The following is a 57,671-nucleotide window of genomic DNA, read 5'->3' as shown; positions in this document are numbered from 1 at the left end:
GCATCACCAATTGTATGAACAAATTCTCCCACTTCAAGTCCGCATTCATGTGCAATTAAATGTGTTAGTAGTGAGTAACTTGCAATGTTAAATGGAATTCCAAGGAATATGTCACCACTTCTTTGATATAACTGACAAGAAAGCTTTCCATCTGCTACATAAAACTGGAATAGCGTATGACAAGGCGGTAAGGCCATACTTGGTACATCTTCTGGATTCCAAGCAGAAACGATTAAACGACGTGAGTCTGGTGTTTTTTTAATCATTTCAATTACATCTTTTAATTGATCAAGTGTCTCACCAGCTGTCGTTTTCCAAGCACGCCACTGTTTACCGTAAACGTCTCCTAAATAACCATATTTATTTGAGAACTCATCATCTTCTAAAACGTTCTTTTTAAACAATTCCATTTGCTCGTCGTACTGTACTTTAAATTCTTCATCTTGTTGTGAGCGAAGACCAAAATCAGTCATGTCAGGACCAGTATACTCATCACTTTCTACCCAGCTCTTAAAAGCCCATTCATTCCAAATGTTATTATTATGCTGCAATAAATAGCGAATATTTGTATCACCTTTCATAAACCAAAGCAGTTCACTTGCTACAAGGCGAAACGGTACTCTCTTTGTTGTTAATAAAGGAAAACCTTTACTTAGATCAAAACGCATTTGATATCCAAATACAGATACAGTGCCTGTCCCTGTACGGTCTTCTTTCTTCGTACCATGTTCCATTACATGGCGGCATAAATTTAAGTATTCATTTTCAGCATGTTTCATATGTAGGAAAACCTTCTTTCAATCGTATATGCAATTTATCATAACATGAAAAATGATAAATTTAATAATCCTAATTAATAAAATTTCTTGCGCTAATTCTTACAAAATTATTAACTTTCCAAATATAAAAAGGTTTTCATTTTCTATTACCGAAAGTATAGTGCGGTAGAACAAAATTTATATTTGGAGGTTAGAAGTATGTCTAAAATTGAAACGCCTGTTATGACTTCTTTACAAACAACGGCTGAAAAAATGATGAAGGATTTAAATGTTCCTGGTGCTGCTGTCGCTGTTATAAAAGACGGTGAAGTTATTATTTCAGAAGGTTTCGGCTATCGTAATATAGAAACAAAAGAGGCTGTTACACCGAATACTCGATTCGCAATCGGTTCCTCAACGAAAGCATTTGGCACACTTTCATTAAGCTTGTTAGCACAGCAAAAAAAGTTTAATTGGGATACCCCTATCCAGTCTTATATACCTAACTTTACTTTATCTGAACTACTTGCTAGCTCACAAGTTACAGGACGGGATTTAGCTTCTCATCGAACTGGAGTGAGTCGTCATGAGGCTCTTTGGTACAGTTCTTCCTTATTTCGAAAAGATCTCGTTGAAAAAATAAAACATTTACCACTTGATGCACCGTTCCGAACTGCATTTCTATATAACAATTTAATGTATGCAACAATTAGCTACATTGTTGAAAACATTACAAATCAAACGTGGGAGCAATACACTACAGAACATATTTTAGAACCTTTAAATATGAGACATACAAACTTCTCTGTTAACGATTCACAAACTACAGATGATTACGCTTTACCTTACATTGAAAATGACGGTGAAATAAAAGCAGTTCCATTCCGTAACATCGATACAGTTGGCGCTGCTGGGTGTATTAATTCCACAATTGAAGATATGGCAAATTGGGTACTTCTCCACTTAAATGAAGGAAAATTTGGAGATCATGAATTAATCTCCTCTGAATTATTACAACAAATGTATACACCACACAATTCAATTCCAGACCAACCGGTTTTATCACTCCCTGAATCTCCATTAAATAGTTACGGTCTTGGTTGGTTTATTAGCGCTTATCGTGGTAAAAAAGTGATTCATCATGGCGGTAATATCGATGGATTTTCAGCGCTTGTTTCATTCATACCAACAGAAAACATAGGCCTTGTCATTTTAACGAATGCTGGAGGAACATTACTTCCTACTTATCTCGCTAATCAAATTTATGACGAACTACTTGAATTAGAATCCATTGATTGGCATAAACGTGCTGTAGAAGATACTAAAAAAATGAAGGAAATGATGAAAGAAGCAACTGAATCCCTCCCTGAACAAATTAAAGGGACTACACCTTCGCACAAGTTAGAGGATTATACTGGTACTTTTGAACATCCTGCATACGGAACATTACAAGTATACAAACGAGATGATTCGTTATATGTACAATTTATGGAAATGGATATTCAATTAGGGCATCATCATTACGACATCTTCTCTGCAAAAGTTGACTTATTCCAAATGAAAATGAGCTTATTATTCGCTTATGAAATGAATGTAAGTGGTGAATTCCCATCCCTTCAGTTACATGTACCAGCTACATTAAGTACTCAGCCGCTTACATTTAAGAAAATTAAATAAGTATTTTGATGGTAAAAAATAAAGGTAGGTGCGAATCACACCTACCTTTTCTATTTCATATCAATCTTATCTGATTGAAACCAAATTGGCTTCGATAACTCAAAGTTATTATGATCCTCTAAAACTATAGTAAGGCGCTCTAACATATCATCTAACATATGCGGCGCTGCTCGTAATGTCCAGACAACTGAGGAGAAAACTGTCATACCAACGTACACCGTGTATAATTTCCAGAATTCCTCTGGTATTTTTCTATTAAAGTATCCTTCTATTTGTCCGATTGAATACGGAATACTAATGTCCCTTGCAAACAGTGCAATTTTCACAAAATCATGAAGTGGATCGCCCCAATCGTAGCCATTAAAATCAACAACACCTACATATTTTCCATCCCGTACAATTATATTTTCTAAGTGAAAATCATCGTGTTGAAATCGATTTGGGCGGTTCTTTAAATATATTTCATTTTCTTCAATAAACTTTATGATTTTATCATCATTTTTTATGTTTATTCCACATGTTTTATATGCCTCTAAATATTTACTATGTTTTTTCATTGCTCTTTCATACCATGGAAGTATATTATTAGGAGCTTCATATGTATGCATTTTTGCTAAATCTTTCCCTGCCTCTATACCAATATCATATTGTTCTTTTGGTGAATACGTAGGCAATAACTTCTTCGCATCTTCCCCTTCTAAATACGAAAAGATGCCATAGCATAAACCTTCTTCTGCCAACAAACCTATTTCAATTGGTTTTTGTGCTTGCACACTACGATTTTGCATTTCATTTAAAATTTGAAACTCTATTTTCTTTCTTTCATACTCTTTTATATCGCCTGTCCGCAATAAATATTTATCATTATTCGCACTCGTAATTATATATTTCTTATCAGGTGAAAAACCTTTAGAAATTTCTTTAATATCCACTGCATTTTTTACTATTTGTATATTGTTTTGCCATGCTGTAATTATCTTCATATCTATTCCCCTTACATTTCTGCATTTGGTGTATAGGCAACTTCTACAATAAATCCATTCGGATCGTAAAAATCAATCGTATAGTAACCTTCCGAATAATGATTCATTTCAATTGGACCACGTATTACCTTCACTTTCGTACTAGAAAGAAAATCTGCTACTTCCTCAACTACTTCTCTATGAATAGCTTGATAACAAATATGTCTAGGCCCTAACGTCCTTACAATTTCCTCATCTACTTCTTTAAAGTATATTTCACTTTCTCCTGTGCTATATGCTATTTCATTTAACTTTCTCCACCCAATTATGGAAAACAACTTATTATAAAAAGAAATGGATTCCTCTAAATTTGCTACCCAAAATTCAATATGATGAATGCCTGCTCGCAGTGTATTCATATTAAGAATACGCTCCTTGTACTACTTGCACAATTTCCATCGGCTTATGAACCATGTAATCTGGTGCATCTTTTTTCACTGTTTCAATAACATCATATCCCCAAGATACCCAAATTACGTTCACTCCAGCCTTTTTACACGCTGCTACGTCTCGCTGTTCATCACCGACATATAACATATCTTTCTCTGTTATTTTTTTTGATTTCAAAAATCTTTTTATCATTTTATCTTTACCAAACAAATTTTTAGAACAATACACTTCTTGAATATTTTCGATACCATTCTTGTGTAAAAACGCCCGAATATGCTCTTCTGAGTTCGATGATATGACTGCAATTCCGTAGCCTTTTTTATGTAGTTCATCTAATACTTCTTTCATCCCATGGAACAAAACGAGATTTTTTATAGCAGGCTGATATAATTTATAAAATTCCAACGCTAATATCGGTAGTTTATACAGTGGTACATTAAGTTGTTTACATCTCTCTGGCATCGTTAATTTACGTAAATGTTCAATTTCGTCTTCCTTTACTGCTTTATACCCATGTTTTTCAGCAAGTTGATTATAAATCGGTACAAATATATTTTGTGAATCTACTAATGTGCCATCAAAGTCAAAAACAATATATTTTCGCATTCCCATACTCCCTTTGCTTCTTTTTTCTAAACCTATGTTATTCAACAACATAGTTGTCTGTCCCTTCTATAAAAATAAAAAAGAACAAGATTTTCTCTTGTTCTTTTTAAGACAACCATTTCGGTGGTACATTCGTATTCCAATAAATATTTCCTAACTCATGATGTCCAGAGTATCCATCATCAAAACGGTGGTAATGGAAATTAAAATAATAACCATCTTGCGGTGGATGATCTCTTCTTACATGGAAACGCAATAAATCATTTCCAGATTTCGTATCGTAGACGTGAAAAATCTTCTCATTATTTCCACCAGCTGGTTTTTGAGAAATCGCTAATGATTGTAGTGAATCTTCTGGTACATCACTAGCAAGCTCAGCAATTGCCTCTTCAATTTTCGGTAATATTACATCTTTAAACTCATCTTCAATTACTGGACCAATTTTAGTACCAAACTTTTGCATCGACTGCTTCTCTGCTTCTTGCATTGCATAAGTAATAAAAGTATCGGTGGTTAACCTGTCATTCGTTTCTTCATATGTATAGGACGTGCTCTCCAAACTTTGTTGCCCAGCTGTGCTCGTAGGCTTGTCCGCAGCTTTGGCATTATCAAGTAATATGGAAGGAGGCGTCACTAAACCAAATGTAAACACGGTAATTAATGCGACTAAGGTTTTTCTAAACCAATTTGGCATTTATGTTCCCTCCCCTTTTACTCATTATTTTTTATATAACGGTGGTTTCTTCTATTATACAAAATGATTGTAATTTTTGCACTTTACAATTTTGTTAACGTTCACATATTTTTCACTTGAATATGAAATTGTAAGATTTCATACAATAAAAATACAACAACAATAAGGAGGCGATCAGATGACTTTAGATGTCATTTATTCCGCCGCAAGTATACTCGTTTTAGTATATTTTATTTATCAATGTGTTACAGACTAGAAAAAGAGCCGTCAATGGCTCTTTTTTAATGGTACAAATACAATCCATACAATTAATAAAATAAAAACAACGCTGCCTACCACAGCTGGCAATAAATAAAACTGTGAGAGTATAACTATTCCATATAAAAGTATTGCTGGTAGTAGTAAATAACGATCTGCCTTCCATCTTAACAATAGTAATTTCCCTTCATCACAATATAAACGAAGAAACATCTTATTCGTAAATTCATTCCAATAATCACGTGCATAGCGAGAAATCGCAACTACAGCAAATACGAGAACAATAGCTGCAATCCACCTTGGAGTCATAATTATACTTGCAGTACTGATACATATAATTTGAATATAAAATATTCGTGCAGTACTTGTACGGAAAAATTCTTTCAAAAAAGATTCGACAATACGAGAATCAGCTTTTTTCCCTAAAAGTCTTTTAGAGCGCGGAAACATCCACGGTTTTTTATTTGAACTACTCGGTTTAGCCGCATGACCACCAACTTGCATAATTCCGCTCGTCCAGCGCATGCTTTCCTCCTTTTCTTTCTCGATTTCTTTAAAAAAGAACTTTTTATAATTCATTTTCTCTTTTACTAATACACTACTTAAGAAAATTACTAGACCGATAAATAGAATTGAATACAACGGATTTTTATAAATAAAAAATAAACTAATTCCAAAAAAGGACACGCTCATAGAAAATACTACATTTTTTACAATCCATAAAACCCATCGTTTCCCCACATGTACATGAACAAATCTCGTTAACAACGACAACATAAATCGAAATATAGTAAAGAATACCCAAAATAATAGGACTTGTATCTCTGTTACTTCGATACTTTTCATCAACACTGGTAACATAATAACGACTACTATTATATTCGTTATCGCTATTCGAACAAATGTGTACATCATGCCATACTGGACTAATTTTCGCATATGTGTTGCATACGAAATTAAAAATAAACTATCCGCTTGCTCAAAAAATGAACGAACTCCTCTTGGATATGTTACTAGATAAAATGCGAGTAATCCTAATCCGAAATAAATCGTCTCTTCCGTTGATAATTCATTTATCCATAGCGATCGATAATAGATTCCCATAAATATAAGTGCTGGAATAATAATATATAATGCGACTGTCCAATCTGTTACCGAACGTATAGACTTCCATTTCCGCTCAAGTTCATGGCGTAATCTCTTATAAAATTGTTGTTTAATCATGTTGTTCACGCCTTACAATTACATCAAAGCAGTCTAATAATGAACTACCCGGCATTTCCGCTAATATTTGAATAGATTCTAAATGTCCATCTGCGACTAATGTACCTTGTGAAATGAGTAAAAATCTTTCACAAATTTTTTCAGCAGTATCTAATACGTGCGTACAAAGTAAAATTCCTGCCCCGCGCTCTTTTTCTTTATATAAATAATTTAAAAACTCTTTCGTAGCTACTGGATCTAAACCGATAAAAGGTTCGTCAATGATATAAAAATCTGGCTCAGTTAAAAACGCCAATATTAGCATAGACTTTTGTTTCATGCCTTTTGAAAACTTTGATAAATACTCATGTTTATGCTTATTCATTCGAAAAGTATGTAATAATTGTTCCGCTCGTTCTTCCCAACTTCCCATTTCACTTCCACGAGCTGCCATTAATAATTCAATATGTTCCCAGAGCGTCAAGTAATCATAGTATGTTGGATGTTCTGGTACGTATGCATACGGATTTTTCTTTTCACCGAATGATATTTCACCGTCCATATTTACAAGTAATCCGAGTATCGTTTTAATCGTCGTACTTTTCCCAGCACCATTTGCTCCAATAAGAGCAACTAGTTCACCTTTTTCGATAGAAAAAACTATATCATGAATTGTTTTTTCGCCTATTTCATATCCAGCTGAGCGGATATTTACTTTTAACATGCATTCCCCTTCTTTCCATTTCCAATACAATCAAGGAAAAGAATAACATATAACTATCTATATATCATTATAAAATATTTATTTTCATAGCAGGAAAAAACATTTTTTAACAGAATATTAAATGTTTGATTACATTTTATTGGAGTTGATAATATGTCTTTTCAAATTCGTGAAGCAACGATAGATGATATAGACGCACTTTGTTCTTTAACGAAAGAATTAAAAGGTTCCTCTATTTCCTATGAAGATATGAACAACCGCCTACAATTCGTACAAATGAGTCCGTTTGATTTTTTATATGTTTACGAGGAAGAAGAAGCTATATTTGGATTACTTGGATTTCGTATACGTGAAAATTTAGAAGATGTAACACGTTATGGAGAGATTTCAATTATTAGCGTTGATTCTAACATACGACGGAAAGGCATTGGACAAGTTTTGATGGATTATGCCGAGCAATTAGCAAAGAAACATAATTGCATTGGCACATGGCTAGTTAGTGGAACAAAAAGAGTAGAAGCTCATCCTTTTTACAAAAAATTAGGTTATGAAGTAAATGGCTACCGATTTGTAAAATATTTTTAAACTACTTTATAAAGTGAAGGGACTATAACTATGACAAACATTAAAGCAATTTTCATTGATCGTGACGGTACAATTGGTGGTGACACTACAATACATTATCCAGGATCTTTTACATTATTTCCATTCACAAAAACATCCTTGCAAAAACTAAAAGCTAAAAATATAAAAATTTTCTCTTTCACAAATCAACCCGGTATCGCAGATGGAATAGCAACTGTAGCCGATTTTGTACAAGAATTAGAAGGCTTCGGTTTTGATGATATTTATGTATGTCCTCATAAACACGGTGATGGTTGTGAATGCCGTAAACCAAGTACAGGCATGCTGCTTAAAGCAGCAAAAAAACATGGACTTAATTTAACACAATGTGCTGTAGTTGGTGATCGTTGGACTGATATTGTTGCAGGAGCAAAAGTAAATGCGACTACGATTCTAGTCCGAACAGGCGCTGGGTATGATGCTTTGCATACGTACCGAGACAAATGGGCACATATTGAACCAAACTACATTGCAGATAACTTTGAAGATGCAACAAACTGGGTTTTAAATCAACTATAATACAAATGAAAATTTTGATTCACCCGAAATAATTTAAAACATAGTTAAAATAGCCTTTTGGCAAATAATTGTATTCCACAAAACGGATCACCTCAAAAGGTAGCAAGTTCCCTTTTGATACGCAAACATTGCAATTCAAATTATATTTTTTATTAGTAACAGCAATTAACGTAAAGAAGGAATAGCTTAGTGGCTATCCCTTCTTTATTGACTTCTATTATTTACATTTGTTATCTGTTTTTATTGAGTATTCTCATCGTTTTTATACTCCAAAATATCCCCTGGCTGACACTCCAAAGCTTTACATATCGCTTCTAATGTTGAAAAACGAACCGCTTTTGCTTTCGCATTTTTCAAAATAGAAAGATTCGCCATCGTAATTCCAACCTTCTCTGAAAGCTCCGTTACACTCATTTTTCGTTTTGCTAACATGACGTCAATATTAATAATGATTGTCATATCCGCCACCTCAAACCGTCAAATCATTTTCTGATTTTATGTGAATTGCCTCTTGTAGAAGTCGTTGGAGGATAGCAGCAAAAACGGCGATAACGAGCGAAGCAAAAACGATAATGAGTCCCACTAACCCAATAGGAGGATCCATTTTTTTCGCTATAAAATGAAAAAGTGGCAAACTTAATACATACAAACCACTGATTGTAATTGCACAGCGCTTTATATTCTTTAACGCCTTTACTGATAATTCCGAGAACGCTGTGTTCTCATCAATGTACTGTAAAAGATTGAAAGCCTGATAAAGAGCAACGTAAAAAGGCACAGCTGCTCCATACATTACAATGAAAACAAGATATTTTATCGGAGCAATGTTAGGATACAAATTCGCTGTGAAATCCGCCATTTCCGGCACTAAAAATATGCATAAAGCAAGCACTGAAATTCCAGCAAGAAAAATAATTACTTTTAAGAACATTGTTGAACTTCGTTTAAGATTCATTTACAATACCTCACTTATTTAATGGCAACATAATTTTATCACAACATTTATTGTTTAACAATAAATAAATATCGTTTTATTTTTGTCATGTTTTTTAATTTAGGCAAAAATAAAAAAGAATTTCTCATTACAAAGAAATTCTTTTTCTTGAAAATGCCTCTTTCAACTTAATTTTTTAAAACGTTAATTCGTAATGGAAATAACGATTATCTCTCAAATAGCCATTTTCAGCGTATAATCGTTGTGCTGATAAATTATCAATCTCTGTTTGCAATTTTACACCTTTTGCTCCATTTTCTAATGCGTATTCTTTAGCAGCTTCTAATAATTTTTTACCTGTTCCGGCTCCACGCTTCGCCGCTTGTACAAATAAATCATTTAAAATCCATAATTCTTTCATTGAAATGGAAGAAAATGATGGATATAGTTGCGTGAATCCAATATATTCGTCGTCTTCAACTGCTACGAAAATAACAGACTCTTTTCTCTCAATTCGATTTCGTAAAAATACTTTTGCCCCTTCTAAATCAGAATCTTGTCTATAAAACATGCGATAGTTATTAAAAACTGATGCCAGTCCATCTAAATCTGCAATTGTTGCTTCATATATTCTCATTTTACTACATTCCCCTTCCAATACTGTCTCATTATATCCGTTGCCCATTTAGGCTGGTGTATTTCTTCTGTCGGCATAAACTCTTTCATTATTGGTTTTATATCCAATATAGGAGTGCCATCAATAGCATCTAATCCCTCAACAATAATTGATTTACCTTCTCTTTTGATCACCTTTACAATTGTTACACCTATGCGATTCGGACGATTTTTCCCGCGCTGTGCAAAAATACCTACTTCAGGATAATCCTTATTATTTCTAGGATGTCTAGCAAAATACTGAATTTGCTCGTCAGTTACTTTATGAAAATAAAAAACAACTTCAATATGAGAAAAATCTTCAATCCCTTGTATACTTTTTTCTGCATACATTTCAGTTAAAGTTATACGGGATCTTACTTCTCCCCACTCATCATCTTTTATTTCCTTTCTTTCATTATGTACAAATGCGATTGGTTGAACTGAAAACATACGCATTCCCCCTCAAATGTAACCACTTACATTATAGAGTATTTTCTGAATGTTTTCCAGATATACGAATTAAGTTTACATAATATAATTATAATCTATTTATCTAAAGCTACCTTGACTGCTTCAATTGCATGTATATGGGTCGTATCAAATATCGGGACTGATACGTTTTCTTGCTTTATTAATAAACCTATTTCCGTACAACCTAATATAATTCCTTGTGCTCCTTCTTGTACTAATTCTTCTATAACCCTTTTATAATACTCTCTAGATTGAACTACTATTTTTCCTAAACATAATTCTGTATATATTACTTCGTTTACTTTTTCTCTATTTGTTCCTGATGGTACTATTACTTTTATATCATGCTCTTCAATACGTGACTTATAGAAATCTTGCTCCATTGTATATTTAGTTCCAAGCAGACCAACCTTTTGAATGTCTTTTCTTTTAATTTCTTTTGCAGTTGCATCAGCAATATGTAAGACTGGAATATCAATTTTTTCCTTTATTTTTTCAACTACCTTATGCATTGTATTTGTACAAATGATTATAAAGTCTGCTCCTCCCTTTTGTAATGAATATGCCGCATTCCCTAGAATTTCTCCAGCACCATCCCAATCTCCGCTAGACTGACATCGTTCAATCTCTTCAAAATCCACACTATTAATCAAACATTTTGCTGAATGTAGCCCTCCTAATCTCTCTTTTATTTCTTCATTAATAATTCGATAATATTCAGAAGTTGATTCCCAACTCATGCCACCTATAAGACCTATCGTTTTCATATAAACACCTACCTAAACTATTTTTATAAAACTAATAACAACGTTTTATTGTGTATATTATACATAATAAAACAAGACTTTAAGTTTGGAATATAAAGTCTTGTTTTAACGGAAATATGGAAATAATAAAGAATAATTCTACTTTCATTTCCAAGGAAATTTTTATAGAATATTCTGAAATTAACAATCTGATGTTTTTATAAATTCTTTATACTTATAATTAAAACACTCTCGATACAGCTCTTTGATTTCATCATATGATGGAACACGTGGGTTATTAGCTGGGCTACCACTTTCAATTGCATCTGATGCCATTTTAGAAATAGCATTTTCAAATTCAATTTCATCGATTCCGTATTCTTTTAAATTTGGAATACGAAGATCAAAGCAAAGTTTTTTTATTTCACCAAGTGTGTAGTCTGCTACTTCCTCATCAGAATTCGAATACAAATCCTTATTTAAACTACGTCCAATTTTTGCTAACCTTTTCATTGCACTTGTTTTTGTAAACTCTAACACTGTAGGTAATAGTATGGCATTTGATATTCCATGCGGTACATGAAATAATGCTCCCACTGGCCTTGACATTCCATGAACTAATGTAACTGATGCATTAGAAAATGCAATTCCAGCTTGTAAAGAAGCAATCATCATCGCTTCTCTTGCCTCCATATTACGTCCATCTTCATATGCTATACGTAAATATTTCATAATACTTTCAATAGCTGAAAGAGCAAGTACATCTGTAAGTGGTTGTGAAAATTTAGAAATATAAGCTTCAATCGCATGACATAACGCATCTATTCCTGTTGCTGCCGTAATTTGTGGGGGTAACGAACTTGTCAAAACTGGATCTATAATTGCTACTTTCGGTATAAAACTAGGATGCTTCATCATCATTTTTACATCTGTTTTTTTATTCGTAATTACTGCTACACTTGTAACTTCCGATCCAGTACCAGAAGTTGTTGGAATTGCAATAAGTGGTAGTGGATTGTTTTCTATTTTAATATCCTTTTGGACATAATCCTCAACTTCTCCACCATTTGTATATAAAACCGCTACCGCTTTCGCAGCATCAATACAACTTCCACCACCAATACCGATAATAAAATCGCACTTTTCCTCTTTACAAAGAGATAACGCTTCTAATACGTGTATATTTGTAGGCTCAGCATCCACTTTATTATATGTACTAACAGTAATACCTTTCTTATTTAGTTGTTGCATACACTTTTCAACATATCCTAATTTCTCCATAATTGTATCAGTAACTATAAAAGCTCTTTTCCCTAACTTTTTTGATTGTTCTCCCAGTTTTTCAAGCGAATTCCTTCCATATAATACCGACTTTGGCATACGAAACTCAGAAACCTCTTGCAAGTCCCCCACCCCTTCTTATCCTAATTAATATTTTATAACATAAATTATCGATTTGATGAATCTTTACGATTCAAATTTTTTAATAGAGTCCTGTTAAAGTATAGAATGCGATAACTAAAAATACAGCAACCGTTTTCAAAATTGTAATAGCAAATATATCTTTATATGACTGTTTATGTGTTAATCCTGTTACTGTAAGAATAGTAATAATAGCCCCGTTATGTGGTAGTGTATCCATTCCTCCTGATGCCATTGATACGATACGGTGCATAACTTCTAATGGAATATCAAATTGATTGGCCGCTGCAATAAATTTATCTCCCATTGCACTTAATACTATTCCCATTCCTCCTGATGCCGAGCCTGTAATTCCAGCTAAAATATTCGTCGTTACTGCACCATTCACTAACGGATTTGTGAAAGTAGCAGAGATGCCATCTCTCATAATTGCGAAACCTGGAAGTGCTGCAATGACACCACCGAATCCAAACTCAGCTCCTGTATTCATCGTTGCAAGTAGCGCTCCACCAATACTTGTATTCAATCCAGCTTGGAAACCTGTTACTACTCGCTTCCAATATAATAATAACGTTGTTAAGATCCCTATAATAAGTGCCAATTCTACAGACCAAATTCCTACTACTGCACTTAATTCTACTTTTCCAAATGCTTTCATACCAATTGCAGAAAAATCAAAACCGCTTGGATACCACTTCGGTATCATAATAGTAAACACTTTATTCATTACACCTACTAAAATAAGTGGTATAAATGCAATAAGTTGTTGTGCTCTTGTGATTTCAATGTTATTAGTTAATGGCATATTTTTTTGTTCTACTTGCAAAGATGCTGCCATTTCAGTATTTCCATCATTAAAACCAAAGTATCCTTCACCTTCCGCTTTTGCCTTCTTACGTCTACTCTCTAAATATAGTAAACCTACTGTAAGAACAAAAATTGCTCCTACAATCCCAAGTATCGGTGCAGCATAAATATCCGTTTTAAAAAATGTTGTAGGTATTACATTTTGAATTTGTGGTGATCCAGGTAACGCATCCATTGTAAACGTTACTGCTCCAAGAACAATCGTTCCAGGGATTAAACGCTTTGGAATATTAGCTTGTCGAAACAACTTAGCTGCGAACGGATAAACAGCAAACACTACTACATACACACTAACACCACTATACGTTAAAATAGCCCCCATTAATACAATCGCTAATATAGTACGTTTTTCACCAACTAACTCAATAATTGTTTTTGCGATAGAATCTGCAATTCCTGACATTTCCACTACTTTTCCAAATATTGCTCCTAATAAAAACACAGGAAAATATAATTTTATAAATCCAACCATTTTCTCCATAAAGATATTAGAAAAGAAAGGTAATACATAACTAGGTTCTGTCAAAAATACTGCAAATAATGCAAATATCGGTGCGAATAAAATAACAGAAAAACCTCTGTATGCTACGAACATAAGTAAACTTAGTGCTAATAATATAATAACTAACTCCAATTTTACCCCTCCATTAAACAGAATATTCTAAATTTTATCGATAAATTTCTACTAACCTTTTAATTCTGACATCCCTCCTCTTATTCATACAAATTTTTATGCTAAAAATGTCTAATTATAATTATTCGATTACATATGAAAAATCCCTTTAAACAGAAACGAATTCATCGTCATACGTTATAAAGGGATTGCTAGAATCTATATTTACTGCTGTATTAAATTTTTCTCTACACAAAAATGATACAGTTCTTCAACATCTTTCACTATGTAGGTCGCACTAACTTCAGTCAGTTCTTTTTCACAGCCATAGCCATATAAAACACCAATTGAAGCAATTCCATTCTGATTTGCACCTATTATATCGTGCTTTCTATCACCAATCATTATCATTTCTTCTTTATTTAGCTCTTCATTTTTTTGTAAAATATGAGCAATTATTTCTTCTTTTTTTATTCTCGTACCATCTAAATTACTTCCAATGATGTCTTCGAAATAATTCGTTAATTGAAAATGCTCTATAACTTGTTTCGCAAATACAGTGGGCTTTGAAGTTGCTACAAATATGCGATTCCCTGAACTTTTTAATTGTTGCAAGAGCTTCAGAATCCCCTCGTATACATTATTTTCAAACAATCCACGCTGCTTTAAATACTCACGGAAGTAAAAAACTGCACGTTCAACCTCTCCTTCACTCATATTATATCTCTCTACGAATGATTGCTGAATAGGAGGACCTATAAATGAATCTAACTCACTTATATGTACTTCTTCAATTCCTACTTTTTTTAACGCATACAAAACCGAATTTACAATTCCTTCTTTCGGATCCGTTAAAGTTCCATCTAAATCAAATAGAAATGTTTTATACATGTTTCATTCCTCCACTTAATTTGCTGTATAAATAACTGCTAACATCTCTTCCACTTCTCCCTATTATACTATCATTATCTATTTTTTCGAAAAATCAATTTCCATATGTCACATACTTTCAGTTACAAAATACGATAGATATGATAAAGTAAAAAAGTTACAATTATTTTAATAGAAACTGGTGAAACAAATGTCAATTACGTTAATTTTTATAATGGCTTTCACAATTGTAATCCACGCAGTTGAAACAAGCTCTTATAGTATTCGATTAGCGGGGGTTCGTTTAAAGAAGATTGCTGTCGCATTATCCGTCGTAGGAATCGTATTACTCATTTCAAGAACGTCAAACTTACTACAAGCCTTTTTACTTGGCGGGATTGTGGACGAAGCAAAACTAGATCCTTCTATTGATTTAGAGCATATTATACGTCTTGTACTATTATCTGCTTCTATCGGTACATTGCTTGCGATTATACTGTATCCAACTTTGACAAAACTATTTGGATATGTCATTCAAAACTTTGAAACAGACGGTTCTTTCATTCGAATGATGAAAACGAATAACATTCAAAAATTAAAGTACACAAAAAAATATGTCCGCTTTCCAAAGTTAGAAATGATTCATAGACTGCGTATCGGCGGTATTCCAAAGCGTATAATGCTTATTAACATGTTCGCTACTGCAATTTATACAGCGGGAGTTCTTTCCGCACTATATGCTTCTTTTTTAATTCCAGCTTTCGCAACAAAAGCCACTACAGCTTCTGGTCTTATTAATGGTTTTGCTACTATTTTATTAACAGTGCTACTAGATCCACGTATTGCTCTTTTAACAGAGCGAGCTCTTCAATCAGAAGAAGGTGCTGAAGCAATGAGTAAAATGTATGCTTGGCTAATGATTTCTAGACTTTTTGGTACATTACTTGCTCAACTGTTATTCATACCAGGTGCTTACTGGATTACATGGATTATAAAGCTTATGAATTAAATTTACTCTCTAAAAAAAAGCAGGTGAGATAACAAATGACTATACAAACAGAACAAGATATCATTCGCTTAATAGAAAACGACGAATGGATGATGAATGTATTACAAATGGCAAAATCACTAGAGCTACCTGATTGGTGGATTTGTGCCGGATTTGTTCGTTCTAAAATTTGGGATACTTTACATGACTATGAAGCTAAAACGGCTATGCCTGATGTTGATGTGATTTATTATGATAGTCTACATCAAGATGAGATATACGAACAATCATTAGAAACGAAATTAATGAATATTGATGCTACTATCCCTTGGTCTGTAAAAAATCAAGCTCGTATGCATGTAGTGAATAATATGCCACCATATTCTTCTTCTGTTAATGCTATATCTAAATTCCCTGAAACAGCAACGGCTTTAGGAGTTACACTTGATGAACTAAACAACGTTATCTTAACAGCCCCATGTGGTATTGAAGATGTCCTTTCCTTACAAGTGAAACCAACAGCTCATTTTCTTAAATCGAAAGAACGATTACATATGTACAAAAACAGAGTTATAAAAAAGAATTGGCAAAGTAAGTGGCCTAGCATCACAATCACATATCCAGAAATTTAGAAAGGGTGCCTCTCATTTATAGAAGCACCCTTTTCTTCATTTCAAAAAATGTATGACTGTTTCTGCAAATCTATCTGCTTCCTCATAATGAGGTGAATGACCGCTCTCTTCAAATACGATATACTTGCCGTTTCGGGCATCTTTATTAAATGTTTTAATTTGTTCTTCACACGTTACTACATCATGTTTTCCTACTATTAATAACATTAGATTTTGTACATCTTTTATTTTTGATAATAATGATGTATGACATGCTCCCTCTAATTTTAATCTATCAAAGTGAATTTTGGAGCGATTTGAAAATATTTCCCACTCTTCATCACTGTATAAACTCTCATCTGTCCTATCTTCCTTATTATTGTAAATCTCCATTCTTTTTTCTTCTAATTCAGCGCTTAATCTTATATAAGCTTCTAACAACTCTTCTGAACTAGCATCGCTAGATGAATAAGCAAAGCATTCTTTTGCTATTTCTTCTTTTCCATACTTTTTTAATAAATGCCCTGTTTTTTGTAACAAAGCCCTACTTGTTAATGCAAAATTAAAAGTTGGTCCTTCAAATATTATTTTCTCTATTGAACTTGGATATATCGACGCATAAAGCAATGCTACATATCCACCGAAAGAGTGTCCAATTATAGACCACTTCTCAATTTGTAATACTTTTTTTAATTCCTCACAGTCTTCAATCAAATCATTTAATCCAAAAGCTTCGTCTTCAGTAATTTCTTCTGAGCGACAAACACCTCTTTGATCTATCATAATTACATATAGAGAATCTTTTAAACGTTCCGCTTGATGAAATGAAAAATCATAACAACTTTCTCCTGGTCCACCATGCAAGTATAAGACTGGCTTATTTTTAGGATTTCCATGTGTTTCAACGTATAGCTTTTTCCCTCTAATATTCATGTATTTCCCTGCTTCTATCAAATTTTCCTTTATTATCACCACCCCTTTTTTACTGAATATTATAACATTTAATATTAAATAATTCCTATTACATTTAAGAAGACGATAATTATTGCAAGTGGTGCTACAAATCGAAGTAAAAATGCCCAACAAGTAAATACTTTCTTTCCATAATTTCCACCTACAAAAAACTCTGCTTCTAGTACCTTCTTCTCCATTTTGAATGAAACGAAAATACTAATAAATAGTGCTCCAAGTGGCATTAATATATTACTAGATAAGAAGTCTACTGCATCAAAAATATTCTTTCCGAAAATCGTAATATCACTCCATACTCCAAATGATAACGCTGATGGTATACCTACTAAGAAAATGCCGAAACCGATCAGCCATGATAATTTCGTTCTCTTTTCTTGTTCACCATTTGCTAATGCTGAAACAACAGTTTCTAGTAGAGAAAATGCTGATGTTAATGTCGCAAATGTAAATAGTGCAAGAAATACTGTTAAGAAAAATCCACCGAATGGGATTTGACTAAATACAGATGGTAATACGATAAATAGTAATCCAGGTCCTTCTGTTGGCTCCATTCCTAATGAAAATACGGCTGGAAAAATAGCAAGACCTGCAAATAATGAAACAAATAAATTTAATCCAACAATTGTTATTGCTGATTTTGGTAAACTTTCTTTTTTATTTAAATAGGAACTATACGTAACCATAATTGAAATCCCGATACTAATTGCAAAGAATGATTGCCCCATTGCGAACAAAATACTTTCCGAAGTAATCTTTGAGAAATCTGGTTGTAAGAAAAACTTCACACCTTTCATTGCATCATCAAGTGTTAACGAACGAATAATAAGAGCGACAAATAAAACGAACAATGCTGGCAACATATATTTACTTGCTTTTTCAATTCCGTTTTGTACACCCTTTGATACAACCCATATCGTAATGAACATAAAAGCGAAATGTCCCATAATAGCCCAAGCAGGATTCCCAATTGTTTCAGTAAATAATGTGCCGTAATTTTGTCCTGGCGTAATCAGTTGTCCAGTTATTCCTCTGAATAAATAAATTAATACCCATCCACCTACAACACTATAAAATGAAAGTAGTATAAAACACGTTCCAACACCAAGGCGTCCAATCCAATGCCATCCTGTATTTGGTGCGATGCTTTTAAATGCTCCAACTGCTTGTTTCTGCGTACTGCGTCCAATCATAAATTCAGCTATAAGTAGCGGTAGTCCAATTAAAACAGTAAATAATATAAATATTAAAAAGAACGCTCCTCCCCCACTCTTCCCAGCGATATAAGGGAACTTCCATATCGCACCAAGTCCAATTGCTGATCCGGCTGCCGCCATTATAAAACCTAATTTCGAAGTCCATTGCTCCGTCTGTTTCATCTCATTTTCCTCCTAATTAAATCTTTTTATATAAATAAATAAATTTTATAAACCTATTCAAATAAACCCTCCATTTCTTCTTCCATATAATAAAAAAATGGCCTAGCATCTCTATATAAAGAGACGCTAAGCCATTTACTTAACGCGGTACCACCCTTATTGATTCCATTATGAATCCACCTTAGTAGTAATCGTTTGATTACAAACCTAATATCGAAGGTTAACCGTTAAGATTTACTAAGAATGTAATTCCGTTCCACCTTACTGCTCCTAGGCGAGTTCAGGATGTCATTTGACTATGTCACACCAACCCATAGCTCTCTGTACAAATACATGACCTTACTACTCCTATTCAACACATTGTAATATTTAGAATATATTTTCTTTTGAAATTAATATGAAGTATATCGGTTATATTTGTAACTGTCAAGGGGTATATTGATTTTTTGTCGAAATGGTTCATATTGATAACTCACTTTTACTAAGCTTATTAGCAAAAGAAAGGGTCTATATTTTCATCTTTTCAAACGAACTAAAAAAAAATCTTCGCGATAATCGCAAAGATTCTTTTTATGGTATAAGACGAGTACAATCTCTCGGAAAAGCACTAGCCTCTCGTACATTTGTTAATTCTAATAGTTTATATACAATCCTTTCTAACCCAATTCCGAAACCTCCATGTGGTGGACAACCATATCGGAATGTATTTAAATAAGATTGAAATTTCTCTGGATGTAATCCTTTTTCTTTAAACGAAGCGAGTAACAATTCATAATTATGAATTCGCTGTGCCCCTGACGTTATTTCTAGCCCTTTATATAATAAGTCGAATGAATCAGTAATAGCTGGATTCTCTTTATTTTGCATCGTATACATCGGTCTCGCTTCTTTCGGATAATGTGTAATGAAAACAAATTCACTATTATATGTTTCCTTTACATATTTCCCTAGTAACTTTTCACCTTCTGTATCTAAATCCCCTACAGGAGATTCTTTACGATACTTACTTTTCAAAATTTCTTGTGCTTCTAACAATGTAATTTTAGGTATTTCAGTAATAACAGGTACTTCTATTTGTAATAGTTGTAGTTCTATTTCACATTTTTTCGCTACTTGTTGAAACATATATCGTAAAACATCCGTTTCTAGTTGCATCACTTCATAAAAATCATGAATAAAACCAAGTTCTACGTCTAACGATATATATTCATTCAAATGACGGGAAGAATTATGATGTTCCGCTCTATATACAGGTGCAATTTCAAAAACTCGTTCTAACCCACCTGCCACCATCATTTGCTTATAAAACTGTGGTGATTGTGCTAAATAAGCTTCTTTTTGGAAGTATGGAAGCTTAAAAACATTTGCTCCTCCTTCTGCCCCTTGCGAAACAATTTTCGGCGTAAAGATCCGTGTGAAATCGTTCTCTATAAGAAATTCACTAAAGCTCTGAACGAGTGTAGATTTCACTTTAAAAATCGCTGCGGTTCGCTCATGCCTTAATGATATTACTCGCTCATTAAGTAGTTGATCTAAGCCAACTTGTAACTTCTTTTTATTTATTTCAAATGGAAGTGGCTCTGCACCGTTTATTACTTTCACTTCATGAGCAAGTACTTCAACACCCAATTCTGTTTTCGATGTCTCGACTATCTCACCGATTACATGGACAACACTTTCTACATCAACTTTATATCCGGCCAATTCATTTTCTAATACACATTGAATTACTCCTGTTCTGTCCCGTAATAATAAAAAACTAACATTTCCAAGGTGCCGAATTTTTTTTACCCATCCTTGAAGTAATACAACCTTTCCACTTTGCTTTGTACATTCTTTTGTGAGTGAACGCTTCATTATTGAATCCATTATTTTTCCCTCCAGTAATTTTATATTTATTTACGTTATTGTTGTCATCGTCATCATCCACGGTCACTCACCCCCTTTCAAAGAATACAAAAATCCGCCCCTATAAATAGGGACGGATTTTTTTCCGCGGTACCACCCAAATTGTCATACTGACCATCTTAGCCCTGATAACGGTAGGTACCGTTTGCTTTTACTAATAATCACGTTCAAAGCAACACTCACAGGTGTCTTTCCATCATGCGGTATCGCAACCTTCCCAGCAACCGGCTGCTCTCTGTAGATCTTTGCACCATGTACTTTTCCTGATCATCACTTTTTATATTTACAGAGTATTCTAACTCCTTACTTTATAAAATGCAAGCCTTTTTTAAAACATTCTGATTTTCTAACTCCTAGATTCTTCTAAAGTGTGAAAAGTTAATTTTGTAATACATATTCTTATGTATTAAATCCAAAATTACACCTTTAATATTTTCCAATTTTTACATAAAAACTAATTCATTTACGCATATTAATAAAAATTTTAAAGCGAGGTGTGTTTATGCAAAAAGCAATTAGTTTCTTTCTCCTTTTGTTTTGCTTAATTGTAGTAAACGAAACGTATGCCTATTCACCAAAATCTTTACCAATCTCTCAAAACTCTGATCAATGGCAAGTGAATATTGATAAACCGAAAAAAACAAACAAGAATATGCTTCAAGCTAAAAAAGATGAATTTCAAACATATCATTTTTCAGTAAAGAATGTCGGGAATAATGAAGTATATAATGTAAACGTCGAAGTATTCCGCAACGAACCAAATAAGAAAACGAAATATGAACTCTTTTCCCTAAAGGAAAGTCGTTTGGCAAGTGGAAAAACTGGATTTGAACACGCTAATTTACCTGTTGCTACAAAAGCGGATGAGGTTGATGTAATTATTACATGGCAAGAACACCCTTTCCGCTCCATGAGAAATGGTCAAAAAGTTGAGTCTAGAAAATTTAAAGAGCATTTTGTTTTTAAAGAAGCTAAAAAATAAATGGGATACGGATATATTCACACTATCATTGATATAGCTTTATTTACTAGTACCAGTTCGTAAGCAAATTAAAAAGTCGTGGCTTATAAACGCCACGACTTTTTATATTAATTCGTACTAATGCCTCTCGCTGCCCAAATGCGATCAATATCAGCAGCATGTTGTCCGCCATATAAAAGAGCATCCGCTTGCTTAATCGCTTTCGCTCCATCACTGAATTTAGAGTTTGGTGTTAATGACCAGTGTGATTGTAAAATGATTTTTGTTGCTACATCACGGCCAAAAGCTTGTGCCATTTCGTATTGGCCTTGAGCCCAAATTTCACCATCATCATGCACTTCATTCGTTATATCTTTCGGATATACTTTATTATTATCTAATCGGCGTAAGCATGTTGGATCTGAACTAGAATAAGCTGTCGCATCCCATTCTCCAACACATGCTTTACCATATCCAGTAGTCGATACTGCATCTTCATATGTAGCACCTAAGAAGTCCCCAAATCCTTCTCCCATCGCTCCACCTTCTGCTGAACTACCAAAGCCAGGAACTTGGTTATCTTGAATCGAATGCCCATATTCATGTGCGATAATACCAGCATCTTCTGCATCATCAACACCGCCAGTACCGAAAGTCAAAGCTTTTGTTGATGGAGAATAGAATGAGTTATCATCAGTTGTACCATTAACATTCACTTTTATCGAACGGTTATTAATATTTTTAAAACCTAGACTTTGAATGTAACGTTGCAATGTGTCGATATGATAGTACGACATAACATCTTCAAAGCTATCATTTGCGCGTGTATAGTTAAATTGTAAATTCGTAGATTTTGTTTTCGCTTTTGAAGAAATCGTTACATATTCTCCAATTAAAAATCCTGTTCCATCTAAACCTTTTAACGTAACAGTTTTCAGTTGGTTCGTTAGAGCTGTTGAATCTGCATCGTTATTATCTTTTAAGCCTACTTTACTACCGCTAGATACGACTGGGTTAGGTAAAAATACTTTTCCTGACCCTTCAGCTTTTCGGTTTATATCAACCTTTTTAATTAACTTTCCATTTTCTGCATCAATAAATGTTTCCCATGCACCAAATGGATTATTAGAATGGACTACAACTTTATATACTGGACGAGCAATTCCTTCTTCAACAATATATCCGAACTCTTTATCTGTAGGAGCCCATAAATTTTGCTCACTTGCTTCTCCAACATACGCCATTGATTTTTGTATTGCATCTTTTTCACTAATTTTTGTCGTTACTTCCTTCACACCTGTAACAGGCTGATAATCAGAAACAGCGAGTACTCCCTTTCCCTCTCCGTTAAGAGTAACTGTTATTTGTTTTGAAAATACAGGTGCACCATTAACAACTTGTTGGAACCTAACATATGAAGCTACTGATGTTTCTGTTGTAGAAATATATTGCAAGTCTGAAAGATCTGTTTTCAATCCATACTGCGCAGCATTTTCTTTTAAATATTCAGTTGCTTTTTTCTGTGGCGAATAAGCTTCTAACTTTACTTGCTGTTGTTTTTCCAATGCCGAAACCGTAGAAATCGTCCCCATTACTAACGGCACGGTCATTGCCATTGCCACCATTTTTTTATTAAACATAGAACCACTCCCCCTAATAAAGTAGCTCAACCTTATCCCATTACCACTAGGCAATCATTCCCCGCAAAACGGATGGATAAAAATTGAATCTACGAGTAATTCTCTATGAACACTTCTATTACCTTTCCATTTAGGGTAAGTGAAATTTTCTCAATATTTATGTGTAAAGTGAACACAATACTTTAGAAATATATTTCTAAAGTATTTCCATAACTCTTAACCTTTTTAAATTACTTTGTAAAAAACAGGATATTTTTTACCTAACGGTAGGTTGAAAAAAATATTTATGAATGATACGATTTATATAACCTTTTTGTAGGAGGCTTTATTATGAGCAAAAGTGAAGAAACACTCTCTTCAATTATGGAAGCAAGCTATCGACTGTTTGCCGGACATGGCATTACTAAAACGACCTATTCTATGATTGCTGAAGAAGTCGGAATTGCTAAACCGTCCATTTATTATTACTTTAAATCTAAAGATGCATTAATCGAATGTATTTTCACAGAATTATGTGCTGCGATGCAGTTTTCTTCCTTCTTCCATACAGAAGAGTTTACGAAAGAAAATTTTATTGAGAAATGCATTGAAATTGGATTCAAAATAATTGATGAACAGCAGAACGATCCTTATTTTAATCGTGTGTTGCAAGAATATGTATTACTATCTTCAAGAAATGATATGTACAAAGATCGATTACTAACTGTGCAAACAGAATATTTACAAGGGTTTGAATCACTCCTTACAAAAGCAAATGAGCTGCAATTAATTGAAAATAAAAATCTAGTTTCAAAAGCTCATATGTTAGCATTAGTGCTTGATAATGTCGGGAATTTTATGATGTTACATGTGGATATAGATTATAGACAAATATGGATGGAAGCTGTAAACAGTATTTTTGAAAGAAGGGATTGAATTGAATACTAAAAAACGAATTATCGGCTTAGACTTTGCTAGGGCCTTGGCGATGTTTGGTATGCTGCTTGTTAATTTTATGGTGATAACAGGTGCAGAAGGAAATGGTCCCCCATTTTTAATAACTTTAATGTCACTTTTTGAAGGTAGAGCTTCTGCCTTGTTTGTTATACTTGCTGGAATTGGAATATCTTTAATGACTAGATCCTCTGTTGCTAGAAATGAAAAAATAAAAATTTCTAATAGCCGAAAGATCATATGGAAACGGGCACTATTCTTATTTATTTTAGGATTACTTTTATACGTAATGGAGTGGACTGGGGATATATTACACTACTATGGTGTTTACCTTTTCGTTGCTGCCTTACTCATTACAGTCCGAAAAAAAGCATTACTCTTCTTATCTATTATTATCCTACTCTTGGCACAATCTCTTCAGCTTACTTTCAATGCTTTCGAAGGTTGGGGAGGCCCTACTCCATTTATAAACTATGTAGACTTCTGGACAGTTAACGGTTTTCTTCGCAATTTATTCTTTAATGGTTATCACCCTTTTTTCCCATGGTTTTCATTCTTCTTAATCGGTATGATAATTGGCAGATTAGATCTTCATAATAAAAAGATTAGAGATAGGTTGCTCTTGCTCGGTATTACATTCACCATACTGATAGAACTTTTATCAAAAGGGCTCACGTACTACTTCATTCCACACATTGGCAAAGCAGCTGCTACATTTTTGTTTAATACAGGACCCGTTTTACCAAATGTATTGTACATTTTATCTGCAACAGGATCTGCTATTGCTATATTAATACTTTGCCTCTATATTACTGAAAAATATGAAAATAATTGGTTTGTTACTTCCATTATACAAACAGGTCAATTAACATTAACTCATTATGTAAGTCATGTATTTATCGGGATTGGGACATTAATTCTATTCAATAGAATGGAACATCAAACACTACTTTTCGTTTTATTATTTGCTACTGTATTTTTCATTTTCAGTATTTTGTTTAGCGTATTATGGAGAAAGAAATTTTCTAGAGGACCTATCGAATGGATTATGAGGAAATTAGCTAGTTAATTTACCTCCATACAAAAAAGGAAGTTGGAATCATTCCAACTTCCTTTTTTCTTTAATTAGCTGCACTTAATTTAATTCTAAGTTTTGTTTCACCTAAAGAAAGTTCATCATCTTCGTTCGTTAAGTGACCAAATGTAAATTGTTTAACGAGTAAGTTTTCTTCCAATAAATCTTTATGGTTCGTTAACGTTCGCTGTAGTTCTTCTTCTGTATCAAGAATAATATCGACTCGTAAATTAACTGGTAAATTCAACTGTTTACGGTATTCTTGAACCGCACGAATGAATTCACGCGCTACTCCTTCTTGTAACAATTCTTCCGTTACATTCGTATCTAACATAACTGTATATTGTCCGTTAGTCGTATTAGAGAATCCTGATTTTGCAACTTTCTCAACTAACACATCTTCACCAGTTACAACTACTTCTCCTTCTGGTGTTGCTTCGTAAACTGCTCTTCCTGTTGATACAAAGTTTTGTACTTCTTCTTGTGATAATTGTTTTAGCCAACCATTCACTGCATTCACATTTTTACCGAATTTTGGCCCCGCTGTTTTAAAATTAAGCTTCAATTGATATGATGTGTATTTTGTTTCATCGAGTTCAACATGGAACGCTTTTACATTTAACTCATCCATAACGATATCACGATAAGATTCCCAATCCATATCATTCTCGTTATGCTCAAGTAATACAAGTTCTGCTAGCGGCTGTTTTACTTTTAAAGAATGCTGATTACGGTTACTTCTTCCAAGTTCAACAACTTGTAAAACAGCATCCATTTCCGCTTCTAATTTTGGTTGAAGTAGTGATTCATTTACAACTGGATAATCGGCTAAATGAACGCTGCTTCCTTCTAAATTTAGATGAATGTCTTCCGCGACAAACGGTGTAAATGGTGCAATTAATTTACTAATTGTTACAAGCACTTCATGAAGTGTCTCATACGCAGCTGCTTTCTCAGCGTTCATACCAGATTCCCAGAAACGATTACGTGAGCGTCTTACATACCAGTTACTCACTTCATCTACAAGTGCTGCAATTTCACGAGCTGCATTCGTAAATTGATAATCATCAAGTGCAGTTCTCACTTTTTTCGTTGTACTATGCAATCTTGATAATACCCATTCGTCTAATTTCGTAAGCTTTACATCATACGTTTCTTTCGGATTATACTCATCTAAATTTGCATATAAAACGTAGAAGCTATACACATTGACTAATGTATCTACAAATTTAGATTTCGCTTCCAGTACTGTTCTTTCAGAAAAACGCTTCGCATTCCACGGGGCACTATCAACAAGTAAAGCCCATCTTAGCGCATCTGCACCAAATTTATCTACTAAATCAACTGGATCTAGTGCATTTCCTTTGCTTTTAGACATTTTCTGCCCTTCTTCATCTAAAACATGCCCTAGTGATAACACTCGTTTATACGGTACTTTTCCTGTATATAGTGCTGATACTGCTAATAAACTATAAAACCAGCCGCGTGTTTGATCAATTCCTTCTGCAATAACATCCGCTGGAAACTGCTCTTCAAATAACTCTTTATTTTCAAATGGGTAATGATATTGTGCAAATGGCATAGAACCACTATCAAACCAAACATCAATCACTTCTGGTGTACGATTCATTGTGCCTCCGCATTTCCCGCAGCAGACTTGCACTTCATCTACATAAGGCTTATGCAATTCCAAATCTTCTGATGTTTCTTTCGTACTATGCTTTCTTAATTCGGCAATGCTTTTCGGTGCGAACTGATGATCACAACTTTCACATTCCCATACATTCAATGGCGTTCCCCAATATCTATTTCGGCTAATATTCCAGTCCACCATATTTTCTAAAAACTTACCAAAGCGCCCATGTTTCATATGATCCGGATACCAAGTAACAGAATCATTATTTTGTAAAAATGTATCTTTAATTGCAGTTGTTCGGATTAACCAACTTTCTCCTGCATAATAAAGTAGTGGTGAATCACAACGCCAGCAATGCGGATAGCTATGTTCATATTTTTCTTTATGATACAGTAAACCTTCCTTCGCTAAATAACGAACGATATCCACGTCACAATCTTTTACAAATTTCCCTTTCAAAAATGGTACTGCCTCTGTATACTCACCTTTTTCATCTACAACGTGCAAGAATGACAATCCTTCACTTTGAACAACTCTATAATCGTCCTCTCCATATGCTGGAGCAATATGAACAAGTCCTGTACCACTATCTCCCGTTACAAAATCTGCTGCAATAACGCGGTAACCATTTGTAACTTCTTTCATCGGAAATGGCGCTGTATAAGATGTGTTTAATAATTCTTCGCCTTTATGAACAGATAATACTTCATAGTTCTCTTTTAATACTTCTTGTACACGTTCTTTCGCAACAATGTATACATGACTTTCTTGTTTTGCTTTAACGTATTCCATATTTGGATGGACAGCAAGCGCAACGTTTGCTGGAAGTGTCCAAGGTGTCGTTGTCCAACCTAAGAAATACTCATTTTCACTATCTTTCACTTTAAACTTCACAGTTGCACTTAAATCTTTTACTGTTTTATACCCTTGCGCAACCTCATGTGAGCTCAATGAGGTTTGGCAGCTTGGGCAGTATGGTGAAACTCTATGTCCTTTATATAACAATCCTTTTTCATGAATTGTCCCCAAAATATGCCATACACTTTCGATATATGGATTCTTTAAAGTTACATATGGATCATCCATATCTACCCAATAACCAATACTTTCAGTGAATTCGCGCCACTGCTTCTCATATGTGAAAACACTCTCTTTACACTTTTGAATAAATGGTTCAATGCCATATTCTTCGATCTCATGTTTACCAGAAATACCAAGTTGCTTCTCAACGCCTAATTCTACAGGTAAACCATGTGTATCCCATCCTGCTTTTCTTAACACTTTATAACCAGCCATCGTTTTATATCTTGCTACTAAGTCTTTAATTGTTCGTCCAAGTGCATGACCTACATGCGGTAGTCCGTTCGCCGTTGGTGGTCCTTCATAAAATACGAAAGACTGTGCGCCTTCTCGATTCTGAATTGATTGTTCGAAAATATTTTGTTCGTTCCACTGTTTGCGAATTCGCATTTCTCTTCCTACAGCTGATTCTTTTACATCTACTTTTTCCATATACAATCACTCCTTTGAATATTTTAAAGCACACAAAAAACCCGTCCCTATAAAGTAGGGACGGGTTTACCCGCGATACCACCCTAATTCTATTAGCTTTTTCACTAATAGCACTTAGCAACGTACTATCATACGTGTTCTTTGTAACGGTAGACATCCGTCCGGGCTTACTTACTTTCAGCCTCGGCTCCTCGGAGATGATTTTCAAATAACGTCTGCACACCGGCTTTCAGCAATATACCGGCTCTCTGGAGAACAGCTCACTATTTTACTCTTTCTCGTCTTCAGATTTGTATACTTTGTTAAAAGTTATTTTATGCCATTTAGCAACTAATTGTCAACTAATTCAAAATATATCCTTATCTTTTTCCCCTATTCTTATACAATTACTTTTCAAATTCTCGCAATGCTGCTAAATTTTCATCATCCTCAATAAGTTCAGCAAAGAATCCCGATTCATCCTCACGAAGGACAAATTCAAGCTCTTCCTTCGCCTCTTCATTTCTATTTAACTGTGCTAAATAACAAGCTCGATCATATCTTGCTAACAAATCACTCGCGTCAATTATTAATACTTCATTTGTTATTTTTTCTGCCTTTATCGTTTGGCCGGCACCATGATATGAAGATGCTAAAGAAAGAAGAATTGCTGTTTCATTTGGATGATGTATAGAAGCATTTTCTAATACATGAATTGCCTCTTCAAACCTTTCTTGACTTTGATATATTTCTCCTAAAGCAAGAAATGCTCTACTTACAAACGGTGTTTGCTCTGTTAATTGTAAGATAATCTTTTCTGCTTTTCTTTCTTCCCCTGTTTTAAAGAATACTTGTGCTTGCAGAAGAAGAGTATCATAATCATCTGGTAGTTCTCGAACCATTTGTTTCGTTAATTCCAAAGCATCTCTTAACATATCTTCTTCCTCGCACTCAACGAAAAGATTTACAAGTTGCTTCGCTACGTCATAATCCCATTTATTTTCTAGTGACGTGTGCAGAATCTCTATTGCTTCTTTATTCATCTCTACATTCTCATAAAATAGCGCAAATCGCTGTGCTGCCATACTATTTTTCGGATTTAACTTTAAAGAGATTTCATATAAATCAATTATCATAGTAACCATTGAAATTTCTTTCGCACGATTTTTCATACGATAAAAAGCTCTCGTAATGATAGATCGTTTTGGCTGTTCATGCAGCTGGCGTTCAATCCATATTTCCGTAACCGCAGCTGCAGCATACATGAATGCTGTACTCCTTTCTGCTTTTTTCACCTTTAACGTATGAAGAAAATCTCGTATGTTAGACAATTTTTTATGTTGCTCTACTGCTTTTACATAAACATCAAATATACGTTCATTATCAAAATCTTTTTGTATTACTTTCATTGCAACTTCAATTGCTTTTACATTTCTTTTTTTCACTAATACTTTTGCATAATGATATAGAACTTCTATATGCTCACCATCTAATTGTAGTGCGTATTCAACCTGTGCTTGTTCTTTATCTATTTCATTCATCGCTCCGTACACATATGCAATCGCATCTAAACGCCATATTTCAGGTACTTCGTCCACTAATTGTTCTAGTTCAGTCAGCAATTCTTCCTGAAGATTCATATCTACTGAAAGCTGTGCTAAATATTCCATATTAATATGCAACGGCTCTTCTTTCATCGCCTGAACCATATGACTTTGTTCTTTAGAACGGTTTTCTTCTTTTTCGTATATTTCCGCAAGCTGTAAATGTACACCTACGAAATTCCCATCAAGCTCTAAACATGTTTCATACGCTTGTTTTGCTTCCGTCAATTGCCCTAATGCCATAAGTGTTTCACCAATTCGGTAATACGGTAATACCGTTTCCATTTGTTCTATCGCCTTATTATATCTTTTCATCGCTTGGCCGTACTGTCCAATAGATTCATATAAAATACCTGCATAACAACCGTACTCACTTACTTCATTTCTTTCTTTGTGTAACGTTCTTAAAAATGCTATACCTCGTTGTACAAATTCCGTTCCTTTAATTCGATTCACATATTCATCTAACGCACTTGCTACATTATAATCACTTTTCTTTATACCATTTTCTAACTTAGATAGTGCTACTTTAAACCCTTCTTCATTTCCACCAAGTTCAATTTCAGCATCCCATAAAACCATTCCTGCATTCATGAGGAAATCTTGGCTCTTTTCAATTTGCTTCTCAAGACCAAGTATATATTCTTTTGCTTCCTTATATTGTTCTCTTGCCATATAAACTTGTGTAAGTCCGAAGTGAGAATAAACATCCTCATCATTTTCTTCTAAAGCACGCTTATACAATACTTCTGCTTCTTCCAAGCTATCATTTTGAAAATGATAATCACCTAATTTTACGTAAAGAGGTGCTTTATCATCACAATTCTCAATACCGTTTAATAAAATTTCTTTCGCACTTTCCTCATCCTTCAAATCAGATTCGTATATTTCCGAAAGTTTCGTATAAATGTAAGGTGCATTACTATCCAAACGAATCGCTACTTTAAGCCCTTTTATTGCTAAATATAATTTCCCTAGTTGATGTGCACATCTCGCTCGTTCATACCATACATGCGCTTCATATTTATACTCTTTTAACAAGTCATTAAAGATTTCATATGCTTCTTCATATCTTTCTAAATCTATTAATATTAAACCGTGATTTGTTAAAGTGAACCTTTCAGGACTACGCTCTAACGCAACTTGAGAGTATTGCAATGCTTTTTCAGATTGATCAATATACATATAGGATAAAGCGAGAAAACTCCAAGCAATAGGCTGATCTGCGTCTAATTGTAACGATGAACGAAAGCTTGAAATCGCTTCTATATAACTTTCCTGCTCAAAAGCATATCTTCCGTTTATTAAATGATATAAAGCACGATTATTTTTCTTCTCAACGCTTGTCAGCATTTGCTCCGCTTTCTCTACTTCTTGAAGACGAATAAAACACTGTGCACCATGCAATTTAACAAAGTCCGAGTTCGGAAACTTTTCCATTAACTTATCGATACAATATAAAATAAATTCTTTATCTACTTCAACATCTAAGTGCTTTATCGTATATAACCACGTATTTGGATTATCACTCGTTTCTTTTAAAAATTGTACTAAGTTACTAATCCCCTCTTTGTCATGTTCATCTAAATGATCCGTAAGAGAAAAAATAGATTTAAAGTAACGATTTTCTTCCTCACTTAGAAACGCTAGTTGCTCCTTCTTTTCTTTCGGAACAAACGTGATTGCTAAACAGCCTGTATAACGATATTTTTCTTGTAATTTACTATATTCCACAAGAACTGGTTCTATAAAGTTTGGATCTTGAACATAGAAAGCTTGCAATGTATCATCATATCCAGATAGAACTTGTACGTGTGAAGCATGCTCAATATCTATACTTAATAAAACAGGAATTCCTTCGTCAATCAGTCTCTTATAATTCTCTTCATTCCCTTTAAAATAACGATATTCATAACCTAATTCTTCTAAATAAGAAACAGTATCTGAAAACTTCGAACCTGTCATATCAAAAATAAACTCTGCTATTTCATCTTGTGTACGTTTCTCTCCCCATATACGCAACATCATCTCTAAACTTGTCGGAACACAATAATTATCCTTTTGTACAATAGGAACTATCGGCAAGTGAACCTTTTTTCCATCCGGATTTTTTTCTAAATTATGATATAAAGATTCTTTTAAACTCTTTTCTTCTTTTAATAGTTTTTGTAAATCTGCAAATTTATTCATTTTGTACAGTGCTTCTGCACGTAAATGTACAAAGTAAGTATTATAGGCATGATACGGCAGCTGAGTATTTATGTTATCTATTACCGCTAACATCTCTTCATATCGCTCTAAATCTAATAAATACTTTATCTTCTCAAAATGAAAATATGGTACTTGTGGGAATTTTACAATTGCATCATCGATTAACTGTATCGCGCGTTTTTGTTCTCCTTTATTCGCATACAATTGTGATAATAAATAGGTAGATAACTCTTCACAATCTTCATGCTGCATGCCAGCAATAAATTGTTCTTCCGCTTTCTCCCATTCACCTGTATGCATATAAACGTAGCCCCATTTATCAAACACTGCGCGTGCACTGTACTCCTCTGCTTTTTGCATATACATTAACGCTTCTTCGTTTCGTTTCATTTCTAAAAGACATCGTACTAACGTAAAATATGTTTTCGCTAAAAAATCTGCATCTATTTCTTCTTTATTACTCTCTTCTAAAGTTTCTTTTAACAGCTGCTCTGCTTCAAGAATTTTCCGCTCATCAATTAACTCATCACAATATAAAGAGAGCGTTCTCATATTTGGGAATTTTTTATAAGCGTAACGAATGAGGAATGAACTGTATTGGTGCATAAGCCCTTCATCAGTAAGACGAATTAATATATCGAACTCCTTATGCGAAGGAATATTGGCAAGCCAATTCTTCACATAGGATAAAGTATTCGTTTCTTTTATATATGCAATTTCATTATTTATTTCCTGTAATCCATCTACAAATCTCTTGTCTTTTAAACAAGTTTCTAACTGCTTAAAATCTAGCATGCATTCACCTCGAATTTATATTTATACTGCTACTTGCTTAGATTTTACACACCATATAGTATGTATTCAACTAAAATCTCTTATAATGGATGGTATTAATTAATATTATTCAAATTTATAACAAAATATAGTAAAAATGATTGTCTTTCTCTGTATTTTGTTTGATTATATAGAATAACGTAACATGTGTATCCTATCTTTTGTTAGTTAAAAACAGTACATGAAATTATATCGACGATTATACGGTGAATATCGACTTACCAACAAAAAATGACATTTTTCTCATTCATTAAATCAGGGTACTCCTTAAATATACAAAACGGATACTCTATTTGACCCGCTATATACTGTGCAACATTTTTCTTTGAATTCAAATTAACACAACTTCTAACCTCCTGTAGAGCAAGAATATGTGGAGAAATAATTCAAATTTCCTCACAAATAGCTTCTAATCTCTCCAACCAAAGACTATTATGGTTCCATATATTGAAGGTAGCAATCCTTAATAAATCACTATCTTTCAACATTCTATTTCACCAAATGTAATTTTCATATTCGGAGCATATACTAAAGAAGAATGAAGATGAAATGCCTTGAAAAATCGTAGTTCAGCTTCATATTGAGCTAGCGCATTATCATATGTTAATCCTCTGGCTATTAAACGTTCTACAAATTGTTGCTTATCACCCGGATCACCTGCAATCCCCTCTTCTTTTAATGATTGATACAAATCGTTTTTATCATTGTGATGCATATTTGAATCTAAAAAGTTCACTTTATCGCTTACTCTACATTCAATATTTTTCACACCTAATTCACTTAAATATATCGGTATTTTAATGCCTATATTGCCATCTTTACCATTTCTTTGCGTATCACTTTCAAATAATTTCTGCAAAACACCTAGCTGAATAAATTCCGATTGTTTCTCCCCATCTAGTAAATAAGAAGCCATATTAGAAATCCAATGTGGTTCAAAACAGATTATTTTTCCACCCTTTTTAACTGAATGTATCATTTTTTGTAGCATTGTTTCTGGAGTAGTCATATGTAATAAGAAAGCATGACAGATTGCTATATCGTATTTATCGTTCAGTTCAATTTCTGTAGCATCTCCTTCAAGAAATTCTGAATCATACGGAAGTAAACGAAACAACTCTCTAGCTTCAGCTAATAATGTTTCTCCACTATCAATACCTGTATACTTTGAACCTTCTGGGAGTAATGGCATTAATACTAACCCTAAATAACCATATCCACAACCGTAATCAACGATATGTACAGCCTTAGTAATCTTCCAAACTGTATTTACTAAAAAGCTTACATAATCGTCGTTGTAATATAAATCTCTCGTGTTTTTTAAATATGTTAGTTTATTGTTCCAATCATATGTTTCCAACATCTAACGCCTCCTTTTATATACAAAACTAAAGTTCTCTATATAATAGCCGTATTCCTACACTTTTCTTAAAATTTCAAAGCAAAAAAGCTAGTGTATTTTTAATAATACACTAGCTTTTTATTTGGAAGAAAAATTTAACAAGTACAATCACAATCAAAACAATCCGTACAGTCTAAATCGTCACAATCTGCTTTTCTCTTTCTTTTGTTTCTTTTAAGATAATAATACAGTAGCCCAAACAATAGTATACAAATAACAAAAGCTATTATTGCTTCTGTATAGTTATTTTGAGTCATAAAACCAATTCCACTTCCGCCTGAAATAAAAATTAGAATTAAGTAAATCCAGAACATCTATGTAAATACCTCCATTACTATATATCTTAAGATAATATCCATATAACACTAGAGGAAATGAATAATCCCATACCATTACCGCTTAATACACCAGTAGTTATTCTTAGCAAATTTGAGCTATTTCTCCATTTCCACTTTTGGGTGAACCCATCGATAAGTAACGGAATTTGAGCGAAAAATGATAGTATGATTGCCAAAAGAAATGAAGGTGTCATATAAAAATAAATTGGAAACATTAAAATACCAATAAGCATGCCTGTACAACGTGCACATAAAGGTATGTACTTTTGTAGTTTAAAAAAACTCCTATCTAATCTTCTATGACAAGGAATTTGTAAAATAAAAGTTCGAATCAATATGAATCACCCTCTCTAAAAAGATTTTAATTGATTTTGCAAAAAAAATATATATCCAATAAAAAAACAAACCAGGTTTATACTAGACCCAGTTTGTCAGTTTACTACTATGTTACATCTCCTCAGGTGCCTCCACCCCAAGTAAACGTAATCCTTCTTTTAATACAACCGTCACAGCATAAACCAATGCGAGTCTGCTGTCTTTTTCTTTGCTCTCTTCTAATATACGAACATTACCGTAATATTTATTGAATGATTGTGCTACATCTAATATATATTTCGAAATAATCGATGGCTCATTTTTATTGAAAGCTGCTCCAATTATTTGCGGGAATTTATTTAGTAATTTTACGACACTCCAGCTATGATCGTCTTTTAAAGCAAATGTACATGTTTCAAATTCTACACTTTCTTTTCTTAAAATAGAACAAGCACGTGCATGTGTGTACTGTACGTACGGGCCTGTTTCTCCTTCAAATTTCAGCATGTTTTCTAATGAGAATTCAATATTGTGCATACGCTCATTTTTTAAATCGTGGAAGATGACTGCACCAACACCGACTTGCTTTGCTACTACTTCTTTTTGTTTTAAGTTTGGATTTTTCTCTTCAATATTTTGTTTTGCAAGTTCGATTGCTTCTTCGAGTACTTCTTCAAGTAAAATAACTCTTCCTTTACGTGTCGACATTTTCTTACCATCTTTTAAAATGAAGCCAAACGGTACGTGTTCCATACCATCAACCCAAGTATAGCCAAATTTTTTTAATACGGTGAAAAATTGATTGAAATGTAAGCTTTGTTCTGGACCAACAACATATAGCGCTTTATCAAACCCATAAGTGTTTTGACGATATAAAGCTGCCGTTAAGTCACGCGTTGCATAAATCGTCGCACCATCTGATTTTCTAATTAAGCAAGGCGGCATTCCTTCTTCTTCTAAATTAATGATTAATGCACCTTCTGATTCTTCAAGCAACTCATGTTCTTCTAAAATCCCAATAAAATCTTCCATTAAATTATTATAAAATGCTTCTCCCTGAAAATTAGTAAATTCTACGCCGAGAAGTTCATAAATGCGAGAAAATTCTTTAAGGGACTCATGACGGAACCAATTCCAAAGTTCTACCGCTTCTTCATCACCTTCTTCTAGTTTCTTAAACCAAGCACGTCCTTCTTCTTCTAGTTCTTCGTCGTCTTTTACCTCTTCATGGAATTGGACATATAACTTAAATAGCTCACGTATTGGATCTTCTTTAACAACTGCTTCATTTCCCCATTTTTTATAAGCCGTAATTAACTTTCCAAACTGTGTTCCCCAATCTCCTATATAATTAATCCCTACAACTTCATAGCCACATTTTTCAGCTATATGTTTCAGCGAATTTCCTATCATTGTAGAACGTAAATGCCCCATCGAAAAAGGTTTCGCGATATTAGGAGAGGAATAATCAATTACTACTGTTTTTTCACAGCCAAAGTGGTTTTGACCGAACTCTTCTTTCTCCGCTAAAACTGTTTTTAATACTGCATCACTTACAGTTTCACGATTGAAAAATACATTTACATAAGGACCAACGGCTTCTACTTCCGTAAAAAACGGATCATTGAATTTCTCAGCAACTTCCTTTGCGATAAGAGCTGGTGCTTTTTTATATTGCTTCGCTAATGAAAAGCATGGGAACGCTGCATCTCCAAATTCATCTTGTTTCGGTGTTTCAATTAAATCTAAAATTTGTTTTTGCGTTAATTCATTCGTGAAAATATTAGATAAACTTTCCGCAAACTGCATTTTATAATCCATGATACAACCTCCTTATTTTTTAAAATACAAAAAACTCGTCTCTAAAAAAGAGACGAGTTTTAACCCGTGGTACCACCCTTGTTGTTCGTTACGAACCACTTTCCCGTTTATAACGAGGACAGGGGGCCTCGGCTTTCTCTACTATTCGTTCAAGAAGCATCTCCGAAGTGCGCTTCATCTTTTTCTTCCGTACTAGGCTCACACCATCCCTAGCTCGCTTTCCTTCTAAAAAAGACTACTCTCTTCATCACAGACAGTATATTTAATTAATTATTGCTTATTATACATCTTTTCAAACAATTAGCAAGGGTCAATTACACCAAAGTGAAACTTAGCACTTTTTCTTTTGTATACATAAAAATTGTGTTTTTCAAATCTAGAACTACGAAAATGATCTTTTAAAACGACACGTTTTCTCGCCACTCGTTTTGCCTCCGCAATTGTTTCGTCAGTAATATCATGATACAAAGCGAAGTGTTTTAATCCTTTAATTCCATCGGATTCTATGACAGTTTCTTCAAACATCGGATCAAGGTAAACGACATCGTAACTATTGTCTTCACATTGCGCTAAAAATGAAAAATGCTCCGTTTGCTTTACTTGGATTCTTTGCATTGCTTCATCAATTTCAGAAACAGATGAAGACCATGTTTTCAAACCATTTTCCATAATATAAGCCATATACTCATTGCCTTCAAGTCCTGTTACTTTTCCGCTTTCCCCAACAACATAACTAGCTACAATACTATCTGATGCCATCCCGAGCGTACAATCTAACACTGTCATTCCGCTCTCTAATTTAGCAGCTTGTACAAACGGATCGTGTTCTCCACGCATTAACCTTTTCACACGAAACATCGCTGAGTTCGGATGAAAGAAAAACGATTCTTCCGTACCTTTTGGATAAATAGCTAATCGGTTCTTCCCTACGACAAGCACATCTTGTTCATACTGCTCATGTAGCTTATGTACCGGTATGTCATTACGTTTAACGAAAGAAGCATTTAATTCTGCTGCTACCTCGTTTGCATAATCTGTCATTTCTTTATTCGTTCTTCCTGCTGTTGTTACGATCATTGTTTCACCTCTATATAAAGAAAAGAGGGAGATTTACTCTCCCCCTTCTTTAGCAATTCTTTTCGAAAGCTTGTTCTAAGTTCGTAATAATTTCGTCCATAGTTGCACCTTCAATTTCATGACGGTGAATGAAGTGAACAACTTCTTTTCCTTTTAATAATGCCATAGATGGTGAAGATGGAGGAATTTCTCCGAAGTATTCACGCATTTTTGCAGTAGCATCTTTATCTTGACCTGCGAATACAGTTACAAGATGATCAGGTTGTTTTTCAGCACGAACAACCGCTTGACCTGCTGATGGACGTGCTAAACCAGCTGCACAACCACAAACAGAGTTTACAACTACTAAAGTTGTACCTGATGTATTTTCCATAAATTCTGTTACAGCTTCTTCTGTAGTTAACTCTTCAAACCCAGAACGCACTAACTCTTGGCGCATTGGGATTACCATTTGGCGCATGTATTCTTCATAAGCATTTGACATCTTGTAATCTCTCCTTCAACTTTCATTCCAAATTCATCATATCACGCTCTATTAATAGGTGCAAAAGAAAGATAACGATGATTTCATTTTTTTGTAGGGATTTCACAAACCCCACCGCGGCAATGTCCCACTGGAACAAGTTTTCTATTATTAGCGATATAATCGTATACTTTACTTCCAAAACCAAGTACGATAGATAGCTTTATAAAAGGAACTGCAAACCAATAAGATGGAACGGCCTTTGCTAATACATCTATGCTCTGAATACCGTCATACCACTTATTATTTTTAAAAATATACAGTCTTTGTTCCATCTTACTTTGTAGTTCTTGAGAAAGCTCATACTTCTCAACTACATCTTCATTTCGAAATGAAACAAATTTCATCTTACCCTTTTTATCTAATTTTTTCGTACGTTCTGCAACGGCCGTACACATCGGACACCAACTATCATAGAAAACAATCATACATTATTCCCCTTTACGTGACTCCGTCATTTGTTTCCATACAGAACCTTTTGCTTCTTCTCCGCCTTCAATACGCTCTAATGCTAGACGTGCTTGCATCGCTACTTCAAACTCTGGATCATCTTGCGCTGCTTTTAATGCTGGAATCGCACTTTCATCTCCAAGTTCAAATAAGAACATCGCTGCACGCCAGCGTACTAATTTACTTGGATCTTTCAGAGATTTAATCATAACGAACATCGCTGCCGGATCACCTACATCTGATAAACAATCTCCTGCAGTACGGCGAACACTTACAGAGCGATCTAACAACGCTTTATATAATAACGGTAATACTTCATCACCTTTTACCATACCTAAATACGCTGTTGCTAAGCGGCGTATTGAAACTTTTTCATCATCTAACGCCATCTTCAACACTGGAATATCTTCTTCAGTAGGATCCATTTGTTCTAATGCTGCAAAACGGTTTTTCCAGTCAGAATCTTTCATCATCTCTTCTGTTACTTTATATGGCTCACGCTTTTGAATCGTTACTTCAACAGCACCCGCTTGATTTAATAATTCTTTAACCGTTTCATTTACACGTTCTTCTGAATAAGCAGCAACAATCTCTTCCACTACTTCTTTCCCAATTTCTTCAAAATTACCGTAACGTGTACTTTGTTCTACCCATTTACGCTCTTTTACAACGTTTGGTGCAGACATTTGCACTTTCATAATTGATTCTTTAAAACGATCTGGTAAACCAACACGTTCTTCCGTCGTTCCATCTGTTAACTTTACTTGCATTGGAATTGTAAAGAACATTTGAACAAACACTTTCACTTCTCCAAAATGAGCAAGTTGTTGTTCTTCACTTTCTTCCAATACTTCTTCGCCGAAAACAGCACGAACTTGTTGTAATAAAACTTTCCAGTCATACTTCGCATTTCGCTCCACTGCTAAAAAGTCGGCTACATGATATACACCTTTAATGCCTTCAATTTTCAAAATTTCTTGCACTTGCATTGGTGCTTGTTCTTTATTTTCATTTGTATAATTATTACGTGCTCCTGATGGTAATACTTCATTCAAAATAACTTTCATTGTATTTGGACTTGGCGTCGGTTCAATTGCTTTAATCTTCACGTAAAAAACTCTCCTTTATTGCATGTTCTTAGCTGTATTGTAACATGTTATCACTCTATACTCCTACTCGGATGCTTAATTTTACTACTTTCTTCCCGCTACCATACTATTTCATTCTTTTTATATTTTAAATTAGGAACGGGATTTTAAAAGCTTTCGTTTCCGATGATTTTTATTTTTTATCCATTAAGTTTATTAAAATACTTTCCACAATTTTTTCCGAAGCTATTACTTAAAATCACCTTTTATTACAATGCCCCCTCCCGCCTTCTCTCCAAAAAGGTAATACTCTCAATCACAACTTCAGTTCTATATATTCTCTTGCCTTGTTCATCATCGTAATTACTAGTCTGAATACGCCCTGTAATCCCAACGAGCGACCCCTTCTTACAATATTCAGTTACATTCTCAGCCGATTTGCGCCAAACGACACAATTAATAAAATCGACTTGTTGTTCACCTAAACTATTTCGAAATCCTCTATTCACCGCAACACATATTCGTGCATAAGCGACGCCTTGTTTTGTGTAGTATAATTCTGGCTCCTTTGTCAATCTACCGATTAATACAACTCGATTCATCATAAGTTATACCACCTCACATGTTTTTCTTCATTGTAAGGAGAAATGTTTGAATGGTAAAAAGCACAAAATGATATATCCGTAAGTAAAAAGTATTATTTTAGACCTTACAAAACAAAAAAAGAAACCATACATAGTTCAAACATGTATGGTTTCAAAATTTATTACACTTCAGTACAAGATATGTAATATCCTCCGCGAGCCATCTTTATTTCAGCACGGTACATTGCATTTTCTAAGTAGAAAGTAATCGGTTTAACTTTACTCTCAAATTTTAGTCTTTCATTGCATTCAGTTGCATATCCTTCAATCGCTGAAGTAATAACTTTTGATGATGGATACGTTAAAGCTTCATCTAGTTCTATGAAAAAACTTTTAGAAAATAGTTTTTTCATAATCCCTTTCTTCTCTTTCATCATATTCCATCTCCTTCACTTCAAGTTGCTATCATCCATATTATACCATACATTCAATATATCTTTGAAAATAAAAAAATCCTGCATTTTTCATGCAGGATTTTTTTATTAGTCATTTTTCGTAAAGTACGAAACGAAACGAAGAATTTCTAAGTATAACCATACTAATGTAAGCATTAATCCCATCGCAGTATACCACTCCATATATTTCGGAGCTTGACTACGTACACCATTTTCGATTAAATCGAAATCTAGTAATAAGTTTAATGCAGCAACTACAATAACAACTGCACTAATAATAATACCGATTGTACCACCTTGGTGAATGTATGGAACAGTTACACCAAACATATTTAGTAGAAATACGACTAAATACATAACCATAATTCCAAGTGTTGCTGCCATCACGCCTGTACGGAATTTATCCGTTACTTTTACTACGCGTGTTGCATATAACACTAACATTGCAAATAGAATTGAGATTGTTAGTAATACAGCATTTAAAACGATAGAATCGCCAAATTTCATTGTATAAACTGCTGAAATACTTCCTAACACAACCCCTTCTACCGCTGCATAGATTGGTGCACCAAAAGGTGAAATACGCGGGAAGAACATAGACGCAAATGCGATGATTGCCGCAACGATTAAAGCACCAATTAATACTGGCATCTTCATCGTCCCCTGCATCATCTGTATGTATGAATAGACAGACGTTGCAAGTAGCAAGATAAGCATAATGAACGTTTTGCCTACTGTTCCGCCAATCGTCATCGCAGAAGCACTTGCTCCCTCTTTACGGAATGCCTCTTTTTTCAACATTGGATTAGATGTTCTCATTTTTTCCCTCCTAAAATAGGTTCTACCAATAGTGTAAAGTTTTTCTCTTTACTTTTCAATATATGCAGCTTGTTTTTATTTTAATCCTTCAACGATGTCTGATAGTTCACTCCATCTTTCCATCTTTTTTTCAAGCTCTTCTTCTGTTTTCTGCTGTGCTTCAGATAATTCTTGTGCCTTTGTGAAGTCAGATCCAACTTTCGCAAGTTCTTCTCCAATTGACTCAATTTTCTCTTCAAGTTCGGCAATTGTATCTTCAATCGTTTCCCATTCACGCTGTTCATTGTATGAAAGTTTACGTTTACGTTGTTGTTTTGGAGCTTCTTCTACAACTTTTTTCTCTTTTTGAACTTCCGCTTTCTCCATAAGTTCTCTCGTTTTTTCCATTTCTAAATAATCTGTATAACTACCTAGAAACTCACGCACTTCGCCTCCGCCAGTAAAGATGAACAGTTCATCTACTACTTTATCTAAGAAGTAACGGTCATGCGATACAGTTAAAACGACACCTGGGAAATCTTCTAAATAATCTTCTAGTACTGTTAATGTTTGTGTATCTAGATCGTTCGTAGGTTCATCAAGTAAAAGTACGTTTGGTTCTCCCATTAAAATACGTAATAAATATAAACGTCTTCTTTCACCACCAGATAGTTTACCAAGTGGTGTACCATGTGAATGCGTCGGGAATAAGAAACGTTCTAACATTTGAGATGCACCAATTACTTTTCCATCTGTCGTATGAATAACTTCTGCAATCTCTTTAATGTATTCAATCATACGCTGATTTAAATTCATCTCTTCATTTTCTTGCGTATAATAAGCAACTTTTACAGTTTGTCCTACTTCCACTTCACCACTATCAGGAGATAACTTACCTGCAAGCATATTTAATAGGGAAGATTTCCCACTTCCATTCGCCCCAATAATTCCGATACGATCACCCGGTTTCACAATATGATTAAAATTATGTAATACCGTCTTATCGCCAAATTTTTTCGTTACATCTTTTAACTCAAGTACTTTCTTTCCTAGACGACTTCCGCTTAGTGCAATATCAACTGACTGTTTTGCAGCTGGTCCTTCTTGTGCCTTTAGCTCATCAAAACGCTGAATACGCGCCTTTTGTTTCGTAGAACGGGCTTTTGCACCACGACGAATCCAAGCAAGTTCACGACGATATAAATTTTGGCGTTTCGATTCTTGTGCCAATTCTTGCTCTTCACGAAGTGCTTTCGCTTCTAAAAATGTACTATAGTTTCCTTCGTAGCTATATAGTTTACCATTATCTAATTCAAAAATACGATTCGTCACACGATCTAAGAAATAACGATCATGGGTTACAAGTAATACCGAACCTGTATATCTCGCTAAATATTCTTCTAACCATTCAACTGTCTCATGGTCAAGATGGTTCGTAGGCTCGTCTAAAATTAATAAATCCGGTGTTTCAATAAAACATTGTGCCATTGCAATACGTTTTTTCTGTCCACCAGATAAATTCCCAACAATTGCAGTGAAGTCCGTAATTCCTAATTTCGTTAAAAGAGACTTCGCATTTGCATTTGCTTCCCATGCACTCATTGCATCCATACGTTGCTGCACTGCAAATAATTGTTCCTGTACTTTTTCATTACTTGGATCTTTTTCAATATTTAATAGTGCTTTTTCATAATCACGAAGAAGACGAATTAAAGGTGTATCACCATGGAACACTTGCTCTAATACTGTCAGTTTTTCATCAAACTCTGGTTGCTGTGATAAATAACTAATTGTATACCCACGTGAATGCGTCATATCACCTGTATCAGGAGCTTCTAATCCTGCAATAATTTTTAATAATGTCGATTTACCAGTTCCGTTTACACCAATAATTCCGACACGTTGTCCTTCTGTAATACTACATGATAATCCATCAAATAACGGCTTTTCTCCATATGATTTTGATAAGTTCTCCACAGTTAACATTTTCATATTTGTGCATTCCACTCTTTCATAAATTGTTCAATAAACTGTTCCATATAACGATGACGAATTTCAGCCTCTTGTTTTGCTGCATTCGTATTCATTAAATCTTTTAATTTCAAAAGTTTTTCATAAAAATGATTTAAAGATGGATCATTATTTTTTCTATACTCTTCTTTCGTCATTTCTTCACGCGGCGGAATAGTTGGGTCATACATTAATCTCCCTTTCGCCCCACCATATGCAAATGTACGAGCAATTCCTATTGCACCAAGAGCATCTAAACGATCCGCATCTTGAACAATTTTCCCTTCAAGTGACTCTACTGTGCCGCCATGGCCACCTTTATAAGACATATTGGCGATGATATGAAGAATATGTTTACTTTCCTCTTCTTCAACACGTAGCTCTTCTAACCAATCAGAAACTTTTTTCATTCCTGCTTCTTCACTTTCATTTAGCTTTTCATCTGCCACATCGTGAAGTAATGCTGCCATTTCAATTATAAAACGATTTCCACCTTCTTGCTCAGATAAAGAAATCGCCATTTTATGTACACGTTCAATATGATACCAATCATGCCCACTCGCATCTTTTTCTAAAATATGTTTTACAAAAGTAATTGTTTTTTGAATTTTTTCTTGTTTTGTCATTTTATCTTCACCCAGTTACTTATTGTAACACGCCCGCATTTTTTCATCACATATTTTCTTGTCCGCCCATACACTAGGTGGTAGGCATCATCATGAAGGAGGAATAAACATGTTCTATAATAATCAACCGCCTTATCCAAGGCAACCATTGTATCCTCAACAACAAGAACAGAGATACACAGAACAATACGAAGAACAAGAGTTACAACAGCAAGAGCAACAATATGACGAAAACCCATATGCAACAACGCAAAACCAAGAAACTGAATTTCAACAAAATCCATATGACACACGTCCAAATTATGAATATCCTCAAAATCCATATGCAGCACCACAAAATCAAGAACAGCGATATCCTCAAAATCCATATGTAATACCACAAAACCAAGAACAACAATATCAACAAAATCCATATGTAGCACCGCAAAACCAAGAACAACAATATCAACAAAATCCATATGCAGCACCACAAAACCCATACACAACTCAACCACAACAACCACAATATCAACAACAAATGTATCAACCAAACTACGACGCACGTGTCTCACCACCTAAACCACCAACAATAGATCCAACTCAGCCACAAATTTTACCGCCCGGACCAACACTAGACATTACACAACCACAAATCTTACCACCTGGACCAATTACTGAACCAACACAACAACAAATTCAACAAGTTGTCGGTACACAGTTTTTACCTTTCAAGAAACCTGTACTAGATTTCGTAAAACCATGGGTAGATTACGGTTTAAATGAAGCAAAACATACATCACACGAACACGCATTAACAGAAGTTGCTGCAATTATGTTTTTAGTTGGTAAAGGCTTCAATCCGACGATTGCTCATTATATCGTTGAATCTTGGGAAAAAAATGAGCAGTTTTAAGGGTGTTTATTTTTAAAACATCAAAAATGCCAAATCCCTTATATCATAAAGGATTTGGCATTTTTAAGTATCTAGAACACTCGCTAAGTTTAAGGAGAACTTAACAGACATGCGTCCGGCATAATGCCATGTCCACACCCAAGGATCGGTTACATAAAATAACATATCTAACATGGGAAGTCTATTGGTCTTTTCCCCTTATAGTAACACTCTCTTCTACTAAGACCTTTTCTTTCTAGGGCCTACAATTAATTTAATCGCTGTTCTTTCTTCATTATTGATAGAAATCTCTTGAAATGCTGGTACGAAGGCTAAGTCAATACCACTTGGAGCGACGAACCCTCTTGCAATCGCAATTGCTTTAATCGCTTGATTTATAGCTCCAGCCCCAATCGCTTGAATTTCCACATTACCACTTGTTCTTAGTACACCCGCTATTGCACCCGCGACTGAATTTGGGCTTGATTTTGAAGATACCTTTAATATATTTTCCATGTAAGTTGCTCCCTCTATTATTTAATCTCTCTTTCGTTACAATTTTAAATATTTTAGCGTATCTTTAATTACTATTCACACCAAAAACAAACGATGCTTCATATGTACATTATTCTATATTTTCTGACTTCTTCCTGCTCAGCTACGCAAATAAAAAAATAAACTGAATAACCTAATATACATACAGTTAAATGCCATAACTTCACCAAATGATAACATCCATACAGCGAAAGATAATATTGCTGTTTGTCAGACGAAATTAATATAGTAAAGTGAAACTTTAATGAGTGGGGGTTTTGTTCATCCCCACCTAACTTCTTTGCTTTCGCTGAACTTTGAGATGGGAGTCTTACTGCTCGGAAAATAGCGGGATAAACGTTTCCTCATTACTTCAATCTATTTAGAAATTCCATTTATTTTTCTATCAAATTATGAACCTTATCATCTTCAAAAGGTGTTACAGGTAATACCCAAATACTACATTTCATCATTTGACCACTTTATATTCCACATCTATCTCCTTTTATAGTACAAGCATACACGCCAATTGTGATTCACCTTCATAAACTACTATGTGGTTTAAATTTATTAAGAATAGGAGGTAATATATTGGGTTCATACTATCATTCTTCAAACTCGTATAAAAAATGTTCATGTGACCATTCACATAAACGAAGCTGTCCTGCATACGGAACTTTTTGGCAAACTGAATTTATAACTGTTCCTTTTGGCGATCCTTTTCCATTTAATCACGTTGGACCTTTAGCAGGAGGCGTTTCCTTACTAAATCCCACTACTATACACTTTAGACAAGCTGGTGATTATAGAGTTTCGTTCATTTCCAGTATTAATACTACTTTAAATCCTGTATTTCCACATATCCCAGTCATAACCATATTTTTAAATAATAATCCACTTGCTAATAGTCAAGGTGACTTCGCTATTCAAATGAATACTTCATCAAATAACGAATGTCTTCAACTTGTTGGCGAAACGATTGTTACAGTGCCTGCTAATTCAACTCTTCAACTTAGAAATAATAGTGGTTTTAATCGTCAAAGTATTGCAACTTGTGACAATGGTATAAATTCAGTTGAATTAACAGTTACAAAACTAAGTTAATATTATTTCTTTACATTCAGATGCTATTTCAGCATCTTTTTTTATTGAATAACAGTTTTCTTCGACTTTTATTATCTTTCATCACGCAAAAAAAGTGCAGAATTCTTTCTAACACAAGATTTCTGCACTTTTTTATTATACTTATTTATTCTTCCTTATTTCTCTACATAAACCGACTTAACAATCGTACGATTATATGATTTTCCTTCTTTATTCATCCCTTTTATATCCATCGTAACGTTATATACTCCCGGTTGTTTTATATCTTTCAAAGCACCTGTAAATGTATTCGTATTAACATTTTGTAATTCATTAAATTCAGAGACTAACTTACCTTCTTTATTAACGACTCTTACTGTTATGGAAAGATCCCCTTTCATTTCAGGTGCTACAGGTGATTTTTTCAGTTTATACTCAGGTTTATTTACTTTAACTTTTGTAGGCATTTGAAGAACAAATGGCGCGCCACCATTGTAATCGCTTACAACTAAATATGCATCTTTCGACTGCTTCGCCATCATTTTGATTTTCCATTCGCCTACTTCCAATTTATCAAACTTAAATGTTCTAATTGTCGCCCCATTAAAGAAAGATTCGCCTTCACTAGTAGTTATAGCGCTATCTTTATTTGCATAGGTTTTTCCTTTTGGAGATACCATTTGTACTTCAACATCAGAAGAAGCAGTTAGTACAGAAACTATTCCTTCAGCCTTTTTATCAACAGAAATACTTTGCTCTATCCACTGATTTTGTGGTAATTCGCCTCCTAAAATATTTTGATTTGAAGTTGTATTTAATTGTTCTAGATTTTCATTTGAACTAGTGCTGGATGCTACTAAAGCTGGTAATCCCACATTTGTCGTACGTAAATATGGTTCAATTCGTGCAAAAACAGCTGATCCTTTTCTTATATTGTCATGATCAAATCTGGAATCTGTAAATAAATGTGTACCGTACGATAGCTTGGCACTCCATTCATTTACTAGTCCATCATTTGAACCGTACGATGATAAATATAACCCACCCATAGATAATGCAGAAAATGTTGGCCCCCAGCTAGTTCCAGTAGCCGTATAGTAACGGTTTAATTTAGCTGCTGGGTTGTTATCTATTATTGAACGAAACTTTGCCATTTCACCTATTTGTAACGAGTACGTACCATCATCTTTTTGACCTAATATAGAAGCAAGCCACCCTGCCCACCAACTATATGACAAATCTGCTAAATTTGAGCCGTGATGCGGTGTAGCAAGTGTAATAACATTTCCAACAAATCGATTCGCACCATATTCAACTAATGCGGCTTGTGTATCAATACCACCTTTACTATGCGCTACAATATTAACTTTTTTACCGAAATGATTATATATTTCTTCCAGTTTTTGTGCTAACAATTTTCCGTTATCCCACTGACTAGCCGAACCTTTCCCCGCAGCATCATACAATTGTATAAACACTGTTTGATAGCCTGCTTTTAAAGCATAATCATACATATCATTTATATCATGATATACTGTCTTTCCATACCAACTATCAGCATTACCATTTCTTCCTTGTACAAAGAGAATTGGCGGTTTATTCTCATCATAATTAGCAGGTTTTTGGCCTAAAAACCATTCTCCAGGTGTGAATACTTCTGTATCAGGAAACCCCTTTCCAAGCTCTTTTACAACTTCTGCCTGTACATTTGTGCTAATCGTTGGAGCCATGATAAAAAATACAATTAGTAAGGCCACACATCTTCTCATCAGTCGCATATTACTCCCCCTATTTTTTTGAAAGAAGGTGTTCTTTATAATATTTTATATTTTCCCTTCCTTAATAATAGCTAATCTTTTATTTTAAAAAGATGTTAGCCCTATTTTTAGAAGGTTACTAGTTGTATACCCTCTTTCTTAACTCTCGTTATTCTCTTTGTTTCTACCTCTTCCTTTTGATAGAATACGACAAAAAAGTTTCTCAATAATTGTTTACTTAGCTACATCCAGATATTTTTTAAATCAATATTGTTTATATAAAGCATACAAATCTTGAAAAAATTTTAGTAAAAAAACATTTTATTACTAGTTAGTTATTTAAAAATATAATAAAGATCTGTACTTTCTTTTCATTAAATACAAACTAATTTTAAAGGAGCTTATATTATAAGACTTTCCTACGATTAAAAATTAAACTGAAATTTCAGAAAAAACAATCGCATTTCCAGAAACATATATTATGATAATTTCCGCGCACTTGAATTAACTTTTTAGAAGTACTAACCTATCGGTGAGCAGAAGAAAATTCTGTAAAAAGAAAGGAGAATACTTTATGATGACCAATTTACAAAAGGAGTTTTTTAAACGCTTAAAAATTCCTGCAAAAGAAATAACATTTGATGATTTAGATGAAATTCTCTTAAAAATGGGAATGATTCTCCCCTATGAAAATCTTGATATTATGGCTGGTACTATTAAAAATATCTCAAAAGATAACTTAATAGAAAAGTTACTTATTCAAAAACGAGGTGGACTTTGTTATGAATTAAACTCCTTATTGTATTATTTTTTAATTGATTGTGGGTTTCAAGTATACAAAGTAGCCGGTACTGTTTATGATCTGTACGATAATAAATGGAAACCCGATGATGGTCATGTCATTATCATATTAAGTCATGAGGATAAAGATTATGTTGTGGATGCAGGTTTTGCATCTCATCTCCCTTTACATCCAGTCCCTTTTAACGGAGAAGTCATCTCCTCTCAAACAGGAGAATATCGAATTCGTAAGCGAAATACTCGAAAAGGTACGCATATTTTAGAAATGAGAAAAGGAGCTAACGGGGAATCTACAAGTTTCTTACAATCTGAACCTTCAAACGAATGGAAAATAGGCTATGCTTTCACTGTAGATCCAATAGATGAGAAAAAAGTGAATAACATTCAAAAAGTGATTGTAGAGCATAAAGAATCTCCTTTTAATAAAGGGGCTATCACTTGTAAATTAACTACTTATGGTCACATATCATTAACAAATAAAAATTATACAGAAACCTTTAAAGGCACTAAAAATAAACGACCAATAGAATCTAAAGATTATGCTCGCATTCTTCGTGAATCTTTTGGAATAACGCAAGAGAAATATGTAGGAAAAACACTAGAAAGAGGTTAGTTGACTACAAGTACTTCATAATAAAGCAGATTCTATATTTAGAATCTGCTTTATTTTATACTTTGTTATAAATTAATTTAATTTTGTTGTTACCCTTTAATTTTCAATTATATATTCATCATCATATTTATCATATTGTAGCCCTTCCCCTATCTTTGACTCCGTAACTTGATCTCTTAAAAACGGTGCAGCTTCCATTTTGCTAGTTGCAATTTCAATTCCATATTTTTTCGTTAAATGAGCTAACTCTATTAAAAACCACTCTCTTCGCAATGTAACTGGAATATCCAATGTTTTTCTTTTCATATATAATAGCACCTCTTTTATTTTCATAACTTAAAAACATCACTGGATGCACTTATTAAAACTACCTTTCACCGCTAACATCCAATGAAACATTATAGTATATGCATGTCCATTTCAAACGTGCTATCACAAATATGATATTTAAGTTTACATAATTATATTATGTAATAGTAGAAAAGGAAGGCATGTCCCTTCCCCTTCTACTATAGAGATTTAAATTAAGAACATCTTGGTACACCTAAAGCTAAAAATAAACCTGCTACTCCCGCAGTAATCGGTACTTTTAACGTAATAACATCGTCTACCTTCGTTACTAAAAAGTAAGCATTACCTTCTTGTAATATACAAGTTACCAACAATTGAAATTCCATTCAAATCTCCTCCTTTCAATCGATATACTATAATTTATGAAATCTCTTTCAAAACGTAATAGGAAATATATCTATTTTTCCTTATATACAAAATAAATGTTTATAAGTCTAGTAAAAATATTAATTTTTTAAATTTATATAAAACGTGTAATATTCAATAAGTTCCTATATAATCAATAAGAAAAATCTTACAAATGGAGGTATGAAAATGGTGATTTTGAGTAATATTGGTGCAGCTCTATTTTTTATTGCTTTTATTCTTTTAATCTTATGTATTATTTCATTCTTTAAGAAAAATGGAAAAGCAAAACAATATGGACGTCCTACCGTTATTTTTTTTATGATTTCTATTATATTAATAACGGCCGGTACAACAAAATCGGAACACCCCGTCGTCGAGTTTTTTTCTACTTTAAGTTTCATTCTATTTATATTCTTCCTTGTTCTAGCAATCTTATCTGTTATTAAGAAAACAGGTGTAGCGAAAAAACAATTTATTATTACAGCCGTATTATTTGTCATTTTTGTTGCGCTATCAGGTATTTCAGATCCTTCTTCTGAAAAAACGACAGCAACTAGTACAAAAGTTGCTTCTAACAATGAGGAACAGAAAGATAGCGAAAAGAAAAAAGATCTAGAAAAAAAAGAGGCGGACGAAAAAACTCAAAAGCAAGAAGATGAGAAGCGTCTAGCCGAAGAACAAGCTCGTAAGCAAGAGGATGAAAAACGCCAGGCTGATGAACAAGCTCGTAAACAACAAGAGGAACAAAAACGTCAGGCTGGTGAACAAGCTCGTAAACAACAAGAAGAGCAAAAACGTCAGGCTGGTGAACAAGCTCGTAAACAACAAGAAGAGCAAAAACGTCAGGCTGATGAACAAGCTCGTAAACAACAAGAAGAGCAAAAACGTCAGGCTGATGAACAAGCTCGTAAACAACAAGAAGAGCAAAAAGCACAGCAAGCTCAAACACAACCCGCTTCAGGAAATACTAGTAGTGCATATTACAAAAATTGTGCCGCAGTTAGAGCTGCCGGGAAAGCTCCTCTATATAAAGGACAACCAGGTTATGACTCACATCTTGATCGTGATGGCGATGGAGTTGCATGTGAAAAATAGTAATAAAAAAGAAGCTTCTTTTTTATTACCGTAAAATATTACTACTTATTACTTTCCCCCTTATTTTAATAACATTCTTCTTATTATTCTCAAAAACGACACAGAATAAGTGATTTCAATCACTACATAGATTTTAATTTATCGCTATTCTTAATTCAGATATTACATTTAAACTTTATGGAGGCATTCATATGGAACATACATTTACTGAAACTTCTATTGTCGGTGAGATTGTTACACAATTTCCGAAAGCTAGTAATCTTTTTAAATCATATAGAATAGACTTTTGTTGTGGTGGTAATAAACCACTTATTGATGCAATTCATGAAAGAAATTTATCAGCAACAGAAGTACTTACAGAATTAAATACACTTTATAATAATACGAAACGATTAAATGAATCTGAAATTGATTGGAAAAATGCTTCTTATCGTGAATTGATTGATTATGTTATAAATAAGCATCATCGCTATTTAAATGAAGAATTACCACAGTTAAGTCCGTATGTGACGAAAGTATTACGCGTCCACGGAGCAAGTCAGCCTCACTTAGCTCAAATTCATAAGCTATTTCACGAATTAAAGATGGAATTAGAACAGCATTTAATTAAAGAAGAAACAGAAGATTTCCCATTAATTTTAGAATTTGAACAAAATCCAATTGACGAAAACTATGTGAAATTACGTAAAGTAGTAGATGAGTTGGAAAATGAACATAACCACGCAGGCAACATTATTAAAGAACTTCGTAAAGTTACAAATGACTTTACTCCTCCAGAAGGAGCTTGCGGTACTTATCGACTTGTTTACCAACGTCTTGAAGCGCTAGAGTCTGATTTATTTGAGCACATTCATTTAGAAAATAATATTTTATTTCCACGTGCCATTACGAGAGCATAAATAAAGAGCAGGACATGAGTATACATACTTATGTCCTGCTCTTTCATTTGGTAAAGACTATACACATCCCTCTCGAATAAATCCGAATTTTAACAATTTGTGAATCATTATAAAAATGTGATAAACATCACATCTCTTCCTTTTTTGATTTTCTATAATAAAAACATAATCCTTTGTTCAACATTTCACAGAAAAAGGGGAAACGAAAATGAAAAAACGTTTAGTTATGATCGGAAATGGTATGGCTGGCATACGCTGTATGGAAGAAATATTAAAACATGATAGTGATTCATATGAGATTACTATTTTTGGAGATGAACCTCATCCAAACTACAACCGTATTATGCTCTCTCATGTTTTACAAGGCAAAACAAATATGCAAGATATCATTATGAATGAATACAGTTGGTATGAAGAAAACGAAATAACTTTGTATACAAATGAAAAAGTTCAAAGTATTAACCGAGAAGAAAAAATTATTATTACAGAAAAGAATCGTACTCTTACATATGACAAACTCATTATCGCAACAGGTTCTAGTGCTTTTATTTTGCCTGTAGAAGGTTCCACTCTCCCTGGTGTAACAGGATTTCGAACAATTGAAGATACACAATTTATGATTGATACCGCTAATGAAAAGAAAAAGGCTGTTGTCATTGGTGGTGGGTTACTTGGTTTAGAAGCCGCAAGAGGTCTTATTGACTTAGGGATGGACGTACATGTTGTTCATTTAATGCCAAACTTAATGGAGCAACAACTAGATACGAAAGCAGCTTCTCTATTACGCGAAGATTTAGAAGCGCAAGGCATGAAATTTCTAATGGAAAAGAAAACTGTAAAAATTCTTGGTACAGACCATGTTGAGGGCATTCAATTTGAAGATGGTGAAGTTGTAGATTGTGATTTAATCGTAATGGCTGTCGGAATACGCCCAAATACGCAAATAGCAAAAGATGCTGGTTTAATTGTAAATCGCGGTATTGTAGTCAATGACTATATGCTAACAAATGATGAGTCCATTTATGCAGTTGGAGAATGTGCAGAGCATGACGGTATCGCATATGGACTTGTTGCTCCTCTTTATGAACAAGGTGCGATACTAGCAAAACATATAACAAATTTACAAACTGATGGATATTCGGGCAGTATCGTCGGTACGCAATTAAAAGTTGCAGGTTGTGATTTATTCTCTGCTGGTCAAATTTATGAAGATGATCAAACGAAAGCAATATCAATCTTTGATGAATGTAAACGTTCCTATAAAAAAGTATTAATTCGTGATAATAAAGTCGTCGGTATCGTTTTATATGGTGACACAGCTGACGGTACACGTCTCTTTAGCATGTTAAAGAAGGAAGAAGATATACAAGAATATACACCAGCTTCCCTTCTTCACAAAGCTGGTGAAGAAAGTGAATTTGACGTTGCTACAATGAGTGCGGATGACACGATTTGTGGATGTAATGGTGTTACGAAAGGTTCAATCGTTCACGCCATTTTAGAACAAGAGTTAACGACTTTTGAAGAAGTTAAAGGCTGTACGAAAGCCGCAGGTTCTTGTGGTAAATGTCGTCCACTTGTGGAACAAGTTTTATCTCATACACTTGGAGATGCTTTTGATGCCTCAGCGCAATCTGCCGGTATGTGTGGATGTACACCTTTATCCCGTGATGAAGTCGTAGCAGCCATTCACGAAAAAGCCTTAAAATCTCCAAAAGAAGTACGAAATGTTCTTGGTTTTGCACATGAAGACGGCTGTTCGAAATGCCGCCCTGCTTTAAACTACTATTTACGTATGGCGATTCCAGAAGAATATGAAGATGATAAATCGTCCCGTTTCGTTAATGAAAGAATGAATGGTAACATCCAGCACGATGGTACATTCTCTGTTATTCCACGTATGTACGGAGGCGTTACAACAGCTGATGATTTAATGAAAATTGCTGAAGTTGCGAAGAAGTATGATGTTCCACTTGTGAAAATTACAGGTGCAAGCCGAATTGGCTTATACGGTGTCAAGAAACAAGATTTACCTAACGTATGGGCTGACTTACATATGACTTCTGGATATGCGTATTCAAAGTCTCTTCGTAATGTAAAATCATGTGTTGGCTCTCGTTTTTGCCGTTTCGGTACGAAAGATTCATTAGGACTTGGTATGCTCCTTGAACAATCATTAGAAATGGTAGATACACCTCATAAAATGAAAATGGGTGTAACCGGTTGTCCGCGTAACTGTGCGGAAGTACTGACGAAAGATTTTGGCGTTGTTTGTGTCGAAAATGGATATCAACTTTATATTGGCGGAAATGGTGGTACAGAAGTACGTGAAGCTGATTTTGTAATGATTGTCCCTACTGAAGATGATGTCCTTCGCATCGCTGCAGCTTACATGCAATATTATCGTGAAACTGGTATTTACGGAGAGCGTACCGCCTACTGGACAGAACGTTTAGGCTTCGATCATATAAAAGAAATACTACAAGATGCAAGTATGGTTACTACGTTAAATGAACGTTTCCAAACAGCTCGTAGAACATATACGGAAGCATGGGGACAAGCACTAGAAACGAAATCATTAAAAGCGATGTATGAAGTAGAAACTGTGAAATAAGGAGCTGTGATCTAAATGATACAAACGAAAGAAAAAATAAAAGTTATGCGTGCGGAAGATCTTGCTATTCAAATCGGTAAAGAAGTGCAAATGAAAGGTATGTCTATCGCTCTATTCCGCCTTTCAAATGGCGATATTCGAGCTGTAGAAAATCGTTGTCCTCATAAAAACGGACCGTTAGCAGAAGGGCTTGTGTCTGGAGAATTCGTCTTTTGTCCACTGCATGATTGGAAGATTTCATTACTAACAGGTGAAGTTCAAAAACCTGATGACGGTTGTATTCAAACGTACGATGTAGAAATTATTAATGGTGATATTTATATAAATATGTAATTTACAAAAGGAAGCCTCCCCCTGGCTTCCTTTTAAATAAAACTAGATGAGGTGCAATTATATGAACGGATATGTATATTTAGTTGGTGCAGGACCTGGTGATGAAGGGCTTATTACAAAGAAAGCGATAGAGTGTTTAAAACGTGCAGATATTGTTTTATATGACCGTTTACTAAACCCTTTCTTCCTTAGCTATACAAAACAAACATGTGAACTTATGTATTGCGGAAAAATGCCAAAGAATCATATTATACGACAAGAAATGATTAACGCCCACCTTCTTCAATTTGCAAAAGAAGGAAAAATTGTTGTCCGATTAAAAGGCGGAGATCCATCTATTTTTGGTCGTGTTGGTGAAGAAGCAGAAACTTTAGCAGCAGCAAATATTCCATATGAAATTGTACCAGGCATTACATCTAGCATCGCCGCTAGTAGCTATGCAGGTATCCCCCTTACCCACCGTAACTACAGTAATAGCGTTACTTTACTAACCGGACATGCAAAAGGTCCTTTAACCGATCATGGAAAATATAATTCATCTCACAATAGCGATACGATTGCCTACTACATGGGTATAAAAAACTTACCTACAATTTGCGAAAACTTACGACAAGCAGGAAAGAAAGAAGATACGCCAGTAGCAGTCATTGAATGGGGTACAACTGGTAAACAGCGCGTTGTCACAGGGACACTGTCTACCATTGTTTCTATTGTTAAAAACGAAAATATTTCTAATCCTTCTATGACAATTGTTGGTGATGTTGTTTCCTTACGTAATCAAATCGCTTGGAAAGAACGTAAACCATTACATGGTAAAAAAGTTTTATTTACATCCTCAACAAATAAAACAAGTGTAATGAAGCAAAGGTTACAAGAAGCTGGTGCAGAAATATATCAAATTCCAACTTTCAAAAAGGAAGAATATACAGTAACCTCTGAACAAATCAATAAGATTTTTAACGTTGATCGTCTTGTATTTTGTTCCGCTGACAGTGTAGACATCTTAATGCAATCATGCAGTAAATATCATAAAGATATTCGTTCCTTACAGGCAGAACTTCAGTATATGAACCTTTCTATTCAAGAAAAGCTCATGCAATATGGATTGTTCAGTAAACCTGCGCAATTTTCTTCGAATTCAACGATTTATTTAGGACGAAACATTAACCGAATTGCTGTTATTCAAGAAAAAATTGGTGCTGGTTCCTATATGATGACTCATGAGTACACAATTGATCATCGCTTCGATGAAATTCATTCACGTATTCTTTCTGAATTCTCATGGGATAGCATTGTATTTGAAGGTCGTGCTTCTATTGATACGTTTCTAGCAGAAATAAAACGCCTTGGCTTTATCAATATTCTTACTCTCCCATTCTCGTATACCGACGTTCCAACTTTACACTATGCAAATAAAGTTGGGTTTCATAACGTAGATCATCAATTACAAGAAACTCTTATGAAGAAAGACATGGTGAGACAATGAAAGGAATTGTATATGTTGGACATGGGAGCCGGCTACAAGAAGGTAATGAACAATTCATTCAATTTATTCAATCTGTTATGAAAGAACGAAACGAAAGAATTCAA

Annotated in this window: 55 protein-coding genes and 4 other annotated features (2 of these 59 cut by a window edge); of the genes, 17 read left to right on the top strand and 38 right to left on the bottom strand. The window is 34.2% G+C overall.

What is annotated here, in order from left to right:
* Window positions 1-779 carry the 5' portion of a thymidylate synthase gene (locus ACTL4X_RS10790; protein WP_000679609.1) on the bottom strand. Its footprint begins 178 nt before the window's first position, so 779 of the gene's 957 nt are visible here — the first part of the coding sequence; the start codon lies at window positions 777-779; the stop codon falls past the left edge of the window.
* A gap of 198 nt (window positions 780-977) precedes the next feature.
* Here ACTL4X_RS10790 and ACTL4X_RS10785 point away from each other — a divergent pair, with 198 nt between their 5' ends.
* Complete coding sequence (locus ACTL4X_RS10785; RefSeq protein WP_086693030.1) at window positions 978-2,435, top strand: serine hydrolase; 1,458 nt, start codon at window positions 978-980, stop codon at window positions 2,433-2,435.
* Between the two features lie 50 nt (window positions 2,436-2,485).
* Here ACTL4X_RS10785 and ACTL4X_RS10780 read toward each other — a convergent pair whose 3' ends face one another.
* The 6 genes from ACTL4X_RS10780 to ACTL4X_RS10755 form a co-directional block, all read right to left on the bottom strand.
* On the bottom strand, window positions 2,486-3,418 hold the full coding sequence (locus ACTL4X_RS10780; protein ID WP_000692086.1) for an aminoglycoside phosphotransferase family protein: 933 nt from the start codon (window positions 3,416-3,418) through the stop codon (window positions 2,486-2,488).
* 11 nt (window positions 3,419-3,429) lie between these two features.
* Complete coding sequence (locus ACTL4X_RS10775) at window positions 3,430-3,816, bottom strand: VOC family protein (protein WP_001094664.1); 387 nt, start codon at window positions 3,814-3,816, stop codon at window positions 3,430-3,432.
* A gap of 1 nt (window position 3,817) precedes the next feature.
* Window positions 3,818-4,453, bottom strand: a complete 636-nt coding sequence (locus tag ACTL4X_RS10770; protein WP_071740464.1) for an HAD family hydrolase — start codon at window positions 4,451-4,453, stop codon at window positions 3,818-3,820.
* Between the two features lie 106 nt (window positions 4,454-4,559).
* On the bottom strand, window positions 4,560-5,147 hold the full coding sequence (locus ACTL4X_RS10765) for a YpjP family protein (RefSeq protein WP_001134421.1): 588 nt from the start codon (window positions 5,145-5,147) through the stop codon (window positions 4,560-4,562).
* A 267-nt stretch (window positions 5,148-5,414) separates the two neighbouring features.
* Window positions 5,415-6,629, bottom strand: coding sequence for an ABC transporter permease (locus tag ACTL4X_RS10760; protein WP_000595441.1), 1,215 nt, complete (start codon window positions 6,627-6,629; stop codon window positions 5,415-5,417).
* Window positions 6,622-7,332, bottom strand: coding sequence for an ABC transporter ATP-binding protein (locus ACTL4X_RS10755; RefSeq protein ID WP_000921912.1), 711 nt, complete (start codon window positions 7,330-7,332; stop codon window positions 6,622-6,624). Before ACTL4X_RS10755 ends, ACTL4X_RS10760 begins: the two co-directional genes overlap by 8 nt.
* A gap of 153 nt (window positions 7,333-7,485) precedes the next feature.
* Here ACTL4X_RS10755 and ACTL4X_RS10750 point away from each other — a divergent pair, with 153 nt between their 5' ends.
* Complete coding sequence (locus tag ACTL4X_RS10750) at window positions 7,486-7,917, top strand: GNAT family N-acetyltransferase (RefSeq protein WP_000009777.1); 432 nt, start codon at window positions 7,486-7,488, stop codon at window positions 7,915-7,917.
* Between the two features lie 30 nt (window positions 7,918-7,947).
* A complete protein-coding gene (locus ACTL4X_RS10745) occupies window positions 7,948-8,475 on the top strand; it encodes an HAD-IIIA family hydrolase (protein WP_000181785.1) in 528 nt (175 codons plus the stop codon).
* A 240-nt stretch (window positions 8,476-8,715) separates the two neighbouring features.
* Here ACTL4X_RS10745 and ACTL4X_RS10740 read toward each other — a convergent pair whose 3' ends face one another.
* From ACTL4X_RS10740 to ACTL4X_RS10705, 8 genes are all read right to left on the bottom strand, one after another.
* Window positions 8,716-8,934 (bottom strand): helix-turn-helix domain-containing protein, encoded by a 219-nt coding sequence (locus ACTL4X_RS10740; RefSeq protein ID WP_000152532.1) that lies wholly within the window; start codon window positions 8,932-8,934, stop codon window positions 8,716-8,718.
* 10 nt (window positions 8,935-8,944) lie between these two features.
* Window positions 8,945-9,430 carry a DUF2975 domain-containing protein gene (locus ACTL4X_RS10735; RefSeq protein WP_001050141.1) on the bottom strand — a complete coding sequence of 162 codons (486 nt, stop codon included), beginning with the start codon at window positions 9,428-9,430 and terminating at the stop codon, window positions 8,945-8,947.
* 175 nt (window positions 9,431-9,605) lie between these two features.
* Window positions 9,606-10,046 carry a GNAT family N-acetyltransferase gene (locus tag ACTL4X_RS10730; protein ID WP_001223868.1) on the bottom strand — a complete coding sequence of 147 codons (441 nt, stop codon included), beginning with the start codon at window positions 10,044-10,046 and terminating at the stop codon, window positions 9,606-9,608.
* Entirely contained in the window at window positions 10,043-10,516 is a 474-nt protein-coding gene (locus ACTL4X_RS10725) for an SAM-dependent methyltransferase (RefSeq protein WP_000493258.1), read from the bottom strand. The genes ACTL4X_RS10730 and ACTL4X_RS10725 overlap by 4 nt, the downstream gene beginning before the upstream one ends.
* 95 nt (window positions 10,517-10,611) lie before the next feature.
* The gene (locus tag ACTL4X_RS10720; protein ID WP_000848563.1) at window positions 10,612-11,304 is read right to left on the bottom strand and encodes an aspartate/glutamate racemase family protein; all 693 of its coding nucleotides are present in this window, start codon (window positions 11,302-11,304) and stop codon (window positions 10,612-10,614) included.
* Window positions 11,305-11,484: 180 nt separating this feature from the next.
* Complete coding sequence (locus ACTL4X_RS10715) at window positions 11,485-12,687, bottom strand: iron-containing alcohol dehydrogenase (RefSeq protein WP_001158674.1); 1,203 nt, start codon at window positions 12,685-12,687, stop codon at window positions 11,485-11,487.
* A 79-nt stretch (window positions 12,688-12,766) separates the two neighbouring features.
* Entirely contained in the window at window positions 12,767-14,206 is a 1,440-nt protein-coding gene (locus tag ACTL4X_RS10710) for a GntP family permease (protein WP_000424335.1), read from the bottom strand.
* A 204-nt stretch (window positions 14,207-14,410) separates the two neighbouring features.
* On the bottom strand, window positions 14,411-15,076 hold the full coding sequence (locus ACTL4X_RS10705) for an HAD family hydrolase (RefSeq protein WP_000278485.1): 666 nt from the start codon (window positions 15,074-15,076) through the stop codon (window positions 14,411-14,413).
* Window positions 15,077-15,266: 190 nt separating this feature from the next.
* On the opposite strand from ACTL4X_RS10705, the gene ACTL4X_RS10700 reads away from it, so the two are divergent.
* Window positions 15,267-16,064, top strand: a complete 798-nt coding sequence (locus tag ACTL4X_RS10700; RefSeq protein WP_000028911.1) for a lipid II flippase Amj family protein — start codon at window positions 15,267-15,269, stop codon at window positions 16,062-16,064.
* Between the two features lie 35 nt (window positions 16,065-16,099).
* Complete coding sequence (locus ACTL4X_RS10695) at window positions 16,100-16,675, top strand: nucleotidyltransferase family protein (protein ID WP_000155287.1); 576 nt, start codon at window positions 16,100-16,102, stop codon at window positions 16,673-16,675.
* 36 nt (window positions 16,676-16,711) lie between these two features.
* Here the strand turns inward: ACTL4X_RS10695 and ACTL4X_RS10690 are convergent, their stop codons facing one another.
* From ACTL4X_RS10690 to aspS, 3 genes are all read right to left on the bottom strand, one after another.
* A complete protein-coding gene (locus ACTL4X_RS10690; RefSeq protein ID WP_001026102.1) occupies window positions 16,712-17,587 on the bottom strand; it encodes an alpha/beta fold hydrolase in 876 nt (291 codons plus the stop codon).
* A 74-nt stretch (window positions 17,588-17,661) separates the two neighbouring features.
* On the bottom strand, window positions 17,662-19,002 hold the full coding sequence (locus ACTL4X_RS10685; protein WP_000814537.1) for a sodium-dependent transporter: 1,341 nt from the start codon (window positions 19,000-19,002) through the stop codon (window positions 17,662-17,664).
* A gap of 116 nt (window positions 19,003-19,118) precedes the next feature.
* Window positions 19,119-19,367 (bottom strand) — a binding site (T-box leader).
* 205 nt (window positions 19,368-19,572) lie between these two features.
* Complete coding sequence (gene aspS, locus ACTL4X_RS10680) at window positions 19,573-20,871, bottom strand: aspartate--tRNA(Asn) ligase (protein WP_000377346.1); 1,299 nt, start codon at window positions 20,869-20,871, stop codon at window positions 19,573-19,575.
* 105 nt (window positions 20,872-20,976) lie between these two features.
* Window positions 20,977-21,190: a binding site (T-box leader), on the bottom strand.
* A 222-nt stretch (window positions 21,191-21,412) separates the two neighbouring features.
* On the opposite strand from aspS, the gene ACTL4X_RS10675 reads away from it, so the two are divergent.
* Entirely contained in the window at window positions 21,413-21,892 is a 480-nt protein-coding gene (locus ACTL4X_RS10675; protein WP_001167906.1) for a hypothetical protein, read from the top strand.
* A 107-nt stretch (window positions 21,893-21,999) separates the two neighbouring features.
* Here ACTL4X_RS10675 and ACTL4X_RS10670 read toward each other — a convergent pair whose 3' ends face one another.
* Complete coding sequence (locus ACTL4X_RS10670; protein WP_000482273.1) at window positions 22,000-23,511, bottom strand: M36 family metallopeptidase; 1,512 nt, start codon at window positions 23,509-23,511, stop codon at window positions 22,000-22,002.
* Window positions 23,512-23,841: 330 nt separating this feature from the next.
* Here ACTL4X_RS10670 and ACTL4X_RS10665 point away from each other — a divergent pair, with 330 nt between their 5' ends.
* On the top strand, window positions 23,842-24,426 hold the full coding sequence (locus ACTL4X_RS10665; RefSeq protein ID WP_000045218.1) for a TetR/AcrR family transcriptional regulator: 585 nt from the start codon (window positions 23,842-23,844) through the stop codon (window positions 24,424-24,426).
* Window position 24,427: 1 nt separating this feature from the next.
* Entirely contained in the window at window positions 24,428-25,513 is a 1,086-nt protein-coding gene (locus tag ACTL4X_RS10660) for a DUF418 domain-containing protein (RefSeq protein WP_001093114.1), read from the top strand.
* Window positions 25,514-25,565: 52 nt separating this feature from the next.
* Here ACTL4X_RS10660 and ileS read toward each other — a convergent pair whose 3' ends face one another.
* The 15 genes from ileS to ACTL4X_RS10585 form a co-directional block, all read right to left on the bottom strand.
* The gene (ileS, locus tag ACTL4X_RS10655) at window positions 25,566-28,667 is read right to left on the bottom strand and encodes an isoleucine--tRNA ligase (RefSeq protein WP_071740449.1); all 3,102 of its coding nucleotides are present in this window, start codon (window positions 28,665-28,667) and stop codon (window positions 25,566-25,568) included.
* Between the two features lie 53 nt (window positions 28,668-28,720).
* Window positions 28,721-28,961: a binding site (T-box leader), on the bottom strand.
* Between the two features lie 92 nt (window positions 28,962-29,053).
* The gene (locus ACTL4X_RS10650; RefSeq protein WP_086693036.1) at window positions 29,054-33,256 is read right to left on the bottom strand and encodes a bacteriocin-processing peptidase family protein; all 4,203 of its coding nucleotides are present in this window, start codon (window positions 33,254-33,256) and stop codon (window positions 29,054-29,056) included.
* Window positions 33,257-33,776: 520 nt separating this feature from the next.
* Entirely contained in the window at window positions 33,777-34,655 is an 879-nt protein-coding gene (locus tag ACTL4X_RS10645; RefSeq protein WP_042883750.1) for a class I SAM-dependent methyltransferase, read from the bottom strand.
* Window positions 34,656-34,792: 137 nt separating this feature from the next.
* Complete coding sequence (locus ACTL4X_RS10640) at window positions 34,793-35,011, bottom strand: hypothetical protein (protein WP_000498606.1); 219 nt, start codon at window positions 35,009-35,011, stop codon at window positions 34,793-34,795.
* 29 nt (window positions 35,012-35,040) lie between these two features.
* Window positions 35,041-35,370 carry a DUF2085 domain-containing protein gene (locus ACTL4X_RS10635; RefSeq protein ID WP_000621474.1) on the bottom strand — a complete coding sequence of 110 codons (330 nt, stop codon included), beginning with the start codon at window positions 35,368-35,370 and terminating at the stop codon, window positions 35,041-35,043.
* Window positions 35,371-35,482: 112 nt separating this feature from the next.
* Entirely contained in the window at window positions 35,483-37,171 is a 1,689-nt protein-coding gene (argS, locus tag ACTL4X_RS10630; protein ID WP_441395023.1) for an arginine--tRNA ligase, read from the bottom strand.
* 45 nt (window positions 37,172-37,216) lie between these two features.
* Window positions 37,217-37,431 (bottom strand) — a binding site (T-box leader).
* 40 nt (window positions 37,432-37,471) lie between these two features.
* Window positions 37,472-38,248: a class I SAM-dependent methyltransferase gene (locus ACTL4X_RS10625; RefSeq protein ID WP_000637455.1), complete on the bottom strand. Its 777-nt coding sequence runs from the start codon at window positions 38,246-38,248 to the stop codon at window positions 37,472-37,474.
* Window positions 38,249-38,297: 49 nt separating this feature from the next.
* Complete coding sequence (locus ACTL4X_RS10620) at window positions 38,298-38,732, bottom strand: BrxA/BrxB family bacilliredoxin (RefSeq protein ID WP_000063706.1); 435 nt, start codon at window positions 38,730-38,732, stop codon at window positions 38,298-38,300.
* 83 nt (window positions 38,733-38,815) lie between these two features.
* The gene (locus ACTL4X_RS10615) at window positions 38,816-39,199 is read right to left on the bottom strand and encodes a thiol-disulfide oxidoreductase DCC family protein (protein ID WP_000634884.1); all 384 of its coding nucleotides are present in this window, start codon (window positions 39,197-39,199) and stop codon (window positions 38,816-38,818) included.
* A gap of 3 nt (window positions 39,200-39,202) precedes the next feature.
* On the bottom strand, window positions 39,203-40,330 hold the full coding sequence (locus ACTL4X_RS10610; RefSeq protein WP_000692564.1) for a conserved virulence factor C family protein: 1,128 nt from the start codon (window positions 40,328-40,330) through the stop codon (window positions 39,203-39,205).
* Between the two features lie 248 nt (window positions 40,331-40,578).
* The gene (locus ACTL4X_RS10605) at window positions 40,579-40,914 is read right to left on the bottom strand and encodes a single-stranded DNA-binding protein (RefSeq protein WP_000982017.1); all 336 of its coding nucleotides are present in this window, start codon (window positions 40,912-40,914) and stop codon (window positions 40,579-40,581) included.
* Between the two features lie 161 nt (window positions 40,915-41,075).
* Window positions 41,076-41,330 carry a DUF4318 domain-containing protein gene (locus ACTL4X_RS10600; RefSeq protein ID WP_000975138.1) on the bottom strand — a complete coding sequence of 85 codons (255 nt, stop codon included), beginning with the start codon at window positions 41,328-41,330 and terminating at the stop codon, window positions 41,076-41,078.
* Window positions 41,331-41,435: 105 nt separating this feature from the next.
* Window positions 41,436-42,167 (bottom strand): Bax inhibitor-1/YccA family protein, encoded by a 732-nt coding sequence (locus ACTL4X_RS10595; RefSeq protein ID WP_001260655.1) that lies wholly within the window; start codon window positions 42,165-42,167, stop codon window positions 41,436-41,438.
* 75 nt (window positions 42,168-42,242) lie between these two features.
* A complete protein-coding gene (locus ACTL4X_RS10590; protein WP_000783160.1) occupies window positions 42,243-44,138 on the bottom strand; it encodes an ABC-F family ATP-binding cassette domain-containing protein in 1,896 nt (631 codons plus the stop codon).
* The gene (locus tag ACTL4X_RS10585) at window positions 44,135-44,782 is read right to left on the bottom strand and encodes an HD domain-containing protein (protein WP_000165966.1); all 648 of its coding nucleotides are present in this window, start codon (window positions 44,780-44,782) and stop codon (window positions 44,135-44,137) included. The genes ACTL4X_RS10590 and ACTL4X_RS10585 overlap by 4 nt, the downstream gene beginning before the upstream one ends.
* 109 nt (window positions 44,783-44,891) lie before the next feature.
* Here ACTL4X_RS10585 and ACTL4X_RS10580 point away from each other — a divergent pair, with 109 nt between their 5' ends.
* Window positions 44,892-45,674 carry a hypothetical protein gene (locus ACTL4X_RS10580; RefSeq protein ID WP_071740447.1) on the top strand — a complete coding sequence of 261 codons (783 nt, stop codon included), beginning with the start codon at window positions 44,892-44,894 and terminating at the stop codon, window positions 45,672-45,674.
* Window positions 45,675-45,893: 219 nt separating this feature from the next.
* Here ACTL4X_RS10580 and ACTL4X_RS10575 read toward each other — a convergent pair whose 3' ends face one another.
* Entirely contained in the window at window positions 45,894-46,169 is a 276-nt protein-coding gene (locus ACTL4X_RS10575) for a stage V sporulation protein S (RefSeq protein WP_000427801.1), read from the bottom strand.
* Between the two features lie 609 nt (window positions 46,170-46,778).
* Here ACTL4X_RS10575 and ACTL4X_RS10570 point away from each other — a divergent pair.
* Window positions 46,779-47,291: a hypothetical protein gene (locus ACTL4X_RS10570; protein ID WP_000536147.1), complete on the top strand. Its 513-nt coding sequence runs from the start codon at window positions 46,779-46,781 to the stop codon at window positions 47,289-47,291.
* 155 nt (window positions 47,292-47,446) lie between these two features.
* Here ACTL4X_RS10570 and ACTL4X_RS10565 read toward each other — a convergent pair whose 3' ends face one another.
* Complete coding sequence (locus ACTL4X_RS10565) at window positions 47,447-49,048, bottom strand: esterase/lipase family protein (protein WP_086693239.1); 1,602 nt, start codon at window positions 49,046-49,048, stop codon at window positions 47,447-47,449.
* Window positions 49,049-49,601: 553 nt separating this feature from the next.
* Between ACTL4X_RS10565 and ACTL4X_RS10560 the strand changes: the two genes are divergently transcribed.
* Window positions 49,602-50,441, top strand: coding sequence for an arylamine N-acetyltransferase family protein (locus ACTL4X_RS10560; RefSeq protein WP_000988903.1), 840 nt, complete (start codon window positions 49,602-49,604; stop codon window positions 50,439-50,441).
* Between the two features lie 96 nt (window positions 50,442-50,537).
* Here the strand turns inward: ACTL4X_RS10560 and ACTL4X_RS10555 are convergent, their stop codons facing one another.
* The gene (locus tag ACTL4X_RS10555) at window positions 50,538-50,747 is read right to left on the bottom strand and encodes a hypothetical protein (RefSeq protein ID WP_000824208.1); all 210 of its coding nucleotides are present in this window, start codon (window positions 50,745-50,747) and stop codon (window positions 50,538-50,540) included.
* 218 nt (window positions 50,748-50,965) lie between these two features.
* Window positions 50,966-51,118 (bottom strand): exosporium protein ExsG, encoded by a 153-nt coding sequence (gene exsG, locus ACTL4X_RS10550; protein ID WP_000395679.1) that lies wholly within the window; start codon window positions 51,116-51,118, stop codon window positions 50,966-50,968.
* 208 nt (window positions 51,119-51,326) lie between these two features.
* Between exsG and ACTL4X_RS10545 the strand changes: the two genes are divergently transcribed.
* From ACTL4X_RS10545 to ACTL4X_RS10520, 6 genes are all read left to right on the top strand, one after another.
* Window positions 51,327-52,235, top strand: coding sequence for an excalibur calcium-binding domain-containing protein (locus ACTL4X_RS10545; protein WP_086407920.1), 909 nt, complete (start codon window positions 51,327-51,329; stop codon window positions 52,233-52,235).
* Window positions 52,236-52,426: 191 nt separating this feature from the next.
* Window positions 52,427-53,134: an iron-sulfur cluster repair di-iron protein gene (gene ric, locus ACTL4X_RS10540; RefSeq protein WP_000401374.1), complete on the top strand. Its 708-nt coding sequence runs from the start codon at window positions 52,427-52,429 to the stop codon at window positions 53,132-53,134.
* Window positions 53,135-53,342: 208 nt separating this feature from the next.
* Window positions 53,343-55,748 carry an NADPH-nitrite reductase large subunit gene (gene nirB / locus ACTL4X_RS10535; RefSeq protein ID WP_000746939.1) on the top strand — a complete coding sequence of 802 codons (2,406 nt, stop codon included), beginning with the start codon at window positions 53,343-53,345 and terminating at the stop codon, window positions 55,746-55,748.
* Window positions 55,749-55,763: 15 nt separating this feature from the next.
* A complete protein-coding gene (nirD, locus tag ACTL4X_RS10530) occupies window positions 55,764-56,081 on the top strand; it encodes a nitrite reductase small subunit NirD (protein ID WP_000616678.1) in 318 nt (105 codons plus the stop codon).
* 61 nt (window positions 56,082-56,142) lie between these two features.
* Entirely contained in the window at window positions 56,143-57,567 is a 1,425-nt protein-coding gene (locus tag ACTL4X_RS10525) for a uroporphyrin-III C-methyltransferase (protein ID WP_001014942.1), read from the top strand.
* Window positions 57,564-57,671, top strand: partial view of a sirohydrochlorin chelatase gene (locus tag ACTL4X_RS10520; protein ID WP_000676480.1) — the 5' portion only. 603 nt of this gene lie beyond the right edge of the window; the window shows 108 of its 711 coding nt (coding positions 1-108); its start codon is at window positions 57,564-57,566; the stop codon falls past the right edge of the window. Before ACTL4X_RS10525 ends, ACTL4X_RS10520 begins: the two co-directional genes overlap by 4 nt.

Source organism: Bacillus sp. RE35 (genome assembly GCF_052146655.1).
Taxonomy (GTDB): domain Bacteria; phylum Bacillota; class Bacilli; order Bacillales; family Bacillaceae_G; genus Bacillus_A; species Bacillus_A cereus.
Note: the sequence above shows the minus strand (reverse complement) of the source record. Positions and strands in the feature narration are given on the sequence as shown.

What these genes read in the sequence shown, in the direction of transcription:
- ACTL4X_RS10785 (WP_086693030.1), top strand. Translation starts at nt 978, where the DNA reads ATGTCTAAAATTGAAACGCCTGTTATGACTTCTTTACAAACAACGGCT.
- ACTL4X_RS10780 (WP_000692086.1), bottom strand. Translation starts at nt 3,418, where the DNA reads ATGAAGATAATTACAGCATGGCAAAACAATATACAAATAGTAAAAAAT.
- ACTL4X_RS10775 (WP_001094664.1), bottom strand. Translation starts at nt 3,816, where the DNA reads ATGAATACACTGCGAGCAGGCATTCATCATATTGAATTTTGGGTAGCA.
- ACTL4X_RS10770 (WP_071740464.1), bottom strand. Translation starts at nt 4,453, where the DNA reads ATGCGAAAATATATTGTTTTTGACTTTGATGGCACATTAGTAGATTCA.
- ACTL4X_RS10765 (WP_001134421.1), bottom strand. Translation starts at nt 5,147, where the DNA reads ATGCCAAATTGGTTTAGAAAAACCTTAGTCGCATTAATTACCGTGTTT.
- ACTL4X_RS10760 (WP_000595441.1), bottom strand. Translation starts at nt 6,629, where the DNA reads ATGATTAAACAACAATTTTATAAGAGATTACGCCATGAACTTGAGCGG.
- ACTL4X_RS10755 (WP_000921912.1), bottom strand. Translation starts at nt 7,332, where the DNA reads ATGTTAAAAGTAAATATCCGCTCAGCTGGATATGAAATAGGCGAAAAA.
- ACTL4X_RS10750 (WP_000009777.1), top strand. Translation starts at nt 7,486, where the DNA reads ATGTCTTTTCAAATTCGTGAAGCAACGATAGATGATATAGACGCACTT.
- ACTL4X_RS10745 (WP_000181785.1), top strand. Translation starts at nt 7,948, where the DNA reads ATGACAAACATTAAAGCAATTTTCATTGATCGTGACGGTACAATTGGT.
- ACTL4X_RS10740 (WP_000152532.1), bottom strand. Translation starts at nt 8,934, where the DNA reads ATGACAATCATTATTAATATTGACGTCATGTTAGCAAAACGAAAAATG.
- ACTL4X_RS10735 (WP_001050141.1), bottom strand. Translation starts at nt 9,430, where the DNA reads ATGAATCTTAAACGAAGTTCAACAATGTTCTTAAAAGTAATTATTTTT.
- ACTL4X_RS10730 (WP_001223868.1), bottom strand. Translation starts at nt 10,046, where the DNA reads ATGAGAATATATGAAGCAACAATTGCAGATTTAGATGGACTGGCATCA.
- ACTL4X_RS10725 (WP_000493258.1), bottom strand. Translation starts at nt 10,516, where the DNA reads ATGTTTTCAGTTCAACCAATCGCATTTGTACATAATGAAAGAAAGGAA.
- ACTL4X_RS10720 (WP_000848563.1), bottom strand. Translation starts at nt 11,304, where the DNA reads ATGAAAACGATAGGTCTTATAGGTGGCATGAGTTGGGAATCAACTTCT.
- ACTL4X_RS10705 (WP_000278485.1), bottom strand. Translation starts at nt 15,076, where the DNA reads ATGTATAAAACATTTCTATTTGATTTAGATGGAACTTTAACGGATCCG.
- ACTL4X_RS10700 (WP_000028911.1), top strand. Translation starts at nt 15,267, where the DNA reads ATGTCAATTACGTTAATTTTTATAATGGCTTTCACAATTGTAATCCAC.
- ACTL4X_RS10695 (WP_000155287.1), top strand. Translation starts at nt 16,100, where the DNA reads ATGACTATACAAACAGAACAAGATATCATTCGCTTAATAGAAAACGAC.
- ACTL4X_RS10690 (WP_001026102.1), bottom strand. Translation starts at nt 17,587, where the DNA reads ATGAATATTAGAGGGAAAAAGCTATACGTTGAAACACATGGAAATCCT.
- ACTL4X_RS10685 (WP_000814537.1), bottom strand. Translation starts at nt 19,002, where the DNA reads ATGAAACAGACGGAGCAATGGACTTCGAAATTAGGTTTTATAATGGCG.
- aspS (WP_000377346.1), bottom strand. Translation starts at nt 20,871, where the DNA reads ATGGATTCAATAATGAAGCGTTCACTCACAAAAGAATGTACAAAGCAA.
- ACTL4X_RS10675 (WP_001167906.1), top strand. Translation starts at nt 21,413, where the DNA reads ATGCAAAAAGCAATTAGTTTCTTTCTCCTTTTGTTTTGCTTAATTGTA.
- ACTL4X_RS10670 (WP_000482273.1), bottom strand. Translation starts at nt 23,511, where the DNA reads ATGTTTAATAAAAAAATGGTGGCAATGGCAATGACCGTGCCGTTAGTA.
- ACTL4X_RS10665 (WP_000045218.1), top strand. Translation starts at nt 23,842, where the DNA reads ATGAGCAAAAGTGAAGAAACACTCTCTTCAATTATGGAAGCAAGCTAT.
- ileS (WP_071740449.1), bottom strand. Translation starts at nt 28,667, where the DNA reads ATGGAAAAAGTAGATGTAAAAGAATCAGCTGTAGGAAGAGAAATGCGA.
- ACTL4X_RS10650 (WP_086693036.1), bottom strand. Translation starts at nt 33,256, where the DNA reads ATGCTAGATTTTAAGCAGTTAGAAACTTGTTTAAAAGACAAGAGATTT.
- ACTL4X_RS10640 (WP_000498606.1), bottom strand. Translation starts at nt 35,011, where the DNA reads ATGTTCTGGATTTACTTAATTCTAATTTTTATTTCAGGCGGAAGTGGA.
- argS (WP_441395023.1), bottom strand. Translation starts at nt 37,171, where the DNA reads ATGGATTATAAAATGCAGTTTGCGGAAAGTTTATCTAATATTTTCACG.
- ACTL4X_RS10625 (WP_000637455.1), bottom strand. Translation starts at nt 38,248, where the DNA reads ATGATCGTAACAACAGCAGGAAGAACGAATAAAGAAATGACAGATTAT.
- ACTL4X_RS10620 (WP_000063706.1), bottom strand. Translation starts at nt 38,732, where the DNA reads ATGTCAAATGCTTATGAAGAATACATGCGCCAAATGGTAATCCCAATG.
- ACTL4X_RS10615 (WP_000634884.1), bottom strand. Translation starts at nt 39,199, where the DNA reads ATGATTGTTTTCTATGATAGTTGGTGTCCGATGTGTACGGCCGTTGCA.
- ACTL4X_RS10605 (WP_000982017.1), bottom strand. Translation starts at nt 40,914, where the DNA reads ATGATGAATCGAGTTGTATTAATCGGTAGATTGACAAAGGAGCCAGAA.
- ACTL4X_RS10600 (WP_000975138.1), bottom strand. Translation starts at nt 41,330, where the DNA reads ATGATGAAAGAGAAGAAAGGGATTATGAAAAAACTATTTTCTAAAAGT.
- ACTL4X_RS10595 (WP_001260655.1), bottom strand. Translation starts at nt 42,167, where the DNA reads ATGAGAACATCTAATCCAATGTTGAAAAAAGAGGCATTCCGTAAAGAG.
- ACTL4X_RS10590 (WP_000783160.1), bottom strand. Translation starts at nt 44,138, where the DNA reads ATGAAAATGTTAACTGTGGAGAACTTATCAAAATCATATGGAGAAAAG.
- ACTL4X_RS10585 (WP_000165966.1), bottom strand. Translation starts at nt 44,782, where the DNA reads ATGACAAAACAAGAAAAAATTCAAAAAACAATTACTTTTGTAAAACAT.
- ACTL4X_RS10580 (WP_071740447.1), top strand. Translation starts at nt 44,892, where the DNA reads ATGTTCTATAATAATCAACCGCCTTATCCAAGGCAACCATTGTATCCT.
- ACTL4X_RS10575 (WP_000427801.1), bottom strand. Translation starts at nt 46,169, where the DNA reads ATGGAAAATATATTAAAGGTATCTTCAAAATCAAGCCCAAATTCAGTC.
- ACTL4X_RS10565 (WP_086693239.1), bottom strand. Translation starts at nt 49,048, where the DNA reads ATGCGACTGATGAGAAGATGTGTGGCCTTACTAATTGTATTTTTTATC.
- ACTL4X_RS10560 (WP_000988903.1), top strand. Translation starts at nt 49,602, where the DNA reads ATGATGACCAATTTACAAAAGGAGTTTTTTAAACGCTTAAAAATTCCT.
- ACTL4X_RS10555 (WP_000824208.1), bottom strand. Translation starts at nt 50,747, where the DNA reads ATGAAAAGAAAAACATTGGATATTCCAGTTACATTGCGAAGAGAGTGG.
- exsG (WP_000395679.1), bottom strand. Translation starts at nt 51,118, where the DNA reads ATGGAATTTCAATTGTTGGTAACTTGTATATTACAAGAAGGTAATGCT.
- ACTL4X_RS10545 (WP_086407920.1), top strand. Translation starts at nt 51,327, where the DNA reads ATGGTGATTTTGAGTAATATTGGTGCAGCTCTATTTTTTATTGCTTTT.
- ric (WP_000401374.1), top strand. Translation starts at nt 52,427, where the DNA reads ATGGAACATACATTTACTGAAACTTCTATTGTCGGTGAGATTGTTACA.
- nirB (WP_000746939.1), top strand. Translation starts at nt 53,343, where the DNA reads ATGAAAAAACGTTTAGTTATGATCGGAAATGGTATGGCTGGCATACGC.
- nirD (WP_000616678.1), top strand. Translation starts at nt 55,764, where the DNA reads ATGATACAAACGAAAGAAAAAATAAAAGTTATGCGTGCGGAAGATCTT.
- ACTL4X_RS10525 (WP_001014942.1), top strand. Translation starts at nt 56,143, where the DNA reads ATGAACGGATATGTATATTTAGTTGGTGCAGGACCTGGTGATGAAGGG.